41 protein-coding genes and 4 tRNA genes (1 of these 45 cut by a window edge) are annotated in these 47458 nt (G+C 61.0%); 17 read left to right on the top strand and 28 right to left on the bottom strand.

What is annotated here, in order from left to right; translation table 11 throughout:
- From JFN93_RS03430 to JFN93_RS03385, 10 genes are all read right to left on the bottom strand, one after another.
- Positions 1-440, bottom strand: a 440-nt coding sequence (locus JFN93_RS03430; protein ID WP_199382583.1) for an AAA family ATPase, incomplete at its 3' end; no start/stop codon positions are given.
- A 14-nt stretch (positions 441-454) separates the two neighbouring features.
- Complete coding sequence (locus tag JFN93_RS03425) at positions 455-631, bottom strand: YezD family protein (protein WP_199382582.1); 177 nt, start codon at positions 629-631, stop codon at positions 455-457.
- Positions 632-911: 280 nt separating this feature from the next.
- Positions 912-1742: a nucleotide-binding protein gene (locus tag JFN93_RS03420; protein WP_199382581.1), complete on the bottom strand. Its 831-nt coding sequence runs from the start codon at positions 1740-1742 to the stop codon at positions 912-914.
- A gap of 182 nt (positions 1743-1924) precedes the next feature.
- Positions 1925-2386: an RrF2 family transcriptional regulator gene (locus JFN93_RS03415; protein WP_199382580.1), complete on the bottom strand. Its 462-nt coding sequence runs from the start codon at positions 2384-2386 to the stop codon at positions 1925-1927.
- A gap of 189 nt (positions 2387-2575) precedes the next feature.
- Positions 2576-2660 (bottom strand) — tRNA-Leu (locus JFN93_RS03410).
- A gap of 49 nt (positions 2661-2709) precedes the next feature.
- Positions 2710-2785: transfer RNA gene (locus tag JFN93_RS03405), tRNA-His, on the bottom strand.
- A 13-nt stretch (positions 2786-2798) separates the two neighbouring features.
- A tRNA-Arg gene (locus JFN93_RS03400) sits at positions 2799-2875 on the bottom strand.
- Between the two features lie 17 nt (positions 2876-2892).
- Positions 2893-2970 (bottom strand) — tRNA-Pro (locus JFN93_RS03395).
- A gap of 447 nt (positions 2971-3417) precedes the next feature.
- Positions 3418-4446: a phosphate ABC transporter substrate-binding protein PstS gene (pstS, locus tag JFN93_RS03390; protein WP_199382579.1), complete on the bottom strand. Its 1029-nt coding sequence runs from the start codon at positions 4444-4446 to the stop codon at positions 3418-3420.
- Positions 4447-4495: 49 nt separating this feature from the next.
- On the bottom strand, positions 4496-5176 hold the full coding sequence (locus tag JFN93_RS03385) for a response regulator (RefSeq protein WP_199382578.1): 681 nt from the start codon (positions 5174-5176) through the stop codon (positions 4496-4498).
- Positions 5177-5339: 163 nt separating this feature from the next.
- Here JFN93_RS03385 and JFN93_RS03380 point away from each other — a divergent pair, with 163 nt between their 5' ends.
- Positions 5340-5600 (top strand): hypothetical protein, encoded by a 261-nt coding sequence (locus tag JFN93_RS03380; protein ID WP_199382577.1) that lies wholly within the window; start codon positions 5340-5342, stop codon positions 5598-5600.
- A gap of 271 nt (positions 5601-5871) precedes the next feature.
- Here JFN93_RS03380 and JFN93_RS03375 read toward each other — a convergent pair whose 3' ends face one another.
- Both JFN93_RS03375 and JFN93_RS03370 read right to left on the bottom strand, forming a co-directional pair.
- Positions 5872-6366, bottom strand: a complete 495-nt coding sequence (locus JFN93_RS03375) for a chemotaxis protein CheW (protein WP_199382576.1) — start codon at positions 6364-6366, stop codon at positions 5872-5874.
- Between the two features lie 289 nt (positions 6367-6655).
- Entirely contained in the window at positions 6656-9160 is a 2505-nt protein-coding gene (locus tag JFN93_RS03370) for a glycogen/starch/alpha-glucan phosphorylase (RefSeq protein WP_199382575.1), read from the bottom strand.
- A gap of 364 nt (positions 9161-9524) precedes the next feature.
- On the opposite strand from JFN93_RS03370, the gene JFN93_RS03365 reads away from it, so the two are divergent.
- The 3 genes from JFN93_RS03365 (at position 9525) to JFN93_RS03355 (ending at position 11396) form a co-directional block, all read left to right on the top strand.
- A complete protein-coding gene (locus tag JFN93_RS03365; RefSeq protein WP_199382574.1) occupies positions 9525-9932 on the top strand; it encodes a bacteriohemerythrin in 408 nt (135 codons plus the stop codon).
- A 322-nt stretch (positions 9933-10254) separates the two neighbouring features.
- Positions 10255-10713, top strand: a complete 459-nt coding sequence (locus JFN93_RS03360; RefSeq protein ID WP_199382573.1) for a MarR family winged helix-turn-helix transcriptional regulator — start codon at positions 10255-10257, stop codon at positions 10711-10713.
- Positions 10714-10805: 92 nt separating this feature from the next.
- Positions 10806-11396: a YceI family protein gene (locus JFN93_RS03355; RefSeq protein WP_199382572.1), complete on the top strand. Its 591-nt coding sequence runs from the start codon at positions 10806-10808 to the stop codon at positions 11394-11396.
- 157 nt (positions 11397-11553) lie between these two features.
- On the opposite strand, the gene JFN93_RS03350 is transcribed toward JFN93_RS03355, so the two are convergent.
- From JFN93_RS03350 to JFN93_RS03335, 4 genes are all read right to left on the bottom strand, one after another.
- Complete coding sequence (locus JFN93_RS03350) at positions 11554-11703, bottom strand: lmo0937 family membrane protein (protein WP_199382571.1); 150 nt, start codon at positions 11701-11703, stop codon at positions 11554-11556.
- 16 nt (positions 11704-11719) lie between these two features.
- Complete coding sequence (locus JFN93_RS03345) at positions 11720-11908, bottom strand: Thivi_2564 family membrane protein (protein WP_199382570.1); 189 nt, start codon at positions 11906-11908, stop codon at positions 11720-11722.
- A gap of 16 nt (positions 11909-11924) precedes the next feature.
- Positions 11925-12212: a sll1863 family stress response protein gene (locus tag JFN93_RS03340; RefSeq protein WP_199382569.1), complete on the bottom strand. Its 288-nt coding sequence runs from the start codon at positions 12210-12212 to the stop codon at positions 11925-11927.
- Between the two features lie 113 nt (positions 12213-12325).
- A complete protein-coding gene (locus JFN93_RS03335; protein WP_199382568.1) occupies positions 12326-12640 on the bottom strand; it encodes a BON domain-containing protein in 315 nt (104 codons plus the stop codon).
- 293 nt (positions 12641-12933) lie between these two features.
- On the opposite strand from JFN93_RS03335, the gene JFN93_RS03330 reads away from it, so the two are divergent.
- A complete protein-coding gene (locus JFN93_RS03330; RefSeq protein WP_199382567.1) occupies positions 12934-13260 on the top strand; it encodes a metal-sensitive transcriptional regulator in 327 nt (108 codons plus the stop codon).
- A gap of 66 nt (positions 13261-13326) precedes the next feature.
- Positions 13327-16269: a heavy metal translocating P-type ATPase gene (locus JFN93_RS03325; RefSeq protein ID WP_199382566.1), complete on the top strand. Its 2943-nt coding sequence runs from the start codon at positions 13327-13329 to the stop codon at positions 16267-16269.
- A gap of 533 nt (positions 16270-16802) precedes the next feature.
- On the opposite strand, the gene pal is transcribed toward JFN93_RS03325, so the two are convergent.
- The gene (pal, locus tag JFN93_RS03320) at positions 16803-17417 is read right to left on the bottom strand and encodes a peptidoglycan-associated lipoprotein Pal (protein ID WP_236021509.1); all 615 of its coding nucleotides are present in this window, start codon (positions 17415-17417) and stop codon (positions 16803-16805) included.
- A 728-nt stretch (positions 17418-18145) separates the two neighbouring features.
- Between pal and JFN93_RS03315 the strand changes: the two genes are divergently transcribed.
- From JFN93_RS03315 to JFN93_RS03285, 7 genes are all read left to right on the top strand, one after another.
- Entirely contained in the window at positions 18146-19483 is a 1338-nt protein-coding gene (locus tag JFN93_RS03315) for a TolC family protein (protein ID WP_199382565.1), read from the top strand.
- On the top strand, positions 19480-20802 hold the full coding sequence (locus tag JFN93_RS03310) for an efflux RND transporter periplasmic adaptor subunit (RefSeq protein WP_236021508.1): 1323 nt from the start codon (positions 19480-19482) through the stop codon (positions 20800-20802). The genes JFN93_RS03315 and JFN93_RS03310 overlap by 4 nt, the downstream gene beginning before the upstream one ends.
- Before the next feature lie 21 nt (positions 20803-20823).
- The gene (locus tag JFN93_RS03305) at positions 20824-24030 is read left to right on the top strand and encodes an efflux RND transporter permease subunit (RefSeq protein WP_199382564.1); all 3207 of its coding nucleotides are present in this window, start codon (positions 20824-20826) and stop codon (positions 24028-24030) included.
- A gap of 96 nt (positions 24031-24126) precedes the next feature.
- Positions 24127-24579 carry a C-GCAxxG-C-C family protein gene (locus JFN93_RS03300; RefSeq protein WP_199382563.1) on the top strand — a complete coding sequence of 151 codons (453 nt, stop codon included), beginning with the start codon at positions 24127-24129 and terminating at the stop codon, positions 24577-24579.
- 109 nt (positions 24580-24688) lie between these two features.
- Positions 24689-24901, top strand: a complete 213-nt coding sequence (locus JFN93_RS03295) for a YgaP family membrane protein (RefSeq protein WP_199382562.1) — start codon at positions 24689-24691, stop codon at positions 24899-24901.
- 24 nt (positions 24902-24925) lie between these two features.
- The gene (locus JFN93_RS03290; protein WP_199382561.1) at positions 24926-25306 is read left to right on the top strand and encodes a rhodanese-like domain-containing protein; all 381 of its coding nucleotides are present in this window, start codon (positions 24926-24928) and stop codon (positions 25304-25306) included.
- Between the two features lie 314 nt (positions 25307-25620).
- Positions 25621-25890 (top strand): ArsR/SmtB family transcription factor, encoded by a 270-nt coding sequence (locus tag JFN93_RS03285; protein ID WP_199382560.1) that lies wholly within the window; start codon positions 25621-25623, stop codon positions 25888-25890.
- 253 nt (positions 25891-26143) lie between these two features.
- Here JFN93_RS03285 and JFN93_RS03280 read toward each other — a convergent pair whose 3' ends face one another.
- From JFN93_RS03280 to JFN93_RS03245, 8 genes are all read right to left on the bottom strand, one after another.
- Positions 26144-26476, bottom strand: a complete 333-nt coding sequence (locus tag JFN93_RS03280) for an MGMT family protein (protein ID WP_199382559.1) — start codon at positions 26474-26476, stop codon at positions 26144-26146.
- A 109-nt stretch (positions 26477-26585) separates the two neighbouring features.
- The gene (locus JFN93_RS03275) at positions 26586-27242 is read right to left on the bottom strand and encodes a flavodoxin family protein (RefSeq protein WP_199382558.1); all 657 of its coding nucleotides are present in this window, start codon (positions 27240-27242) and stop codon (positions 26586-26588) included.
- Between the two features lie 20 nt (positions 27243-27262).
- Positions 27263-28348 (bottom strand): tryptophan--tRNA ligase, encoded by a 1086-nt coding sequence (gene trpS / locus JFN93_RS03270; RefSeq protein ID WP_199382557.1) that lies wholly within the window; start codon positions 28346-28348, stop codon positions 27263-27265.
- A gap of 189 nt (positions 28349-28537) precedes the next feature.
- A complete protein-coding gene (locus JFN93_RS03265) occupies positions 28538-29026 on the bottom strand; it encodes an arsinothricin resistance N-acetyltransferase ArsN1 family B (RefSeq protein WP_199382556.1) in 489 nt (162 codons plus the stop codon).
- 256 nt (positions 29027-29282) lie between these two features.
- Complete coding sequence (locus JFN93_RS03260; protein WP_199382555.1) at positions 29283-29879, bottom strand: hypothetical protein; 597 nt, start codon at positions 29877-29879, stop codon at positions 29283-29285.
- A gap of 16 nt (positions 29880-29895) precedes the next feature.
- Positions 29896-32979, bottom strand: coding sequence for an efflux RND transporter permease subunit (locus tag JFN93_RS03255; RefSeq protein WP_199382554.1), 3084 nt, complete (start codon positions 32977-32979; stop codon positions 29896-29898).
- A gap of 1 nt (position 32980) precedes the next feature.
- Positions 32981-34198, bottom strand: coding sequence for an efflux RND transporter periplasmic adaptor subunit (locus JFN93_RS03250; protein WP_199382553.1), 1218 nt, complete (start codon positions 34196-34198; stop codon positions 32981-32983).
- A complete protein-coding gene (locus tag JFN93_RS03245) occupies positions 34195-35502 on the bottom strand; it encodes a TolC family protein (RefSeq protein ID WP_199382552.1) in 1308 nt (435 codons plus the stop codon). Before JFN93_RS03245 ends, JFN93_RS03250 begins: the two co-directional genes overlap by 4 nt.
- A gap of 1247 nt (positions 35503-36749) precedes the next feature.
- Here JFN93_RS03245 and JFN93_RS03240 point away from each other — a divergent pair.
- Positions 36750-37931: a M20 metallopeptidase family protein gene (locus tag JFN93_RS03240; protein ID WP_199382551.1), complete on the top strand. Its 1182-nt coding sequence runs from the start codon at positions 36750-36752 to the stop codon at positions 37929-37931.
- Between the two features lie 287 nt (positions 37932-38218).
- Here JFN93_RS03240 and gap read toward each other — a convergent pair whose 3' ends face one another.
- Positions 38219-39217 carry a type I glyceraldehyde-3-phosphate dehydrogenase gene (gene gap, locus JFN93_RS03235; RefSeq protein ID WP_199382550.1) on the bottom strand — a complete coding sequence of 333 codons (999 nt, stop codon included), beginning with the start codon at positions 39215-39217 and terminating at the stop codon, positions 38219-38221.
- Positions 39218-39330: 113 nt separating this feature from the next.
- The gene (locus JFN93_RS03230; RefSeq protein WP_199382549.1) at positions 39331-39792 is read right to left on the bottom strand and encodes an RrF2 family transcriptional regulator; all 462 of its coding nucleotides are present in this window, start codon (positions 39790-39792) and stop codon (positions 39331-39333) included.
- Positions 39793-40477: 685 nt separating this feature from the next.
- Between JFN93_RS03230 and JFN93_RS03225 the strand changes: the two genes are divergently transcribed.
- Complete coding sequence (locus JFN93_RS03225; RefSeq protein WP_199382548.1) at positions 40478-43639, top strand: DUF4082 domain-containing protein; 3162 nt, start codon at positions 40478-40480, stop codon at positions 43637-43639.
- A 240-nt stretch (positions 43640-43879) separates the two neighbouring features.
- The gene (locus JFN93_RS03220; protein WP_199382547.1) at positions 43880-44215 is read left to right on the top strand and encodes a YtxH domain-containing protein; all 336 of its coding nucleotides are present in this window, start codon (positions 43880-43882) and stop codon (positions 44213-44215) included.
- 289 nt (positions 44216-44504) lie between these two features.
- Here the strand turns inward: JFN93_RS03220 and JFN93_RS03215 are convergent, their stop codons facing one another.
- A complete protein-coding gene (locus JFN93_RS03215; protein WP_199382546.1) occupies positions 44505-46817 on the bottom strand; it encodes a type IA DNA topoisomerase in 2313 nt (770 codons plus the stop codon).
- A 253-nt stretch (positions 46818-47070) separates the two neighbouring features.
- Here JFN93_RS03215 and JFN93_RS03210 point away from each other — a divergent pair, with 253 nt between their 5' ends.
- Positions 47071-47458 carry the 5' portion of a hypothetical protein gene (locus JFN93_RS03210; RefSeq protein ID WP_199382545.1) on the top strand. The gene runs 164 nt beyond the window's last position, so the window shows 388 of its 552 coding nt (coding positions 1-388); its start codon is at positions 47071-47073; its stop codon lies beyond the right edge, outside the window.

Raw genomic sequence — 47458 nt, 5'->3', positions numbered from 1 at the left:
TCGGCGATCCCCTCGCGCACCGGAACCGCGAAGCCGCCGCAGACGACGTCGCCCAGAACGTCATAGACGACCACGTCAAGGTCCAGTTCCTCGAAGACCCGAAGCTGCTTTAAAAGCTCGACCGAGGTGATGATGCCGCGCCCGGCGCAGCCGACCCCGGGAGCCGGACCGCCCGCCTCGACGCAATAGATGCCGTTGAACCCCTCGAAGATGATCTCGTTCGCCTTGACCGTCTTCTTCTCGCGCAGGGTGTCGAGGATAGTCGGGATGTACCCGCCGCCGCGCAGGGTCGTGGTCGAGTCGCTCTTGGGGTCGCAGCCGATCTGCATGACCTTGAGCCCGAGCACCGACAGTGCCGCGGTAATGTTGGAGGTGGTCGTCGACTTGCCGATTCCCCCCTTGCCGTAAATCGCGATGGTTTTGACTTTCTTACCAGACATCTGCATCTCCTTTTCTAGCGGCCGGGGCCGATTCTGAATTTTTCGGTCTTGTCGATCTGCAAAACCTTTCCTTCCTGCACGACGACCGTGATCGAGCCGAAACGAAGCTCCCCGAGCATCTCGATGATCCGCCGCACTGTCGCGGCTATTGAATCTTCCTTTTTTCGAATGATTACTGAACCGGTTGCCATCCTCATCTCCCCAGTCTTTCAACGTACCCGATCTGCAATTGCTTTCGCCTGAGCTCGGCGAACGTATCCGGCCGCACCTGGTTGAGAATAGGTTGGGCATCGAAAAAAAAGAGGCCAGGGATTTAAAAAATGTCCCTGGCCTCCAGTGTGTCTGGTCAACCTGTCGTTCTTATTTTGAGCCTCGAGGCGGGAGCCCCAAGGGTATATAAATATTTTTTCTACAAGCTAACTAGACTAATAACCGATCTGATTCTCCTCGTCAACCATTTTTTGCCGACGGTCAGATATTGGAACCGTCCCGAACTAAGCCCGTTTCCAGTTCGGTGATAATCTCTCCCCACTTAACCGCCCATTCTTTCAAGGCAACCGTATCGAGAAACGCAGGGCGACGCAGTTCTAAATCATCAAGGACGGTCCGGGCGACCTTTCGGTAGGCGTAGGTGACGTGACTGCTGGGCGCGGCCTCGATGAGCGTCTGGTTGTAGAAGTCACTCACCGATACCATGAGCGAATGGGTAACGCTGGCAGCGACCGTCGCGCCGGTCAGATTTGCAAAGTCCGACACAATGGATTCATAGAGTGGTCCGGACAGGTTGTTAACGACCACCCCGCCGAAACGGCAATCCGTGGCGGAAACCGTGTTCAGCCAGGCAAAAAGCTCATTCACCGCGTGTATGGCACCCATGTCGGCCGAGGTAACGGCCAGAACGCGGATGACCCCTTCGGCAGCAGCGGGCAGGACAAAGGAAGCCGCCGGTTCCCAAGAGACGTCATGGATCACGTAATCAGGGTCATATTCGCGGACCAAGGGATTCCGCAGCAGTTCTGTGGCCCCCACGGCCTCACCTTCAATTGTCAGATCACCGGCTTCAATGCAGAGACTCGAGCGGAACCCCCTGGCATAGAATGGAACCGCCCCCTCCCCATTCCAATGGGGGATCGGCGCCAACAAATTGTCCCCGCGCAGTGTCGCAGTAGTGTTCCACCGGGTATCGTAGCCGATCAGCACGACTCTTTTGCCAGCATCGGCTAGTGCGGCGGCCAAGTTGGCCGCCGTAGTCGATTTGCCGACTCCGCTTTTCCCTACTACAACCAAATGCTGTGCGGCCATAGCTCCCCTCCATTGTTATAACCAGGTGTCGCCACCTCAGGACTTTCATGCGGACAGGCGTTTAGGCAATCGACTGCCGGTTTTAGTATTTTTACCCTATGGTTTTACTATACTATCGTTACAAAAAAAGAGCTCTCGCCTTCACGCGGGAATAAGCGACCATCTCGATGCCCTTGGGCCTGTTAGATACAGAAATTCAGGATTCCCTTTTGCGATTCTTCAGCAGCGTCGATCTTAGCAAGCACATCATAGAGCGTCGTGCCGTCGAGGATGGCTGCCATGGCTTCCCGCACGTCTTTCATTACCAGCCTGATGCCGCAGGTTTCTTCATTGCCGCATTCGGGGCATTCGGCATATGCTGTTTCGCTGACACAAGGGACCGGTGCCAGAGGCCCTTCCATGACGCGAATTGCCTGCCCCATGGTGATGCGCTTGGGGTCTCTGCCGAGATAGTAGCCGCCCCCCTTCCCTTTCCGGCTCTGCAAGATACCGTCGTTCTTGAGCAGTAGGAGGATCGCCTCGAGAAACTTTTTGGGGATGTTCTCCTCACGCGCGAGATCCGCGATCAGAATCGGACCGCGATCGTATTGGCGTGCCAGGTAGATCAAAGCCTTCAGCCCGTATTTCGTCTTTTTCGAGATCATCTAGCTTCTCCATCGTTTTAGTAGCTTTCTATCCCGTTTCCACCATCGGTGTCAACCATTATTTCTCGGGCATGGCGCCAACCACCGACTCCAACCGATACCACCTGACAGAACCCGACGCCCCAAAAACAAAAAAGCCCCGAATATCGGGGCTTAGTGGATCAGTCTGGAGGTAGTCAAATTATTTTGTGGTGCGAGAGAGGGGACTTGAACCCCTATACCTTGCGGTGCCAGATCCTAAGTCTGGTGCGTCTGCCAATTTCGCCACTCTCGCTCGGAGGCCAGAAACAACAAACCCCGCTTACACGGGGTCTTGTTTTAATTGGGGTGGATAGTGGGATTTGAACCCACGTATGTACGAGTCACAGTCGTATGTGTTAACCGCTTCACCATATCCACCATATTAAATTGTTGGCACGCCTGAGAGGGTTCGAACCTCTGACCTACGGCTTAGAAGGCCGTTGCTCTATCCAACTGAGCTACAGGCGCAGGTTCTTTCTTAAACGTGGTCGGGGTGAGAGGATTCGAACCTCCGACCCCCTGCTCCCAAGGCAGGTGCGCTAGCCAGGCTGCGCTACACCCCGTGTCAAGAACCCTGCTTATAACATAGCCAATTTCACGGTGCAAGACTTTTTTTGCATGCAGGGCCATTTGGTGCGGTTTCAGGGTTCTGCCCTTCTGCCACTTCGAGGCAAGTATCCGCCTTCGTCACTCATGGACCGCCTTGGCTATGAGCCGCTTTATCCATCCTGGAGCGGCATTCCTGCCGCGATCAGGAACCCCAGATCGCAACACAAATATCGCTCCGTGTGTACCTGACGCAGATTTACCTTTTTCTGTGGGAGCGGCATTCCTGGCGCGAACCGCCAGAGGCGGCGACAACGGTTGTGGTATTCGCGCCGGGAAAGGCGCTCCCACAGCGAGATTGGCATCGGCACACCGAGATGGCATCAATCCCCAGATAAAGAAAGCCCGACCAGTTTTTTCGCCTGGCCGGGCTTTTTGTCATGCTGACGCTTATTGCCGTGGTTTTACTTGATGTTCTTCACGGTCTTCTCGACCATCTTCTTCACGTTCTCCGGAAGGGGAGCGTAGAGAAGCGGTGCGGCCATGTGCTGACCTTTGTGCAGGCTCCAGTTCAGAAACTCGACCAGTTTCTTGCCCTTGACCGGGTCCTTGGAGTGCTCGTAGACCAAAAGCCAGGTGAAGCCGACGACCGGGTAGGCGTCCTTGCCCGGCTGGTTCACCAGGGAGATGCGGTAGTCCGCCGGCATGTGCTTGGCGGCCCCGGCCGCGGCAGCGGAGGTGGACTTGATGGACGGCTCGACGAAGACGCCGGCCTTGTTTTTCAGCGAGGCGTAGGGGAGCTTGTTCTCAAAGGCGTAAGCGAGCTCGACGTAGCCGATGGAGTACGGGGTGGTCCTGATCTGGCCGGCCACACCCTCGTTGCCTTTGCCGCCAAGGCCGACCGGCCACTTGACCGAGGTCCCCTTCCCTACCCGCGCGGCCCATTCCTGGTTCACGCCGGTCAGGTAGTCGGTGAAGATGCTGGTGGTGCCGCTCCCGTCGGAACGGTGCACGACGACGATCGGTTTGGCCGGGAGGTGCACGCCGGGGTTGTCATCGGCAATCCGCCGGTCGTTCCACATGGTGATCTTGCCAAGGAAGATGTTGGCCACGTCCTCGGAGTTAAGCTTGAGCCCCTTGGCGACGCCCGGGACGTTGTAGGTCACGACGACCGCGCCCATGACGGTGGGGATGTGGATCAGCTTGCCCGGTGCCGCTTTGAGTTCCTCATCGGAGAGAAACTTGTCGCTGGCGCCGAAGTCGACGGTCTGCGCGGTGATCTGCTTGATGCCGCCGCCGCTGCCGATCGACTGGTAGTTGAACTTGACGCTGGAATCGACCTTGGCGTACTCGCTGAACCACTTGGAATACAGCGGATACGGGAAGGTGGCTCCCGCCCCGTTTACCAGGACCTCGGCCGAGGCCGGAACCGCGGTGGCCGCAACGGCGACCAGCGCCAGGGCGGAAAGTGTCTTTTTCAGCGACTTGAACATGTACTCCTCCTGTGTTGTTGTGTCCGTCATCTTTGACGAACCGGATTGACTACCGAGCTTCGAGTTTGTAACCGAAACCGCGTACCGTCTTGATCATGTCGCCGGCCTCGCCCATCTTCATGCGCAGCCTGGTGATATGAGTGTCCACGGTCCGGGTATCTTCCACGTAGTTGTAGCCCCAGACATCCTTGAGCAAAACGTCCCGGCTCTGCACTCTGCCCATTCGCTTCACCAGGGTCTGCAGCAATTTGAACTCGGTGCTGGTGAAGGTGACTTCCTCGCCGTTGATGACGACGAGGTGGCGGGCGGTGTCGATGGTGATCGGGCCGACCCGGACGGTGGTCCCCCCCTCGTTTTCGGTCGCGCTGCGGCGCAGCACCGCCTTGACCCGCAGCAGCAGTTCCCGCATGGAGAAGGGCTTCACCACGTAGTCGTCGGCCCCGACTTCAAAGCCGACCACCTTGTCGATCTCCTCACCCTTGGCCGTGGTCATGATCACCGGGATGTGCGCGGTCTTCTCGGTCTTCTTCAGAAACTTGCAGACCTCGGTACCGAGCATCCCGGGGAGCATCAGGTCCAGGAGCACCAGGTCCGGGAGGTGCTGGCGCGCCATCTCCAACCCTTCCAGGCCGTCGAAGGCGACCAGGGTCCGGTATCCTTCCTTTTCCAGGTTGAAGGTGACCAAGCCGGCCAGATCTTTCTCGTCTTCAATCAGCAGAATCGTTTGCATGTAATAACTCCGTGCGATTACTGCCCCAGTTAATTACCGGTGAAATGTGTAGAATCCGTTACGGAAGTGTAAAATGTTGCGCAACTGTGAAAGAATGGGCTTAATACACCGATATTTGCTCTTAGCGGCGAGCAGGCAGGATAGAAAAAGGGGAGAGCAAACTATGAAGGCAGAGGTTGTTTCCATACGGTACCGGATCCCGTTGACTGAGACCCAGGTGAACAAGTTGCGGCGGACCTGGCCCAACGGGGACCCCTTCTATCCGTACGAAAAGATGGAACGCTACCTGGCACCGCTGCAGGTAGAGGACCTGAACTGGCACCACTATTCCGGGAACTATCTCTACTTCACCGTGTACGGCGATGATCTGGAAGGAACGCTGAGAGATGCGTTGCAGGTGTTTGAGGAAAAGCTGGGGCAATGAGCAATGAACAAATACAGGGTAGGTCGTATTGAGGGACGAAACGCGACACCTGCCGCCATTATCAATGCTGGGGCTTTGAGGATATTGCGTTCCCCAGGTTGACCTTGGGAACGAGGGAGCACGGGCAGTGCGTTCCCAGGGCGGACCTTAAGAACGGGGCCTCTTGAGGGGAGGACGAACAAATAGGGCGGGGGTGCCGTTGGCTCCTCCGCCCTTTCGTTGGGACGTTCCTGCTTTTAATTGTCAGTGGTCCATTGTCGATGGTGCATTGCTACATGGACAGCTCGTCGAAGTTGAAGCTGTCGTCTCCGGCGAACATCTTGTCCAGTTGCAGCAATAACAGGAGATGGTCGCCGTGCTGGATGACGCCGCTGATGAAGTCCTGGTCGGCGCCTCCCACCATGTCGGGCGGCGGCTGGATCTCGGCACTGGAGATCCGGATCACCTCCGATACCCCGTCCACGACGAACCCCATCAGCTTGCCGTCGATGTCCATCACCATGATCCGGGTGTGGTGGTCGTAGTCGGCGGGCATCATCCCGAACCGGCTCCGCAGCGAGATGATCGGAATCACCTTCCCGCGCAGGTTGATGATCCCCTCGACCCCGTGCGAGGTGTTCGGGACATGGGTGATCGCCGTCATCCGGATGATCTCCCGGACTTTCAACACCTCGACGGCGTACTCTTCCGCCCCCAGGTTGAAACTGACCAGTTGGATCAACTCGTGCTGGCCGTCACCTTTATACGCAACAATCGCTTTGGACATATTTCCCTCCCGCCTTCACTGTTTCCTTGAGTGCGAACATCTCGCGACTCGGTTCGGCAGGAATCTGCCGCCGGCTCGCTAACTACGGTATGTATCGGCATACAATTTCGAGAACTTGAGAGATTAATGAGAACAGCCCCAACTTGCCGGAGGGGCATTCCACACCAAGCTGCGACGGATAATCGCGGCAGGAATGCCGCTCCGACCGGCACCGGCCGTCCAATCCTTTGGGCGAACTCGCCAGATCCTAAGTCTGGCGCGCCTGCTTTTGCATCCGAAGATCGAAGCCTTATGGGAACTTCACCGGCACCGGGGTCAGATGCCAGATGTCATCGTTGTATTCATTGATGGTCCGGTCGGTCGAAAACTTCCCGCTGCGTGCGGTGTTCACGATGCTCATCCGGGTCCAGGCCTCGCGGTCCAGGTAGACCTTGCCCGCCCGCTTCTGCGCCTCGACGAAGCTGCGGAAATCGGCGGCGACCATCCAGGGATCACTGGGCGAATAGATCGCATTGACGATCGGGTCGAAGATCCCGGTTTCGAACATGTTGAAGTGACCGCTTTCCATGAGGTTCATCACCCGCCGCAGATCCGGGTCGGCGGCAACGATCGAGGCCGGATCGTAGCTGCGGCGCCGGTCCTCCACCTCGCGTGCGGTCAGCCCGAACATGAAGAAGTTGTCGTCCCCCACCTCCTGCCGGATCTCGATGTTCGCGCCGTCGAGCGTCCCGATGGTGATGGCGCCGTTCATCATGAATTTCATGTTGCCGGTGCCGGACGCTTCTTTCCCGGCGGTTGAGATCTGTTCGGAAAGGTCGGTGCCGGCACAGATGACTTCCATCGCGGAAACGCGGTAGTTGGCGGCAAAGGCGACCTTGAGGAGGTCGCCGACGTCCGGGTCCTCGTTGACCACGTTGGCGACGTTGTTGATCAGCTTGATGATCAGCTTCGCCATGAAGTAGCCCGGAGCGGCCTTGCCGCCGATCAGGACGCAACGGTTGGTCCAGTCGGAGACGTCGCCCCGCTTGATCCGGTCGTAAAGATGGATGACATGCAGCACGTTGAGCAGCTGCCGCTTGTATTCATGGATCCGCTTCACCTGGACGTCGAAGAGGGCGTCCGGGTTGAAATTCACCCCGCACTTCTCCGCGACCACGGCAGCGAGACGCTCCTTGTTGGCGCGCTTTACGGCGTGCCAACGACTGCGGAACTCCGGGTCTTCGGCATGAGGCAAGAGCCCCTCGATCTGCTGCAGGTCGGCGACCCACCCGTCCCCGATCTTCTCGGTGATGAGCGAGCTGAGCCCGGGATTGCACCAGGCGAGCCAGCGCCGCGGGGTCACGCCGTTGGTCTTGTTGTTGAACTTATCCGGCCACATGTCGTAGAAATCGCGGAAAAGCCCCTGGGACAGCAGACGGGAGTGCAGGACGGCGACCCCGTTGACCGAGAAGCTCCCGACGATGGCGAGGTAGGCCATGCGGACCTGGGGCACCGGCCCCTCCTCGATGATGGAGAGCTGGCGCAGCTTGTTGTTGTCGCCGGGCCAGCGGACCGAGACCTCGGCCAGAAAGCGAGCGTTGATCTCCAGGATGATCTCCAGGATGCGGGGCAAAAGCTGCTGAAACAGCGGCAGCGACCATTTCTCCAGGGCCTCGGGGAGCAGGGTGTGATTGGTGTAGGCCATGCATCGGGTGGTAATGCTCCACGCCTCGTCCCAGCCCATCCCCTGCTCGTCCATCAGGATCCGCATCAGTTCCGGCACGGCGCAGCTGGGGTGGGTGTCGTTGAGCTGGAAGCAGTTCTTTTCGGCAAACCCGCTGAAATCCCCCTTCTTCATGACTTTCCAGCGCGCGACCACGTCCTGGAGGCTCGCCGAGGCCAGGAAGTACTGCTGGCGCAGCCGGAGCTCCTTCCCGTTTTCGCTCGCGTCGTTGGGATAGAGGACCATGGTGATGTTCTCGGCCGCGTTTTTCATGGCGACCGATTCGGTGTAACTGCCGGCGTTGAATTCGTGCAGGTCGAAGACGTCGGTCGCGGTCGCCTTCCAAAGCCGGAGCGTGTTCACCGTGTTGTTGCGGTAACCGGGTACCGGGATGTCGTAGGGGACCGCCAGGATATCGTGGGTGTCAACCAGGCGGTAGCGGAGATTCCCGTCGTCGGTGCGATAGACCTGGGTATGGCCGCCGAAGCGGACCTTCTGGGTGAATTCCGGGCGCTCCACCTCCCAGGGATACCCGTTGCGCAGCCAGTGGTCCGGTTCCTCGACCTGCCGGCCGTCCTCGATCCGCTGCCGGAACATCCCGTACTCGTAACGGATGCCGTACCCCATGACCGGCAGCTGCAGGGCGGCGCAACTGTCGAGAAAGCAGGCGGCAAGCCTGCCGAGGCCGCCGTTGCCGAGCCCGGCATCGATCTCGGCCTCGGCCAGGTCCTCGAGGTTGATCCCGAGGTTGTAGAGCGCCTGGGAGGCGGCGTCAGTGATGCCGAGGTTGAGCATCGCGTTGCCCAGGGCCCGCCCCATGAGGAATTCCAGGGAAAGGTAGTAGCCGGTCTTGGTATCGGCTTCGAGGTGGGCGTAGCGGGTGCTCTTCCAGCGCTCCATCAGGCGCTCCCGGATGGTAAGGGCCAGCGCCGTATAGTGATAATCGACGGAGCGGCAGTACCGGTCCCGCCCGAGATGATAGGTATAGTGATGGCGAAAATCATCCATCAGGGCGGGAACATCCATGGAGAGGGGTGGGAGGTCGGTGAGCCCGGGACTGTGAATGATCTTCTTCTTTCTCTTTTGAATCATCATGACTCCTTTCTGGCATTGCGAGTCGCAGGACTGGGTGCGTCCGGAGACACTACAGGATCTCATCGACTCCAAAAGCAATCAGTGAAGAATTATTTGATTAGCCAAGCCTAACTGGTACAGCGAACTTGGTCGCCAGGTATTGTTACACATCCTGGCGGCAATAAAAGGTATCCGCGTGATCGTGGCAGAGAACCGCTTGAAATTGCAATATATTTTTTTAGGACCCATTTGCAGCAGTTGCACAATGAATCCAGAAATGGTAATTTTCCCCCCTGACCCGCAACGCCGGACGACGGGAAAAACTTAATCGAGGGGAAATCCGGCTCCGCTCATCACATCAAGGGAAGGATGAGGATTGGCAATGAGAATCTCGTGGGACGAAAGTCTGGCAACCGGCGTTGAGGAGATCGACAATCAGCACAAGGAGCTGTTTGCGCGGTTCGACCGCCTGTTCACCGCTTGCAGCGATGGACGCGGCAAGGAAGAAGTGCTTCAGCTGCTGGGCTTTCTCCGCGAGTACGTCGTGGAGCATTTCACGGCGGAGGAAAAGCTGCAGTTTCGCAGCCATTACCCGCTTTATCCGGAACACAAACAGCTGCACGTAGCGTTCATCAAGGACGTCGAAAAGCTGGAACGCTCCTTCCGGGACGAGGGCGCGACCCTTTCCCTGGTGATCATGACCAACAAGACCCTTACCACGTGGCTGCTCCAGCACATCGGGAAGATGGACATGGAGTTCGCCGCCTACCTGAAGCAACAGCAAGGATAAGTTCGGCCCGGTCGCGCCGAAGACCGGCGCGACGCCCCCCTCCTTTAAGCCGCTTCGTTTCGCTGATCCGCATTCCCCAATGTCGCAGCCGGAACGCCCGAACCGGGCAAGGTACCTCCCTGTGGGAGCGCCTTTCCAGCCACGATCAGTCGCCATCACGGTCACCGCCTGCGGCGGTTCGCGCCAGGAATGGCGCCCCCACAGCCCTTTATCCGCCGCCCCCAACGCATCTTCGACGCCCCCCAAGTTCCCCTATTTTTTTTCGTTGACAGATCCATTCGCTCTTGATAGTTTAACTTTAAACTATTTGAGGGTGAACAACATGGGAAGCAGTTATCAGGGAGACGAAAAGACGCGCCGGGCGCTGGATACCTACATCAAGCTGATGCGGGCCTCCGACTCGGTCACCACCCGGGTCACCGCGCACCTTCCGAAGGCGGAGCTGACCATCAGCCAGTTCGACGTGCTCGAGTCGATCTACTACCTGGGCCCCTTGTGCCAAAGGGATATCGCCCAGAAGATCCGCAAAAGCACCGGCAACATCACGATGGTCATCGACAACCTCGAAAAGCGGGGGCTGGTGCGCCGGGAGCGCGATCCTCAGGATCGCCGCTACTTCACGATCCACCTGACCGAAGCGGGACAGGCACTCATCAGCGAGGTGTTTCCCAACCACGCCGCAGCGATCACGGAACAGATGTCGGTACTTACCGAAGCGGAGCAGGAAGAACTCGGGCGGCTTTGCCGCAAGCTCGGTTTGCAGCAGAAAAAGGGGGTGTAGCAGAAGCCAGTTTTTTTGACCTACTAGTTAAACATTCAACTATCGCACTTCAAATCAACGACAGACAAATCATTCCTACAAGGAGAGAGACCATGAAAACCTTAGTTAAATCCCTCGCCGCCATCATCACCCTCGCCCTGCCCACCTTCGCCTCTGCCGGCACCTGGGCCATCGACACCGACCACTCCAACGTCGGCTTCAAAGTACGCCACATGATGGTTTCCAACGTAAAGGGTGAATTCGCCAAGTACTCCGGCAACGTGGAAATCGACGACCAGGACCTGGCAAAGTCCAAGGTGAACGTCACCATCGACACCGCCTCCATCACCACCGGGGTCACCAAGCGTGACGAGCACCTCAAGAGCGCCGAATTCTTCGACGTCGCGAAGTACCCGACCATTACCTTCGTCTCCAAAAAAGTGAAAAAAGCCGGCGCCAACCACCTCAAGGTCTACGGCTTCCTGACCATCCATGGCGTAACCCGCGAAGCGGTCCTCGACGTGGAAGGCCCGACCAAGGCCTTCAAGGATCCGTGGGGTAACATCAAGCGGGGCGCTTCCGCCACTACCAAGATCAACCGCAAGGACTACGGCCTGACCTGGAATGCCGCCCTGGAAACCGGCGGGGTAGCTGTCGGCGAGGAAGTCACCATCGCCCTGGAAATCGAGCTCCTCAAGAAGTAACACCTCCAAGGGGAGGTTCCCAAGCCGCCGGCCCTTTCCCCAAACGCTGAATACACAAAAAACTAAGCCCCCTTCTTTCCGGAGGGGGCTTAGTTTCGATCAGTTATTCAGGGGCGAGGGATGGCCCCCTCCCCTGGTGGAAAACTCGGTCGGAGAGCTACAATGCCCTGCGTCCCGACAACAGGTTCACCACCGCAATGATGACGGCGAGAACCAGCAATATGTGAATGAATCCGCCCAGTGTGTAACTGGTAACCAGCCCAACCAGCCACAGGATGAAAAGTAAAACGACTATGGTCCAGATCATTTTCGTGTCTCCTTTGCTACCTGAGGTGGAATCTCCGAAGCTCGTCCAGAAGTCCGAATATCCTCAGCAGCCACACCACCACCGCGATCACCACCACGGCGTTTAGGATCGACTTGATCGATCCTTCCATCGGGATCAGGCGGTTAACCAGCCCCAGCAGGACTCCCACGACGATTAGTATCAGCACTACATGCAGCAACGGCATATATGAGGCCACCTCCTCATCCGATTTTGACGTCCAGGTTCTGCAACGAGCCCCGCAGGTCGGCCCAGATCCGCTCCAACGCACGGCGCTCGTCCTCGGCCGCCTCGCCACCGGCTGCATCGATCTCCCGGATTAGTTGCCCCGCCACTTTCCGGCGCAGCTCCAAAAGCTCGATGTCGCTGAAGAAATTAAGCCGTGCCTGAGCCGGAACCAGTTCGGCCCGTTCTCGAAGCCGCGCCAGCCGCTGGTCCCACTCGTAGAGCTGGGCCGAAAGATGCGCCACGTAATCGGCAACGTTTTCCATGTCGACCTCCCCCTCTGACAGTCCCAAATCCCTCTCCGACCATCATTGCCTAGAAAAACGGGTCCTAGAAGACCGGCTTCCAGGACCCATTTTCACCAATTCGCCCGAGGGCTTTACTTCACCACCAGGTCGTTGCGAACTTCCCGTACCCCTTGGACCGAGCGGGCGATGTCCCCGGCTTTGCGGGCCGAATCTGTCGAGTCAACGAAACCGCTCAACTGCACCACGCCTTGGTAGGTCTTCACGTTGATTTGGAGGGATTTAAGTCCAGGTTCCCGGAATATCTCCCCTTTTACCTTGCTGGTGATCACTGAATCATCGACGTACTGACCGGCGGTTTCGCTCTTCGTGGTGTGGGCGCAGCCGCTGATGGCGGCCACCAACCCGAGGTTGAGAATCACCGCTGCGATTCGAAGCAATCTTCCCATAACCTTCTCCTTTCCTTTCTACGCTGCAAGAATGAGCCCTAAGGCCAAACCACAGTTAGATCATACTAACGTTAAAAAATTAAGTAAATATAATCTTCCTTCCCTTCCGTCCACCCTGCCTTTTCTCCCCCCTATGACGGGTGGGGTCCCGGGAAGAGACTGGCGCCCCCCCATCCTACCGTGAGATACCGGATCTACCAAAACCACCTCGCCAACTCCATGAAGATCGAACTTGACAGAATTTAGGATAGGGGGGTAGGGTATAATCAGACTATAAAGCAAAGGAGCGTCCGATGAGCAAAGACGATTCGTGTCCCACCTGCGGCAGCAAATCCGAAGGGGTCCGCAAAAGCAACCATGACGAGAAGACGGTTCGTGACCTCGTGAACCGGATGAACCGGATCGAAGGTCAGGTGCGCGGCATCAAGGGGATGATCGAGCGCCAGGTTTACTGCGACGACATCCTTCACCAGGTCGCCTCGGTCGAGTCCGCCTTGCATGGGGTGGCGAAACTGCTCCTGGAAAAGCACATGAAATCCTGCGTCACCGAGCAGTTGAAATCGGGCGGGGACCAGGTCGTGGATGAGGTCATCACGACCATTTTCAAGCTGATCAAGTAAACCTCCCCTCCCCTTTGCCAAGGTAACTGCGGACCGTTATCCCCGGTCCGTTCAGGAGATCAATCCATGACTGATGTGGCCGGCAAGCAAGATCGGCAATCCTGCGAACTTCCCGTTTACGGCATGCACTGCCAGAAATGCGTGAAACGGGTGACCGAACTCCTCGAGTCCCTGCCGGGAATCGAACAGGTGCAGGTATCGCTTGAAAACAACAAGGCGTTCTTCAGCCGGAAGGCGGACGGCCTCCCGGTGGATGAGGTGAGGCGCAAGATCGTGGAGGCCGGATATTCCCTGACGCCGCCCAGCGCCGAACCCGAGCGCTGCGAGCTTCCCGTCTACGGGATGGACTGCCACCACTGCGTACAGAAGGTCACCGACCTTCTGTACGCCCTGCCGGGTATCGATGCGGTGCAGGTCTCCCTGGAGGAGAAGAAGGCAACGTTCACCCGCACCCCCGAGGCACCGACCTTGGACGAAATCGGCGCCGCCATCGTAGCGGCGGGTTTCGCACGCTCCCCCCGTAAGCTCCAGGCGGAACGTTGTGAGCTCCCGGTTTACGGCATGAGCTGCATGAAATGCGTGAAAAAGGTCACCGACCTCCTGGAAGGCCTGCCGGGGATCGACCACGTCCACGTTTCCCTGGAGGAAAAGAAGGCGAGCTTCCATCGGGCGCCGGACGCACCCGAGCTGGAGGACATCGGCGCCCGGATCGTGGCGGCGGGCTATGCGCTGACCGCGCCCGAGCCGAAAGCGGATGCGGCGGTTGCTCCTCCGCCCCAGCCGCCAACCACCCCCCCCGAGGCGGCGCCGGCCGGTGAGGCCGGGGCTCCGGTCACGGCCCAGTTCAAGGTGAGCGGGATGAGCTGCGCCAACTGCGCCCTCACCATCGAAAAGAAGCTCGGCAACGTCGCCGGCATCGACAGCGTTTCGGTGAATTTCGCCCAGGAGACGGTGACCGCGGTCTATCAACCCGGACGGGTCGACCGGGACCGGATCTTCGAGGAGGTAAGGAAAGCCGGCTACATTCCGCTGGAAGACCGCCACGGCGAGGAGCAGGACAGCGCGGCGGCGCGGCAACGGAACTGGCTTATTTTCAGCGCCGTCCTCTCGCTGCCGATCATGCCGATCATGTTCTGGCTACCGATGACCCCGTTTTGGATGTACGTGATGTTCGCCCTGGCGACCGCGGTCCAGTTCTCCGCCGGATTGACCTTCTACCGCGGCGCCTACCACGCGTTCCGAAACGGCTCCGCCAACATGGACGTCCTGGTCGCGCTCGGGATCAGCGCCGCCTATGGCTACAGCGTCTGCACCACCTTCCCGGACCTTTTCTTCGCCGGTCCGACCTTTTTCGACGCCTCGGCCATCCTGATCACCTTCGTCCGCTTCGGGAAGTACCTGGAAGCCAAAGCAAAAGGGCGCGCCGGGCAGGCGCTGAAGCGGCTCCTGGAGTTGCAGGCGGACAAGGCGCGGCTGCTGGTCGACGGCGTCGAGCGGGAGGTCCCCGCCTCCCAGGTGCAGGTCGGCGATCTGGTGCTGGTGAAGCCCGGGGAGCGGATTCCGTTGGACGGTGAGATCGTGGACGGCGAGGCCAGCATCGACGAATCCATGCTGACCGGCGAGCCGATCCCGGTGGAAAAGGGGCCGGGAGCCCAGGTGATCGGCGCGACCATCAACCGCTCCGGCAGCATCCGGGTCCGGGTACTGAAGACCGGCAAGGACACCGTCCTTTCCGGGATCGTGAAGCTGGTCGCCGAGGCGCAAGGGGTGAAGCCCCCGATCCAGCGGCTGGCCGACACCATATCCGCCTACTTCGTCCCGACCGTGGTCGTTTTGGCCGCGATTACCTTCGTGATCTGGTACTTCGCCCTTGACAGCAGCTTCGTCTTCGCCTTCACGGCCGCCATCGCCGTGCTGGTCATCGCCTGCCCCTGCGCCTTGGGACTGGCGACCCCGACCGCGGTCATGGTCGGATCCGGGGTAGGGCTGAACCGCGGCATGCTTTTCAAGTCCGCGGCGGTTCTCGAAGGCATCTCGAAGATCGAGGCGATCGGCTTCGACAAGACCGGGACCCTGACCAAGGGAACGCCGGAAGTTACCGATGTCGTTGCGGCACGCCCCTACACGGAAAAGGAAATCCTTGCCATTGCCGGCTCCGGAGAAGCGCCGTCCCTGCATCCGCTGGCCCAGGCGGTGGTGGCGCGGGCCAGGGCCGAAGGGGTGGAGATCTTCGAGGTCTCGGGCTACCACGAGGAGAGCGGGCACGGCATCTCCTGCGACTACCTCGGCGCACCGCTGCTGGTCGGCAACCGCCGGCTGATCGAAAAGCACGGGATCGCCATGGGGGAACTGGCGGGGCATCTGGCGCGATTGGCCGGCGCGGGGAAAACGACCATGGTGGTGGCGCTGGCCGGGCGGGTGATCGGCATCATCGCGCTGGCCGACGTGCTCAAGGAAACGACCAAGGAGGCGATCCGGCGCCTGCAGGGGCTGGGACTCAAGACCTTCATGGTCACCGGGGACAATCGGCTCGTGGCGCAGACGGTGGCGCGCGAGGTGGGGATTGACGAGACGGCCTGGGAGGTCCTGCCCCAGGACAAGATCGAGGTGGTGCGCAAATTCCAGGCGCGGGGCCTGAAGGTGGCGATGGTGGGCGACGGCATCAACGATGCCCCGGCGCTCGCCCAGGCCGACATCGGCATCGCCATCGGCTCGGGTACCGACGTCGCCAAGGAAACCGGAGACGTGATCCTGGTCCGCAACGATCTGCTCGACGTCGAACGGGCGATCCGGCTGGGGCGCGCAACCCTGGCGAAGATCAAGCAGAACCTCTTTTGGGCCTTGATCTACAACGTGGTCGGCATTCCGGTCGCCGCTGGGGTTCTCTTTCCCCTGACAGGAAAACTGCTCCCGCCGGAGTGGGCCGGACTGGCCATGGCCCTCTCCTCGGTTTCGGTGGTGACCAACTCTCTGATGTTGAAGGGGTACGGGAAGAAGCTGCTCGATTGATTGGACGAAATAGATATGTTGAGCGGGAGGTGAGGCAGGACGGGTGAGTAGCTTTCAGTGCCGTTTGATCAAGGCGATGATGGCGATGAGGCCCCAGAGACAGGCAAGAACGATAACGAAAATTACCATCTACCCCCTCCTATGCAGTGAAGTCAGTAAAAGAAGCGATCTCCATTCAAGTCAAGAAACTGAATCAGAGCAGACCGACTGTCTGTCACAGGCCAGCAAAGATCATCGTGCGGACAATGAGGTACCTGCGGTGAAAGAGACTTAAGGAATATACCGTTGCGAAATTGTGTTGCAAGCAGCAGCCCGAAAGAACCCGCAAATTTATGTCAAAGTCACCGTTTGCATCCATACCAACTATCGGTGTCAACGCTTGCCGGCAGTGAATAAAAAAGGTGAGGCCTGAATCGGGCCTCACCTTTTTTTGTCGTTTACTCAGAGGATTGCGTTGAACGGGTTCATCGAAACACAACGATTGGCACAGGGCGGAAGCGTCGCGTTTCGTCCCGCAACGCGACCTACGACGCTTACGGAACCAGCACGAACTCGTCGCGGCGGTTTTTGGACCACGCCGCTTCGTCGTGCCCCGGATCCGCCGGCTTTTCGTTGCCGTAGCTGATCGTGGTCAGCTGCTTGGACGACACCCCGAGGGCGGCCAGGTATTTGGCCGCAGCCTGAGCCCTACGTTCACCAAGGGCCAGATTGTACTCATCGGAGCCGCGCTCGTCGCAGTACCCCTCGATCCGGACCTTCTTCTGCGAGTTGTGCTTCAGGACCTCGAGGTCTTCGGTCAGCTTCTGGCGTGCCTGTTGATCGAGGCTCGCGGAGTCGAACCCGAAATAGATGCTGCTCAGGCCATGCTGCAGGTTGGCCGCGCCGACCGCGTCGCCGTTGGCCCCTTTCTGCCCTTCACCGGCAACCGGCACCACCGCCGGCTGGGAGACGACGATGTTCTCTGGGGTAATGGCGGCACGATTTTGGGCGTTGGCCGCGTCCGCCTTGGCGCTCTTGGCATCCGGGGTGACAACGGCGGCCGGCGCGATCGGCTGATCGTTTTTCACCAACCCCTGCTTCGCGCAACCGGTAAAAGCAAGCATTCCGAGCAGTACAGCGGGTACGATACGACGGTTATTGATCTTCATTCAAGCATCTCCTTGTGATGAGTTGAAAAGCCTAGTTGATGTTAGAAAGCCGGCAGCATCAACAACAAGGAGGTGCCCGCGAAGTCCGGGGAGGACGGACGAGGAACGTGGGGGAGGAGAACACCAGCACGACAACCACGAGGGAGATGAGTTGCCGGGGATCCAATCCGGGTGCCACGGGGAGAACGGCGACCGGCACCACCACCCCCCTCACGCCTGATTCCCGAACCGTCTCTTCTTTTTCGAGAACGGCCCGCTGCAGGGGCTTGGGACGGTAGGGACGACCCAAGTCCGGGACGCGCATGCCAGCCGAAAAAATAGAGAGGGCGAGCAACAGGGACACGAGCAGCGCCAGACCGTAGTATTGAGTCCGGATTTTTGCCATGCCCGGGATGTTATTCCATTTGCAAGAGTAAGGCAAGGGAGATCCTCTCATGAAAATCAACCTCCGGGTAAAATCGGAGGTCCCTTTTTCCGCCCAGCGGCGAGATTCGGGACAAACCGGCGAATGCCATGTAATTTCAGGTCCTTGGAAGAAAACCAAAAATAGCAGATTGACAATATTCTCTTTTCAATATATATACCTTCCCAGATTATAATTTCAAACTTCCACCCGAGCCGACCAGCCGAGGCAACCGCAAACCCCTCCCTCCCGCAGCGGAGGGAAAAACAGCAGGCCCACCGCCACAGGCGGTTTCCGGATAAGAAACCACACGAGGAGAACCGACGTGAAGAAGCTGGTCCTGATCCTTGCCGCAGCGCTATTTCCCTGCACCGTACTGGCCGCAGGCGAGACTGTGACGGTCCGCGAAGCGGTCAAACGCGCCTTGACCGACAACAACACCCTCAAAGCCGCGCGCTTCGACGAGCAGGCCGCCCAGCAGACCGTCGCCGCCGGACGCGGCCGGTACCTGCCGCACCTCAACCTGGAAACCGGCGCCGCCCTTACCAACTCCCCCAGCCGGGTCTTCATGATGAAACTGGACGAGGGGCGGATCGGCGCCGGAGACTTCAATCCCGCCACCCTGAACAATCCCTCGGCGCGCGGCGATTTCCACACCGCCGTCACCCTGGACCAGCCGCTGTGGGACCGCAGCATCGGCACCTCGGTGGCGCTTGCCGCCAAGGACGCCGAAGCGGCCACCGCCTCGGTGGAAATGGGCCGGGAGCAGATTGCCTTCCGCGTCTACCAGGCCTACCTCGAGGTGCGCCGGGCCCGCGCCATGCACCAGATCGCCGAGCAGGCCGTTGCCGACGCACGGGAACACCTCCGGCTCTCCGAGGTTCGGCAAAAGGACGGGGTCGGGCTGAAATCGGACCGGCTGCGGGCCGAGACCGAACTCGCCGAGGCGGAACAGCGCCAGATCGCGGCTAAAAACGATCTCCAGGTGGCGCGCCTGAGACTGAACCTCGTGGTGGGAGGGCCGACCGGCTCCGCCCTGGATATCGTCGAGCCCCCTACCCTCGCCCCTTCTCCGCTCACCGAGCCGGACCTGGTGAACCTGGCCCTGGCACGGCGGCAGGACCTCAAGGGTGGGGAAAAACAGGTGGAAAAAGGTGACCTCTCCCTGCGCCAGGCCCGGGATGCCTACTTTCCGACCGTCTACGCCGGCGCCTCCTACCAGATCAACGACCGCGACGTGCCTCTCGGCTGGGACCACGACTCCTGGAGCATCGGGGTGAACCTGCGCTGGGAGATCTTCGAGGGAAACCGCAGATCGCACGACAAACAGCGGGCCAGCAACGCCCGCAGCGCCGCGGCGGCCCGACTGGAAGACGCGCGCCGGGAGGTGTCGCTGCAGGTGAGCGAGAGCCTTTTACGCCGCCAGGAAAGCGCGCAGCGCTTGGAATCGGCACGCAAAGCGGTCGCGGCTGCGGAAGAGAGCATGCGGCTGATCGCCAAACGCTTTGAAAACGGGCTTTCCCAGATGGTTGAACTGATGGACTCCGAAGCGGCGCTGAACCGGTCCCGCGCCTCCCTGGTCGAGGCCGAAAACGGTTACGCAGCGGCGAACGCGGAAGTCTATTTTGCGGCGGGAGTATTTCTGCAGGAGGTTATGCGATGAAGACGACGTTCCAAGCTACGAACGGCAGCAATATGATCCAGGAGCCGGCCCACAATAGGAAACCCTGTGGGAGCGCCTTTCCAGGCGCGATTGATCCGAACCTAACGTACCGCCTTCGGCGGATCGCGCCTGGAAAGGCGCTCCCCCACAAGAAAAGCTCCTCAGCCAGTAATGCCAGTCATGCCGCTCCTTCCGGAATATCCCCCTTCGGCAGAGTCAACGGACGCATCAGCCTGCTGGCTGCTGCGGTCGCCGTGGTATTGGCCACCACCTTGGGCTGCGGCAAAAAAGAGGCCGAGGTCGCCAAACCGGTTGCTCCGGTGGTCCAGGGAGCGACGGTTGCCGCGGTAACCGAGGAATCCTTCCCCGACACCATCGAGGCGGTGGGAACGGTAAAGGCAAGGACCGCCGCGGTCGTTTCGGCGCGCATTCCGGGGAGTGTCACTGCGGTTCTGGTCAAGGAAGGCGACCGGGTCGGCCGCGGCAAGCTCCTGGTCCGGATCGAGGCGGCCGAAGCCGGTGCCGCCGCGGCGGGTGCGGCATCCGGCATCGAGGAAGCCGAGCGCGGTCTCGAAGAGGCCAAGGCGCGCAAGAAGCTCGCCGAGGCCACCTTCCAAAGGTTCAACAAGCTCTACAACGATCAAGCGGTAACCCGCCAGGAATTCGAGGAACGCCAGACCGAACGCGAAGTTACCGAACAGGGGGTCGCCCGCGCCAAAGCACGCCTGGACCAGGCCCGCCAGTCGGCCAAATCCGCCGGCGCCGTCGCCGGCTACGGCCAGGTCACCGCACCGGTTTCCGGACTGGTGGTCGCCAGGCAGGCCGAACCGGGACAGACGGTCTTCCCGGGAACCCCGCTTCTCACCATCGAGGGGGAGGACGGCTACCGGCTGGAGGTGGCCGCCCCGGAATCGCTCCTCGGCAAGGTGAAGCCGGGCGACAAGGTGGATCTCACCCTGGAGCAGGGACCGGCCGCGGCGCGCATCGCCGAGGTGGTACCGACCGTCGATCCGTCGACCCGGACCTTCCTGGTCAAGCTGGACCTCGCCGCCAAGGGGCTGCGCTCCGGCAGCTACGGCAAGGCCCTTTTCCGCACCGGGGCCCGTCCCGCTATCGCCGTTCCCGCCCGCGCCGTCGTCGAGCGCGGCGCCCTCACCTCGGTCTGGGCCGTGGGCAAGGACGGCATCGCCCGCATGCGGCTGATCAAGGTCGGCCGGCCCCTGGGCGACCGCGTCGAGGTCATCTCCGGACTTACCTCGGGAGACCGCGTGGTTACCGCCGGGGCGGAAAAAGTGACCGACGGGGCGAAAGTCGAGTAATCGGGGCAACGGAGAGATACCATGAACAACCTCGGATTTGCCGGGAGAATCGCCCGCGCCTTCATAGACTCCAAGCTCACCCCGCTCATCGTGGCGGCGTCGCTGCTCCTCGGGCTCTACGCCATCATCGCCACGCCGCGCGAGGAGGAGCCCCAGATCGTCGTCCCCATGGTCGACGTCTACCTCCCCCTCCCCGGCTCCTCACCCAAGGAAGTCGAAGAGCGGGTAGTGTCCCCGTTGGAGAAGAAGATCTGGGAGATCAAAGGGGTGGAGTACGTCTACTCCGCGAGCCGTCCCGGCATGGGGATCGTCACCGTTCGGTTCTTGGTCGGGCAGAACATGGAAGAGTCGCTGGTCAAGCTCTACAACAAGGTCATGAGCAACCGCGGCATCCTTCCCCACGGCGCCGGGGACCCGCTGGTGGTCCCCAAGTCGATCGACGACGTCCCGATCCTCACCCTTACCCTCTGGTCCGAGCGCTACGACCACTTTGCCTTGCGCCGGGTGGCCCGGGAGCTCTGCGACGAGCTGAAGAAATCGGACAACGTGGGCGACACCGAGATCAAGGGGGGACTCTCCCGGGAGCTCAAGGTGCGGCTCGACCCGACCAAGCTGGCGGCGCTCAGCATATCCCCCCTGGAGGTGACGGGGGCGCTGCAGAAAGGCAATTACGCCCGCCAGGCCGGGAACTACGCCTCCGGCAACAAGGAATACACCCTGAACGCCGGGACCCTTTTGGACAGCCCGCAGGGGATCAAGCGGCTGGTGGTCGGCGTCAAGGGGGGGAGCCCGGTCTACCTGGAAGACGTAGCCGATGTCTCCGACGGGGTGCAGGACCCCTCCGACTACGTCTTTTTCGGGCTGGGCCCGGCCGCGGCCGAAAAAGGGCTCAAGGGGGGCGCCGGGGATCATCCCGCCGTCACCATCGCGGTCGCCAAGCGCAAGGGGGCTAACGCGACCTGGGTTGCTGAAGACCTGATGCAGCGGGTGGAATTCGCCAAGGGAAAGATCATTCCTGCCGACATGCAGATCACGGTCACCCGCAACTACGGTGAGACCGCCAAGGAAAAGAACAACGAACTTTTGTTCCACATGTTCCTGGCCGCCATCTCGGTCACCATCCTGATCGCCATCTTCATGGGATGGCGCGCCGGCGCGGTCGCCGCCATCGCGATCCCGGTGACCCTGGCGCTGACCATGTTCATCTTCAACCGGATCGGCTACACGCTGAACCGGATCACCCTCTTCGCGCTGATCTTCTCCATCGGCATCTTGGTGGACGACGCCATCGTCGTGGTGGAAAACATCCACCGCTACTTCACCACTACGCGCCTAAAGCCTTTGGAGGCTGCAATTCGTGCCGTCGACGAGATCGGCAACCCGACCATGCTCGCCACCCTCGCCGTCATCGGCAGTATCCTGCCGATGGGCTTCGTGGGCGGGCTGATGGGCCCCTACATGCGGCCGATCCCGGTCGGCGCCTCGATGGCGATGATCTTCTCGCTCTTGATCGCCTTCATCGTGACCCCGTACTTTGCCTACCGCTTCATGAAGGGTGAGTCCCACTTCGGGAGCGCGGCCGAGCCGGAAGAATCCAGGATGACCGAGTTCTACCGGAAGATCATGGGCGCCCTGCTGCACAAGAAGCCGGTCCGTAACGGTTTCCTGGCCCTGGTGGTGCTGCTCCTGCTTCTCTCCTGTTCGCTCATCTACTTCAAGGCAGTCACCGTCAAGATGCTCCCCTTCGACAACAAGAGCGAGCTCCAACTCATCGTCGACGCGCCGGAGGGGGTCACCCTGGAGCAGAACGCCCGGATGGTGGCCGAGATGGGCGACGTGCTGCGCCGGGTTCCCGAGGTGACCGACTTCCAAAGCTACGTCGGGACCAGCTCGCCCTTCAACTTCAACGGGCTGGTGCGCCATTACTACCTGCGCAAGGGGGCGAACGTCGCCGAAATCCAGGTGAACCTGGTGCCCAAGGACAAGCGCCACGACCAGTCCCACGACATCGCCCGCCGGATCCGTCCCGCCCTCAAGGCGGTTGCCGACCGCTACGGCGCGCGCCTGAAGGTTGCCGAGATCCCGCCGGGGCCGCCGGTCCTCTCCACCCTGGTGACCGAGGTTTACGGGCCGGACCAGGCAAGCCGGGTCGAGATCGCCCGCAAGGTCAAGGAGATCTTCATGAAGACCCCCGGCGTCGTGGATGCCGACTGGTATCAGGAAGATGATCAGCCCAACGTCCGCTTCGAGGTGGACCGCGAGAAGGCAGCCCTTTCAGGGATCAGCACCGCCGACGTGGTGCAGACCCTGCAGCTCGCGGTAGGCGGGGTCCCCGCCGGGCTGATGCACGACCCGCGCGAGAAGGAGCCGGTCTACATCAACCTGCGCCTCCCCGAGCCGCGCCGCAGCGACATCGCATCGCTCTCGTCCATCTACGTCACCGGTCCCCACGGCAACGTACCGCTTTCCCAGCTGGTCCGGGTGGTGCCCGGGATCGAGGAAAAATCGCTTTACCGGAAGAACCTGAAAAGCGTAGTCTATGTCACCGGCGACGTTGCCGGAGTGATCGAGGCACCGGTTTACGCGATCCTCAAGATGCAGAAGGAGATCGACAAGATCCCGCTTGCCGGCGGGTACCACATCGAGCAGCGCGCCGCGAGCCAGCCCTGGGACGAGACCCGTCCGGGAATCAAGTGGGACGGCGAGTGGCACATCACCTACGAGGTCTTCCGCGACCTGGGCGCCGCTTTCGGCGCGGTCATGGTATTGATCTACGTCCTGGTAGTTGCCTGGTTCAAAGACTTCACCACCCCGCTGGTCATCATGGCGCCGATTCCGCTCACCCTGATCGGCATCCTCCCGGGTCACGCGCTGATGGGCGCCTTCTTCACCGCAACCAGCATGATCGGCTTCATCGCCCTGGCCGGCATCATCGTCCGGAACTCGATCATCCTGATCGACTTCGCCGAACTGCGCCGCCGCGAAGGAATGCCTCTGGACGAGGCGATCATCGACGCCGGCGCGGTCCGTTTCCGCCCGATGCTGCTCACCGCTGCCGCAGTCGTTGTCGGCAGTTTCGTGATCCTCTTCGATCCGATCTTCCAGGGGCTTGCCATCGCCATGATGTGCGGCGAGATCGCCTCGACCACCCTCTCCCGTATCACCATCCCCATCCTGTACTACCTGGTGGAATCGTGGAAGGAAAAGCACCGGAAACCGGTCGCCTAATCCCCCTTTCCCTCTGGTAGAGGGCCGGGGTGAGGAAATAAACAGCAGGCAGTACAAACCTTCATAGATAGAAACCCCAATAGAAGAGGAGTCAGCATGTTCTGGATGAAGAAAGAAGCAACTGTTGAAGTCGAGGGGGTCGCCGACAAGGTGGCGGCCGATGCCGAGGGTAAATACCGTTCCGGCAAGATGCATTGTGCGGAGGCGGTCCTGAGCGCGGTGAAGACAGCGTTCGCCCCCCAGGTCCCCGAGGAAGTGGTGCTTTTGGCCGGCGGGTTCGGCGGCGGCTCCGGCGCCGGATGCCTCTGCGGCGCGGTGGCCGGGGGATCCATGGCTTTCGGCGTGGTCATGAACGGCGACCGCAAGGGCGCCGCGGTCCTTACCAAGGATCTGCACCATTGGTTCAAGACGCAGTATCGGGCCACCTGCTGCAAGGTGATCACCGCCAACGGCAAAGGTGGCTGCGCCGACCTGACCGGCCGCGTAGCCGGCAAAGTAGCGGAGCTTCTGCTGGAAAAAGGCTGCCCTGCCACCGGCATAACTAAGTAGACAGACAAATCCCTCGCTCTTGGCGTCCCCACTCCTTCAAGGAGAGGAACCGGGTGAGGATGGGTTTCCGTGATGTAACCGAGCTGCCCAAATAGAGAGGAGTTCCACCATGTATATCGATCGACTTTTGCGTCTCATCGCCGGATTTTTCACCCTGCTGTCCCTGGCCCTGGCCCATTTTCACAGTCCGAACTGGCTCTGGTTCACCGCCTTTGTCGGCCTCAACCTGTTCCAGTCCGGATTCACCAACTGGTGCCCGATGATGACCTTTCTGGAGAAAGCCGGGGTTCCCAAACAGCCCAAAGCCACCTGCTGCAAATAAAAGAAGAGAAAACGAGGAGCATCGATGTTGAGAAGAAGCCTGGTTGTAGTGTCGTTACTGTTGTTGATTCCGATGAGCACCTTTGCCGCCGGGGTGAAAAACCTCACCTCGCCGCAGGTAAAGACCTTCCTTGCCCAGAAGAAGGACGCATTCCTTCTGGACGTCCGCACCCCGGACGAGTACCGCCAGGCCCATTTGCATGGTGCCGTGCTGATCCCGCTCAGCGAGTTGGGAGCGCGGCTTAACTCCGTACCGAAAAACCGGCCGGTTGTCGTCTACTGTGCGGTCGGCGCCCGTTCGGCATCCGCTGCCGCGATGCTCGTGGAAAAGGGCTTTCGCGACGTCTATCACATGACCGACGGCATCGTAGGCTGGTACCGCAACGGTTTCCCGATCGAGCGGTAAAGCAGAACCCCTGTCGGAGCGACATTCCTGTCGCGATGGAATGTCGCTTCTTCGCACGCACCAGGATGTAAACATGTTGCTCCCACAGTAAAAGGTAAAACCGTCGGCATCTCGAAAAGAGCGACATTCTTGTCGCGATCAGTGCTGGCAATCGCGGCAGGAATTCCGCTCCAACAGGGGGGCAGCAGCACCGGTTTATTCGCGCCAGGGAATGGCGCTCCTACAGCGTTATTCAGGATGTGATCCTCGATTAGAGGAATGGCTTTCAGCCGGAAAAGGGGGAAGTCGCTTTGAAAAGGAAACTGACACCCGACATGGAAAAGAAACTTCAGGAAGGCGCGCTGCTGCTCCGAGCCCTGGGGCACCCGATACGGCTGCGGATCGCCGCGGGGCTGGCCCGGGAATCGGCCTGCGTGATGCAGATCTGGGAGTGTCTCGACCTGCCCCAGGCAATCGTGTCCCAGCATCTCAAGGTGATGAAGCAAAGCGGGATCCTGGTTTCCCACCGGGAAGGAACCCGGGTCCGCTATTCGCTGCGCACGCCGGAGATCGCGGAACTGGTGGGATTACTCCACCTGAACTGATGTGCTCCACGTTCGCCCTCCGGGAGAGGGACTTGGTGAAGCCGCTCCCCCGGCGTCGCGACAGAGCTTCCGTTTAGCCCCGCCCCCCGGCAACCGCACCACCTGACGGTAGGGGTGCAGCATGCTGCGCCCATCAGCCCGACCAACCGTTTCGCCCCCCTCGATTTCCCCTGCCCCAGACGCAAAAAGGGCGCAGCATGACAGCATGCTGCGCCCCTACGGTTGATGGCCACCCCTCCCGGATTCCCTACGTTTAAAATTCCCCCGGCTCCGGCCGCCACCGGTAACGCTCCAGCGAAAGCCGCCCGTGCGCGTCGAACACCACCCCCTCATGTTCCAGCCGCAACCGCTGTTCGGTGTCCGAAGAGATGGCACCGGAGCGGATGCTGATTCCCCCGGAAGCGTTGACCACCCGGAACCAGGGTAACGAGCGGTCGGTGCTGGCACTCAAAACATGCCCGACCAGTCGCGCCCGCCCCGGAAGCCCGGCCAGGAGTGCCACCTGCCCGTAGGTGGCGACCCGCCCCGGCGGTATCAGGGATACCACATGATAAATCCGCGCGTACTTGGAGCTTTCCGGTTCCATATCCTTTACCTGCCAACCCGATGAAGAGCCGCTGCGAAGCGAAGAAGGGGACTGGCTCCGCAGGTGCCAGTCCCCCTTTACTTATCCATTCCCAAACCCATCCAGCCCCTCAAGGCGAGCACGGTTCCGCGATCAGCCGGCTCCCCAGGTCAAACGCGTTTTGCAGGTCGAGCGGGAAGATGTGCTCGCGCCGCTTGGCCTTCTTGCCCGGGTCGAACCGGTCGGCCACCACCCGGTTGTAATCGTCGAATTGGTAGGTGTCGAAACTGTAGAGGGACTCGGAAGCGCCAAACCATTCTTCCAGGGTCCGCTCATGCCCGCTCAGTTGCTGGAAATAGCCCAATTCCCGCGCCTGTTCCTTCCTCATGTTCATCGTGTAGATGATCGCGGTGTTTATCTTTCTCGGGAAGAGGCTCTGGGGCGGCTCGGTGTACGTCCCGTACGGGAAGAGGAGCCGCTCCAGGAAGGAATGCAGTTCGCCAGTCACGTTGCCGAAGTAGATCGGGGAACCGATGATCAGGGCGTCGGCGTCCTCGATCTTCTTGAGGATCGGTGTCAGATCATCGTCGTATCCGCACCTGCCGTAGCTCGGCCCGCCCCGGGTCTTGCAGGCGAAGCAGCTCATGCACCCCTTGAAGTTGAGATCGTAGAGATGAATGATCTCCGTCTCGGCTCCTCTCGCGGCGGCGCCCTCCAAAGCTTTTTCAAGGAGAAGTGCCGTATTCCACTGCTTCCTCGGGCTGCCGTTGACCGCGATCACTTTCATGACGGGGGAACCTCCTTGGCTCAGATTTCCATATTCATCACCCTTCGGACCTCGCTAAGTGTATCTTGCGCGACGGCGCGTGCGGCAGAAATTCCATCCCTCAACACGTTTTTCACAATCTCCGGATCCTTCGCGAGTTCCCGACGCCGCTCGCGCAGCGGGCGAAGGTATTCGTTAAGGGATTCGGTGAGATACCCCTTCAGCTTGCTGCTCCCGCCGTCGCCGATCTCATCCGCGATGGCCTCGGGAGCACGCCCGGTGCAGAGCGAGCAGAGGAGCAGGAGATTCGCGAGTTCGGGGCGGTTGGTCTGGTCGTAGGTGATGGTGCGGTCGGCGTCGGTTTTGGCCCGCTTGATGAGGGCGGCGGTCTCGTCCTCGGTTGCCGAAAGCATGATGGCGTTGTTGCGGCTCTTGCTCATCTTCTGCGAGCCGTCCAGACCGAGGATGACCGGGGCCTCGCTCAACAACGGGTGCGGTTCGGGGAAGACCGGAGTGTTTCCGGCGAAACGCTCGTTGAAGCGGCGGGCGATGACACGGGAGAGTTCGAGGTGCGGCAGCTGGTCCTTGCCGACCGGGACGATGTTCCCTTTGACCGAGAGGATGTCGGCCGCCTGGTGCACCGGGTAGATGTACATGCCGGCGTTGATCCGCTTCTGCCCCGCCGCCTGGATCTCCTCTTTAACCGTCGGGTTGCGGTCCAGTTCCGCCTGGGTGACCAGGGTCAGAAACGGAAGAAGCAGCTGGTTCAGTTCCGGGACATGGCTGTGCGGGAAGATGAAGGTATGGCCGGATTTGGGGTCCAGGCCGGCGGCAAGGTAATCGAGGGTCAGCTGATGGACGTTCTGGGAGATCTGGTCGAACATGTCGCGGTCGGTCAGCACCTGGTAGTCCGCGATGACGATGTAGATGGGAACCCCGAGGTTCTGCAGGCGGACCCGGTTGTGGAGCGAGCCGAAGAGGTGCCCGATGTGGAGGGCGCCGGTCGGGCGGTCCCCGGTCAGGACGCGGTATTTCTGGGGATTAATCTTCAGGTCCTGTTCCAGCGCGGCGCTGCGCGCCTTGGTAGCCTCGAAGGTGCCGTAATCAAGCTTGTTGCCATGTGTCATTTCAGTTCCCAGCCTCCTGCGGTCGTTAGTATGTAAAGCCTGCACTTCTGATGAATTATCTTCCTCTCCCTCCGGGAAAGGGTCGGGGTGAGGGGAAGCGCCACGAAGCATCTCCCCCCCTTTTTCGGGCACCCTCTTCCGATACCAGAGGCGATCATATGAAGATTGACCCTACAGCTTGCTCTCTGCTCATTGCCCCAGCAGTTTCTGCCAATACCCCACGTCGATCCACCGGTCGAACTTCCAGCCGACTTCGGTGAAGTGAGCCGCCTTGGCAAAGCCGAGCTTTTCGTGCAGGGCAATGCTCGCCGGGTTGGGGAGTGAGATGCAAGCCAGGACGGCGTGGATCTTCATCGCCGCCAGCCGGACGAACAGTTCCTGGTAGAGAAGCACCCCAAGACCGCGCCCCTGCGCCGACTGGTCAATATATACGCTGCTCTCCACCGCAAAGCGGTAGGCGCGGCGCTCCCGCCACTTGGCAGCGTAGGCATAGCCGACCACCGCACCATTTTCCTCGGCGACCAGCCAGGGATAATGCGCGCGGTAGCTCTCGATCCGGGCCGCCATCTTCTCCACGCTGAGCGGCTCCGTCTCAAACGTGATGACCGTCTGCTCGATGTAAGGGTTATAAATGCGGCAGATGGCCGCGGCATCTTCGGGCACGGCGTCGCGAATCATGAGCACTCCTTTCCCGGTCGGATCTGCGCGACCTCCGGTTTCGACCGTGAGGTCAGCCCAGAGGCAGCTGCCGGCAAAACACCCTGTGGGAGCGCCATTCCTGGCGCGAATGTCCCATTTCGCGCCAGGAATGGCGCTCCCACAGAAGTTGGAATCCTATCCGCAGCTGAAGCGCGGCACCGCTTCGACGCGGCCTTATCCTACGGTCTGGCGCCCACGGGGTCTCCCCCCCCAGGGGCAAACCGGGACCCTGAGTTTATAACGCCTCACCATTTAAAACAAGTTTAAAGCCCTTGATACCTTCATTAAAGCTACTCTCGCCGTAGAACCCGATCCGCTGCGCCCGCGCGGTGAGCCGGTAAACCGGTTCGAGCACCAGGGTGTTCCGGCTCTTCTCGGCCAGGGAAATCTCCTTTTCTATGTTTATGTCGTCCCCGGGAAGCCCGACCACCAGTTTGTGGGTTCCCGCCTTGACCCGCAGCCGCTTTCCAAAGCGGTAGCGCATCCCCTCGCCCGACTCGGCATTGCGGAAAAAGCCGTAGCTCCCTTTTTCCTGCAGCAGTTCCCCCTGCAACAAGGTCGTCTGCTCCCCGATGCTCACCGCGAGTTGATAGTGCGGCAACCCGTGGCCGTTGTCGTCCAGGCCGAATTCCCCGGGGAGGTGGGTTTTCAGCGAGGAAACCACCCGCAGCTCCGCGTACCCTTGCGGGATCGCGACGTTTTGCTCGGTCTCGTCCTGGTAGCAGGCCGGTACCGTGGAGAGCTTGGCGGAGTGGGTGAGGGAAGCCGGGCCGGTGCACCCGCCCATACCAAGAACCGCCGCCATAACCATCAGTGCCATCGACTTTTTCATAACATTCTCCTTTCACCTATTGCAAGGTATCTCCCGTACGGGCAATTTCCGATCTGGTTTCCCACCAGCGGTAAAAAATAGGCAGCACCACCAACGTGAGCAGGGTCGAGGTAACCAGGCCGCCGATGACGACGGTGGCCAACGGCCGCTGCACCTCGGCGCCGGTGCCGTGCGAGAGCGCCATGGGAATGAACCCCAGCGACGCGACCAAAGCGGTCATCAGGACCGGGCGCAGCCGGATGCCGGCGCCGGCGAGAATCGCCTCGTCCAGCGAGCGCCCCTCCTGCCGGAGCTTGTTGAAACAGGCGACCATGACGATGCCGTTCAACACGGCCACCCCGAAGAGCGCGATGAAGCCGATCGCTCCCGACACCGAGAGCGGCAGCCCCCGAAGAAATAGCGCCATGATCCCGCCGATGAGGGCAAAGGGGACGTTCAGGATGATCAGCACCGCCTGCCGCACCGACCCGAAGGTCGAGAAGAGCAGGATAAAGATGAGCGACAGGCAGATCGGGAGGATCACCGCCAGCCGCGCCATGGCGCGCTGCTGGTTCTCGAACTGCCCCCCCCAGACCAGGTAGTAGCCGGGAGGAAGCTTCACCTTCGCCTCGATCGCCCGCTGCGCATCGGCGACGAACCCGCCCAAGTCGCGTCCGGTCACGTTGCACTCCACGACGATCCGCCGCGAACCGTTTTCGCGGGAGATCTGGGCTGGCCCCTCCTCGGTATAGATCCGGGCCAGCTGCTTGAGGGGCACCCGAGCCCCCCCCGGTGCCGCGATCAGGATCTCCCCGATCTTGTCCGGGCTGTTCACCATCTGCTCCGGAAAACGCAAAGCAATCGCGAAGCGCTTCTGCCCCTCGAACATCTCCGAGGCCTGCTTGCCGCCGACCGCGATCTCCAGAACCTCGCGCACGTCGGCGACGTTGATCCCGTAGCGGGAGATCGCCTCCCGGTCCACCTCGACCTGCAGGTAGGCCAGACCGGACACCTTCTCGGTCATGACGTCCGCCGCCCCGGCCTGCTTTTCCAGCACCTTGGAGATCTCCTCCCCTTTTGTTTTGAGGAGCTCCATGTCCTCGCCGAAGAGCTTCACCGCCACCTGGGATTTCACCCCGGATACCAGCTCGTCCACCCGCATCGCGATCGGCTGGCTGAAGGAGTAGGACATCCCCGGGACGTTCTCCAGCCGTTTCCGCATCTTTTCCACGAGTTCTTCCTTGTCGCCAGCGCTCTTCCAGTCACCGCGCGGCTTGAGGCTCACGAAGATGTCGGAAACCTCCACCCCCATCGGGTCGTTGGCGATCTCCGCCCGCCCGGCCCGGCTCACCACCTTCTCGACCTCGGGGAAGGAAAGGAGCGCCTTTTCCACCAGGGCGCCGCTGCGGACCGAGTCGGTTAGGGAAACCGACGGGAGCCGGAAGGACTGGATGGCGACCGCCCCTTCGTCGAGGACCGGGAGGAACTCTTTTCCCAGGAGCGGAACCAGCAGCAGCGAAAAGCCGAGCAGCACCGCCGTGACGCCCAGGGTGCGCTTGGGGTGCGGCAGGGTCCGCGCCAAAAAAGGGAGATAGGCTTCGCGCGCCAGGCGCAGCAGCTTCGGGTCCTTTTCCTCGACCTTGCCGCGCAGGAAAAAGGAGCAGAGGGTCGGCACCAGGGTCATGGTAAGGAGCAGCGATCCGAGGAGCGCAAACCCGACCGTGAACGCCATCGGGGAAAACATCTTCCCTTCCATGTCGGTCAAGGTGACGATGGGGAGGTAGACCACGATGATGATCAGAACCCCGAACAGGATGGGTCGCGCCACCTCGCGGGCCGAGTTGTATATGGTATGGCGGGTCCCCTCCCCCTCCTTGCGCTCGGAGAGGTGCCGGACCGTGTTCTCGACCATCACCACGCTGCCGTCGACGATCATGCCGAAGTCGATCGCCCCGAGCGTCATCAGGTTTGCCGACAGCCCGAGCCATTGCATCCCCAGGAAGGAGAAGAGCATGGACAGCGGGATGGTGACGGCGACGATGACGGCGCCGCGCAGGTTTCCCAGGAAATAGAAGAGGACGGCGACCACCAGGAGTCCCCCCTCGATCAGGTTGGTGCGGACCGTGGCGATGGTCTTTTCAACCAGTTCGGTCCGGTCGTAGTACGGCACCAGCTTCACCCCGGGAGGAAGCGCCTTTTGGATGACCTGCACCTTCTCCTTCACCCCGGCGACGACTTCCTTGCTCGACGCCCCTTTCAGCATCAAAACGATGCCGGCGACCGCCTCGCCGTTGCCGTCGGTCGTGGTCGCCCCCTGGCGCGGCTCGCTGCCGATCCTGAGCTCGGCCACCTCGTCCAGGCGGACCGGGGTTCCCCCCCGTGCGGTCACCACGATCCGCTTCAGGTCCTCGACCCCCTTGGCAAGCCCCACCCCACGCACCATGTACTGCTCCTGGCGGTGCTCGATATAGCCGGCGCCGGTGGCGGTGTTGTTCTGCTCGACCGCCTCGTAGACGTTGCGCAGGGTAAGCCCCAGGCTCTTCAGCTTGCCCGGATCGACCTGCACCTGGTACTGCTTGACCTCCCCGCCGAAGGAGTTGACGTCGGTGACGCCGGGGACGGTGCGCAGCATGGGACGGATCACCCAGTCCTGGATCGCCCGAAGCTCCCGCACGTCGAGCTTTCCCTGGACGATGTACTGGTAGATCTCGCCGAGTCCGGTGGTCACCGGGCCAAGCTGTGGTTCCAGCCCCTTGGGGAGACGGTCCCGCGCCTGCTGGAGGCGTTCGAAGACTTGCTGCCGGGCAAAGTAGATGTCGGCGCCGTCCTCGAAGACGACGGTGATAACGGATAAGCCGATCTTGGAAACGGAGCGGACCTCATGCAGCCGGGGAAGTCCCCCCAAAGTGGTCTCCAGCGGGAAGGTCACCAACTGCTCCACCTCGGTCGGCGCCATCCCCCCGGCCTGGGTGAGGATCTGCACCTGCACGTTGGTGACGTCGGGAAAGGCGTCCACCGGGAGCTTTTTCATCGCCCAGATGCCGGTGCCGATGAGCAGCGCGGTCGCCATCAGGACCAGGAGGCGCTGTTCCAATGCAAAGCGGAGGATGCGGTCGATCATGCTATTCCTCCCCCAGCTCGCCCTTTTTGAGCTCGGACTTCAGGACGAAGCCACCTTTTTGGGCATACAGTTCCCCTTCCGCCAGACCGGCGGTGATCTCGACGTACCCGCCGGAAACGGCACCGGTCATGACCGGCCGCGGCAGGAAATCGGTGCCGTCCCTGCTGACGAAGAGGACCTTCTTCCCTTCCAACTCGACCAGCGCCTCCTCCGGAACCGCCAGGACCGGCGGTCCGGCCGCAGGGAGAGCGAGCTCCACCGTCGCAAACATCTCCGGCTTGAGCTTGCGCCCCGGATTGGGCACCTCCACCCGCGCCTTCACGGTCCGGGTCGCCTCGTCGACCAGGTCGGCGAGTTGGGTGATCCGCCCGCGGAACTTCCGGTCCGGATAAGCCCCCACCCGCACCACGGCGCTTTGTCCTTGCTTCACGCGTGCCAGGTCCTTCTCGTTGATATCCACGAGCACCCAGACGGTGCCGAGATCGGCCACGGTGAAAAGGCTTTTGGACGGGTCGGCAAGCTCCCCCACGGTGGCATGCTTTTCGGTCACTACGCCGCCCAAAAGAGTCCGGACCGGAAGCAGGATCTTTTTCTCCGGTGGGGCAGCGAGATCGTGTCTGCCTACCCCATACAGCAGGAGCCGCTGCTCGTCGCCGGCAACCTCGGCGCTGGCGCTGCGGCATTCGTTTTCCACCTGGAAGATCTCCTTGCGCGCGGCGATCTTTTTCTCCACCAGGGCCTTGACCCGCTCCAGGTTCTTCTCCGCCAGGGCAAGCTTTGCCCTGGACTGGCGGTAGCGGTTCATCGACTCCGCCACCTCCACACTCTCCAGCCGGGCAAGCACCGTCCCCTTCCCAACCGTTTGTCCCTGCCCCACCCCGGCCCAGACGATCCTGCCGGAAAGGGGCGGCGCCACGTGGGTCAACCGTTCGCCATCAGGGGCGATCTTGCCGGTTGCGGTTAAGGTGCCGGCCATTTCGTTCCGAACCGCGCGGGCCACCACCACGCCCGCCTTTTTCTGGACCTCGGCCTCCATCCGGACCGTTTTGACCACCTCACGGGCGCCGGCACCATCGGCCTTGGGCTCCTTCTTCCCGGGCTCCTCGGTCCGCTCGGCACGGGCTTCCCCCTTGCCGGGCAGGTGGGTGAACCGGTAACCAAAGGCCCCGACCAGGGCCAAAACGGCGACTCCGCCGCAAACCACACTTTTCCTTATCACTTGATTCCTCCTTGAGACTCCGAAGAGACCGTCCCACCGACCGCACTTTCCAGACGGACCACCGCGGTCTGCAGTTCGTGCTGCGCCGCGAGATATCCCTGGGTTACCTCGTAAAACTTCCGCTGTTCCTCCAACACCGAAAGGATTCCCACCTCGCCCAGGCGGTAGGCCTCCTCGGTGAGCTTGAGATTCTCTTCCAGTTGCGGCAGGACTACCTCGCGGTTCAAACTGACCGAACGCTCCGCCGACCGGAGCGCGGAAAACGCCACCTCGACGTCGCGTTCCACGGTTTGCCGTCCGGAGCGATACCGGCTCTCCGCAGCCGACCGGCGGGCCCGCGCTTCCATGATGCCGGCCCGGTTATTGTCGAAAATGGGGAGGGGAACGGAAAGCTTCAGCGAAATGAGGTTGTCCCGGTTCATCCCCTGGGCTCCGCCGATCTCGAATCCGGTGTTCTCCCGCTGGTAGCTGATTCCCAGCGTCAAGTCGGGATAACGTTCCGCCTCGGCCAGGGTTACCTCGGCATCCCCCTTGGCCGTTTCCAGCGACAGGGCTTTGAGATCGGTCCGTCTGGCGAGCGCCTGACGCTTCAGGGCAGCCAGGTCCTGCCACGCCCCGGCATAGGTAAGCGAACCGGAAAAACCGACCGGCTCGGCCGCAGGAAGTCCCAAAAGAGCGAGGAGGCGCTGGCGTGCCGGATCGACTTCCCGCTCGGCACGACTTTTCCGTTCCTCGCTGCGGGCGACCTCGACCCGGGCAAGGTTCACCTCCAGTTCCGGGATGTCCCCCTCGGCGAAACGCTGCCGGGCGACTTCGAGCAGGCGATTGCTCAGGGCGAGGTTTTGTTCCGCAACGGCGACCGTGGTCTGGGCCAGGAGCAGACCGTAAAATGCCTCACGGACCTGTGCGACCAGGACCCGCTCTGCATTGCGGAGCTGCTGGTCAAAGCCCTGCCGTTCCTTTTCCGCGACCGCGACCCTTTTTTCCCGCTTCCCGAAAAGCGGGATCTGTTGGGAAATGCCGATGGAAAAGCCGTTTTCGGTGCTGCTCCCGGTGAGTTTCCCGGTGGTCCCCTCAAGTTCGAGGACCGGGTTTGCATAGAGGCCGGCACGGATTTCCGCGGCCTGGCGCACCCCCTGCTCGGCGCGCAGGGCCAGCAACTCGGGATTGTTGCGCAGGGAAAAGTCTTCCGCCTGGGAAAGGGTGAACACTTTTGGTTCCGCGAAAGCGGTACCCGCCCCGGCAAAAGAACAGATCAACAGGAAGCAGAGAAGCTTCCTGACCAGGTGGTTTTTTTCAAACAAGACAAACCTCCAATGTGATGAAACCAGCGGATCATTGAGTCCGCTCAATCAATAACGCAGTTGCCACAGCGGGTTGGTGCGACATTTCAATGACGCAGTTGCCACAGCGGGTAGGTGCGACATTCTTGTCGCGATCGGCTCTCTTTGAATAAGAAATGCAGCTCCTTACCCTGCGGAATGCAGCTCCTTACCCTGTAGCAGGGCAGATCCTTACCCTGTAGCAAGCTGCCCCTTACCCTGTGGGAGCGCCTTTCCAGGCGCGATCCGCCGAAGGCGGTAATCACCGTTGCGGTTGATCGCGCGAGGAATCCCCCTTCCACCGTAAAAATGGTCGTCCAGCAGCTATGTCGCACCTTCAGCGAAGAGCGAAGCAGCAGCCGCAGGAGTGCGCATGGCTTCCTCAGGACGCACTACTCCCGGCAAGGCAATGTGTATTTGATCGAATTTTGAGAGAGGAACTGTTTAGGCGAGAATGTGAGGTGGTACTGCAGTGGGGAGATAGACTTCAGGGATGGCTTGGAATGGTTCGAAAACAGAGAGTTCGCTTACCGGCTGCTGACACGAGATGACAACGGCTACGGTAATGAGGGGAGCATTGCAGGGGCAGTCACAGTGACAACTACAGTCGTCACCTTCCGATGGGTCGCCATGATGGGTGGGGCAGGAAGGACAGTGTTTCTGGTCGATGTGACGGGAGGATTCCACCGAGAAAGAAGGCTTTGCCGTGCTGTCGCCGCACAGGTCAAAGGCGCACGCACTCCGGAACAGCCCGCTCACCGATAGCATGACCAGTACGACCAATAGCATTGACAGGTAAGAATTGAGCAAGCGGCGCATGACGTTCTCGACAGAAAAGGGGAAATTTCAGCCGCAAAATGACAGAAAAAAGAAATATGTCAAGAGTTCTAATTTTGGATCAGCCGCTAAATGGCGTAACAACATGAAGCAGACACAGAGAAGGAGCCGGGAAAACGGCGTCCCCACACGAAGTGCGCCATCCGGAATGCCCTCGCCATCAAGCGATACCGCGAATGCACTTCCCCGACCAATCCACCATTTCTTTATCCTCGCTTTCAAGGTCCACCGTTGGGAACGGGATTCCTTTCCAAGCTCCAGCTCAGCAAAGATCCTTAACCAGGAGCGGATTCTCTCATTGACGGTTTACTCCGAATCCTCTTTATAGTATTGGTAACTGACTCTGGCTGAAGGGAAAAAACCGCCTGGGCAGGCGAATAAGGAATAATCCGATGAAATTGAGCGTTCAGGCGATCAAGAAAGAAATCCAGAGGATCTTGCCGGCGGTGGCGTCGATGCGCCAGCATCTGCACACCCATCCCGAGCTGGCGCTCCAGGAGTACGCCACGTCGCGGTTCATCCGGGAACAACTGACGGCACCCGGTATCGACCTCCTGCCGCCGTTTCTGGAGACGGACGTCGTCGCCATGATCCGGGGCAACGGAACGGACCGCAACGTCACCCTGCGCGCCGACATCGACGCGCTTCCGATCAAGGAGATGACCGACCTCCCCTACCAGTCGGTTGCGGACGGCATCATGCATGCCTGCGGCCACGATGGTCACACGGCAATGCTGATCGGCGCTACGCTGGTCCTGGCGGCACTGAATGAGCAGCTGCCGGGGTCGGTGCGCTGCGTCTTTCAGCCCGGCGAGGAGAACGTCGCGGCGGGAAAAGATCTCGTTGCCGCCGGCGCGCTCGACACTCCCAAGCCGGACGCGGTCCTGGCACTGCATGCCTGGCCGGGATACCCCCTCGGTACCATCAGTTCCCGCACCGGTACCATGATGGCCGCGGCGGATATCTTCACCATTTCCATCCGCGGCAAAGGCGGACACGGGTCCCGACCCGAATGCGCCGTCGACCCGATCCTGACTGCAACGAAGGTGATCTCAAGTCTGTACGAGCTGCCTTCCCGGCGGATCGGGGCGCTGGAGCCGGTCGTCATCACGGTCTGCGCCATCGAGGGGGGCTCGAACGCCAACGTCATCCCGGAGGAAGTTCTGCTCCAGGGATCGGTGCGCTATCTGACCAGGGAAACCGGAGCTAAACTGCCGGAGCTTTTCGAAGAGACGGTGAAGTTTCAATGCGAGGCGGCGGGGGCGTCATACCAGTTGGATTATGACCGACCCTACTTGCCGACGATCAACAATGTCGCGGTGGTAGCTGCCTGCCGTGAGGTGGTGGAGACGCACCTTGGGAAGGAGCGTTGGCTGGATCTGCCCCAGCCGTCGATGGGAGCCGAGGATTTCTCTTACTACACGGACCGCTGTCCGGGAGCGATGTTCTTCCTCGGCATGGGAGAGGGATGCAGCCAGTTGCACAGCAACCGGTTCAACTTCAATGACTCGGCCCTGGAAGACGGGATCCTCTTCCTGGTGATGTCGGCGCTGAAAATACTGAATCAGGGATGAACGAAACGGAAGGATGTAAAAATAGGTTAGCTTTAGGAACGACGTCCCGTCGTGATTTCAGCTTGTTGACTGCGGCAGGAATGCCACTTGTAAAACTTTTGGAGGACGACTTTTAACTGTGGGGGCGCCTTTCCAGGCGCGATCCGCCCAAGGCGGTAACCACGGTTAATCGCGCCTGGAAAGGCGTTCCCACAGGGTAGGCAACTACCGTGCTTATTGGAACAGACTTGATCGCGGCAGGAATGCCGCTCCTACCGTAAAAGAACCTGCCGCCTTTTAAATGCCGCTTATCCTTCCCTCCCGATCATCTTCACCAGATCGACCAACCGATTCGAATATCCCGCCTCGTTGTCATACCAAGCCAGAATCCGCGCGAGCTTCCCGTCGACAACCTGGGTCGCCGGAAGGTCCACGATCGCGGAAAGCGGGTTCCCCCGGTAGTCCATAGAGACCAGTTCATCCGCGCAAACCGCGAGAATCCCCTGCAGCTCTCCTTCCGCCGACTCCCGGAATGCCGCGTTGAGTGCCTCGACATCGACCTCCCGGGCCAACTCGGCCACAAGGTCGATATTGGCGACGTTGGCGGTCGGAACCCGGATCGCCATCCCATCGATGCGTCCGGTCAACTGCGGCATCACCCACAAAACGGCCTGGATGGCGGTGGTCGTAGTAGGGACGATCGAAAGCGCCGCCGCCCGCCCCCGGCGCAGGTCCGCGTGCGGCCCGTCGTGCAGTTGCTGGTTGTTGGTATAGGGATGCACCGTGGTCATCAGGGTCTTCCGTATCCCGAATTTCTCGTCGAGCACCTTGAGCATCGGCGCCAGGCAATTCGTGGTGCAGGAAGCGTTGGAGATGATGTGATGGAGGTCGGCGCGGTAATCCCGGTCGTTTACCCCCATCACGATGGTGATGTCCGGATCGGGGGACGGAGCGGAAATCACCACCCGCTTGGCTCCGGCGGCAAGGTGCGCCGCGGCCTTCCCGCGGGAGGTGAAACGCCCGGCAGCCTCGACAACTACGTCGATTCTCTCGCGCGCCCAAGGCAGCGCCGCCGGCTCGGTTTCCCCGAGGACGTGAATCCGCTTGCCGTCAACCACCAAAAAGTCGCCGTCGGTCCGGATTTCGCCCGGATAAGTCCCGTGGCTCGAATCGTATTTCACCAGGTGGGCCGCCGTTTCAATACCCGCCGGTTCGTTTATCGCGACAATTTCCAGCTCCCCTCCCCGCAGCGCGGCCCGCAGAAAGGTCCTCCCGATCCTGCCCAAACCATTGATTGCAACACGCACGTCAAAAGCTCCTGCAACAATGAAGGGTGGAACAGCCGCGGCTGCTCCACCCTTCGGAATCAAACCTCTTTATTCCGCAACAACTGCCTCCTCCCGACGAAGGAGGCGACAGTTCAGATACAGAAATTCAAAATCCCCTTCTGCGCTTCCTCGGCGTTCTCGATCTTCTCGAGGACATCGGCCAGGGTGGTGTTGTCGAGGATGTTGGCCATCGCGTCGCGGACTTCCTTCATAACGGCGCGGATGCCGCAGGTCTCCTCGCTGCCGCATTCGGTGCACTTGGCATAGGAGGTCTCGCTGACGCAGGGAACCGGCGCCAGTGGTCCTTCCATCACCCGGATCGCCTGGCCGAAGGTGATCGCCTTGGGGGGGCGTCCCAGATAATAACCGCCCCCTTTCCCCTTCTTGCTATGGAGGATGCCGTTGTTCTTGAGAGCAAGCAGGATCGCTTCCAGGAACTTCTTGGGAATCGCCTCTTCTCGGGCGAGGTCCGCAATCAGGATCGGCCCCTCCTCGTAGTGCTTGGCGAGGTAAATCAGCGCTTTCAACCCGTATTTTGTCTTTTTGGAGATCATATTTTATTAATCCATCAATTTAATAGCCTTATATTGCATTGAGGGAGGGGTGTTGTCAACTCCTTTTGGGTCCAAGCGTGGACAAGTTGCCGCGAATCCATTTGAGGCAGGTCGTTGGGGAGGTCGTGTAGGAGCGACATTCCTGTCGCGATCGAGTCTCTTCTAAATATTCCGGATGGCTGCCTACCCAGGTGGGAGCGAAGCCACCTGGGTCCTCACCAGCTACCTCGTCTCCAATGCGATCGTCCTGCCGGCCAGCCGCTGGCTGGGGTAAGGCGGGTGTACCCGAAAAAAATGGGGCCGGTTGCGGCGGAATAGTTGGGGGCTCTCGGGAGGATCACACTGGTCCTGTGAAGATAAGAACTGCAGCTGCGTAAATTAATTTCGTCCGCGCCGGACCTCCCGCCAGTGCCGGTGTACCATGTTGAAAAGTGTCGGCCCCTTGAGAATCAGGGGCTCGTCCCTCCCCTCCCCCTGATCTCCTGGTGCCCATCCCACCGAACCAGTTTCCTCGTGAAAATCTGAAGTCTCGCAAGCAGCCGCCTTCCGGCCCCGGACGTCACGCCAGGGGAAAGGTGTCCGCGAAGGTGGCGATCCCAACGGAGGTGAATTTCAGGAAGTTCCACGTTTCACGGCGTGGCGCACCCATCAGCGCCGAACCACCATTGCTTTCAGGAGAGTAGCCATGAGAAGAGCGAGTTTAACGACGGCAGTAGCTGTTATCATCTGGGCGGCACTCATCGTGGTAACCAAAGCCTCCGAGGCCGCAACGTACAGCCTCTGGTCGGCCAGCACGGTACCAACGATGACCGACTCAGGTCCGGACAGCGCAGTCGAACTGGGCATAAAATTCAAGTCCGACACGGCCGGAACCATTACCGCCATCCGCTTTTACAAGGCAAAAAACAACACCGGAACCCATGTCGGGAACGTCTGGAACGCTTCCGGCACCCGACTGGCCACCGCAACGTTCTCCGGCGAGACCGCATCCGGTTGGCAGCAGGTCAATCTTTCCACTGCGGTAAGCATCGCCGCCAATACCTATTACGTCGTCTCCTACCACACCAACAGCGGCCACTACAGCGATGACATCGGCTACTTCTCGGGAAAAGGGGTCGACGCAGCTCCCCTCCACGCCCCGGCGGACGGTGTTTCCGGCTACAACGGGGTCTACGCCTACGGCTCCTCCAGCAAGTTCCCCAATCAGGGGTGGCAAAGCTCGAACTACTGGGTCGATCTGGTGTTCACCCCGGCTACTGCGGACACGACGGCCCCCACCGTAACCGCCTTCAGCGTCCCGACGACCTCCTCGTCGCTTACCGTCCCCATCTCCACCTTTACCGCAACCGACAACCTAGCGGTTACCGGCTACCTGGTCACCGAGAGCGCCACGGCTCCATCGGCAACCGCCACCGGATGGAGCGCCGCGGCACCGGCCTCCTATACCTTCTCGACCGCGGGAACAAAAACCCTTTACGCCTGGGCCAAGGACGCCGCCGGCAACGTCTCCACCAGCCGCAGCGCCTCGGTAACCGTGACGATTGCCGATACCACGGCACCAACCATTACCGCATTTTCCGTGCCCTCAACGGCTACGACCCTGACCGTTGCCGTCACCACCTTTACCGCCACCGACAACGTCGCGGTCACCGGCTATCTGGTAACGGAAAGTGCCACCAAGCCATCGGCTACCGCCACCGGGTGGTCCTCCGCCGCCCCGGGCTCCTATACCTTCACGACGACCGGCAGCAAGACTCTCTATGCCTGGGCGAAGGATGCCGCCGGCAACGTCTCCGCCAGCCGCAGCGCGACGGTCACCGTGACCGCCGACACCACCGCACCGAACGTCACGGCATTTACCATCCCATCAACCTCGACCAGCCTGACCGTTGCCATCACCGCCTTTACCGCCACCGACAATGTCGCGGTCACCGGCTATCTGGTCACCGAAAGTTCCACCAAGCCCTCAGCGACCGCCAGCGGGTGGTCTTCCAGCGCCCCGGGATCCTATGCCTTCACCTCGGCCGGCAGCAAGACGCTTTACGCCTGGGCCAAGGATGCCGCCGGCAACGTCTCCACCAGCCGCAGCGACACCGTCACCATCACGATCGCCTCGACCGTTCCGGAGCCGTCCGGATGGCTGGCCGGTGACCCCCACGTACACCGCAGTTGCGGCGGCAGCCCGGAATCAGTATCCAGTCTGTATCTGGGCATGGGCGCGCAAAACCTGGCCTTCATCTCCCTGCTCGCCGACATGGGAAACGGAGAGGTCCAGAACCCGGTAACCGACCTCCCGTTGGTGAACGGGCAGGATGATCCGGTCTCCACCCCGGGGCGGACCGTCCACTGGGATGCGGAATGGCACTGGGACGCCACCTACACGCAGTACCCGCACCAGGCACTGGGAGGCCACATCCTGGCGCTCGGCCTCTCGGACGCGTACCAGATCTGGCAGGAATACACTTACCCGATCATCGCCTGGGCACACCAGCAGGGCGGCATCGCCGGGTATGCGCACCTGCAGAATCTGGATGGCTCCATCCCGCAAACCCTTAACTGCTGCGGTCCCATCGAGTATCCCGTAGAAGTCGCCCTGGGGACCGCCGACTTCATCGAAGAAGATGTGGTCAATATCAACTATCCCTTGCCGGACCGGTATCCCGAAGCGGCGATCCAGGCCTATTACCGTTTGCTCAACTGCGGCTTCCGCCCCGGTTTCGCAGCGGGGACCGACCATCCTTGCGACCAGCCGGGCGCTGATCTCGGGTCACTGCTCACGTACGTGCAGACCGGCCAGAACACCGATTACCGCAGTTGGATCAACGGGATCGCCCAAGGGAGAACCGTGATCTCCCGCAACGGCCATAATGAGTTTCTGGACCTCAAGGTGAACAGCACCGCCACCCCGGGCGATGAAATCGCCCTCCCCTCGGCCGGTACCGTCCCGGTAACGGTCACCTGGAGCGCAATCACCGGCCTATCCGGCACCATCGAGCTGGTGCAAAATGGGGTCGTTGTGGCATCCAAGGACGCCTCGGTTGCAAAAGGCACTGCGGCCACCCTCACTGCCAGCGTTGATTTCACCCAAAGCGGCTGGCTCGCCGCCCGGCGGATGAGCTCGGCTGGCCACGTACTCCATACCGGTGCGGTATTCGTCATCGTCGGCGGAGCTCCGATCCGGGTCAGTGCCGACGACGCCAACTACTACGTCCAGTGGATGGACAACCTGCTGCAAAAGACCTCTCCGGGCGGAGCTTGGGCCGGATATTTCGTCAATGACCTCGCCGCGGCGCAGGCTCGCTACCAGGCGGCCAAGGCGGTCTTCCAGCAAATCGCGGCCGAGGCCGGCAGCGGAGGCGGAGGCAGCCAGCAGAACCAGACGATCTTCACCAGCCAAGTCCCAACCCTCTACGAAAACGACGACACCTATGAACTGGGGACCCGTTTCTTTACTGACACGCCGGGACAGATCACCCAGGTGCGTATCTACACTAACGGGATCGAGGGGGGCACCCACACGGTCCGGATCTGGCGCAGAAGCGACGCTACCGTGGTAGCGGGGCCTTTTACCTGGGACGTCACCGCAGGAACGGCAGGATGGACCAGCTTCACCCTCCCCACTCGGGTATCTATTGCGGCGAATACCGACTACATCGTGGCGGTCTCGAACAGCTCGGACCACTACTATGCCGAGCAGACCAACGGCTTTGCCGCGGCAATCGTGAATGGAAACCTCCACACCTACGTAGGAAGCGGCCTTTACGCGACGACCTCCGGCGCGATGCCGTCGGCGTCCTGGCAGAACACCAACTACTTCCGGGACATCATCTTCGTTCCCAACAACTGATCGCGGCCTAGCGGCCGGCGCTCCGGCGGGCGTGGCGACGACGCCCTTACCTGCCACAACGGTCACGAGGAGAATGCTCCGGTCATGCACTCCCCCCAGCAACAGAGGGGGGTAGTGCATGACCGGCAAAAAGGTAAGGTGTTATAATTAATTCAGAGAATCGACCGGTTCCAGGTGCCACGGCAGGCGGGGCTTACGCCAGCAGATCTCCAGGCGGTCGATCGCAAAGGGAGGTAAGTCATGGGATACCTTAAAAAGAAAAACAAAGGGCTCCTCTATTCGTTTCTGGCCGGAACGGCGGTAGGAACGGGGATTACGCTGCTGACGGCACCGAAATCGGGACGGGAGCTGCGCGGGCAGATTTCCGACATGGCCGATGATTCCTTCACCAAGGTGAAAGATTATGCCAGCGATGCCCAGAACAAACTCAGCGAAACCTATGAAAGCGGCAAAAGAGCCCTCAGCGAGAAACGGATGGCGATGACATCGGCCATGCGTCGGGGCAAAGAAGCAATTAGCGAAGAAAGGGAAAGACAGCGGTCCGAATTCGGACATGAAGAAGGGACCCCGATGTAACGGCAACGGGCACTCCTCGGGGAGTGCGGAGTAAAGATTCTGCCGTGCCTGCTGAGACGGGCAACCAACAGGTTGAACAGCAACAAGAAAGGCGCCTCCGGTTCACGGATGGCGCCTTTTTCATTGCTGCACATCGAGGGCATGGGAACCGATCCACCCGACTTCACCTCCTCGGTGGCAGGCAAGGACCGGGTAACGACTTGGTGGCAAAAGCCCAGCACCGACCGCAGCCCGCTTGCACTCGGCGATGATCAGGGCGAAAACTACCAGCAGTCTACACCGAGGCCGCTCAAGACGCGCTGTTTCCGGAGTGGGGGTCATCCTTGAAGATGAGCCGGATGGTCCAGCCGTACTTCGGGTCCTGCTCCAGGATGCCACGGGCATGGAACTTCTTGCCGTCGTGCTTTGCGGAGACGAGATCCTTCAGGCTAACCGGTCCGCCCCGCAAAAGATCAGCCGCCAAGGGTGCGGTGATCTCCTTTTTCCAGCGCGAAAGCCGGTCCTTCCAGAGCATGAAGCCGCAGCGCGCAGCGCAGCCGAATCCCTTATCCGATTCGACCACCGTGCTGCCGCAGGCCGGACAGGAGCCGATCCCGGTGCCGCCTTCCGTCGCGGTGGAGGCGGCCGGCGTAGTGCGAGCAGGACCGCCGCCCGGTCTAGCCGCACCCGCGGCTCCTGCTTTACGCACGGCTTTTCGCCGGGCTCCCCCGGCCGCCCCTTCGGTACCTTTTCTCCCAGCCGCCCCTTCGCCACCTTTTCCCTCGGCGGCCCCTGTTCCGGCTGCCTTCCTGCGAGAGGGTGGCTTTTCGCCCACCGCCTGCTTGATCCACGCCGAAAGCTCTTTGCCGCTCTTCAAGACCGTCTCCGGAATGGCTTCCCCGCGCTGTTGCGCCAGCTTTGCGGCGAAAGCCAACTGGCGCTGCGTCGGAGCACCGGCCGCCCCGCGCGGTACCGGAGCGGCATATTCCATCTTGCCGTGCACCCCCTTGCAGAAGCGCTGCCAGGTCTCCTTCTTCTCCACCACCAGGTCGAGAAACCCTTCCATCCGGCGGGTCAATTCGTAGTCGATCACCCAAGGGTGCTTTTCCCTCAAGTAATCAACCAGGCTTTCCCCCGGGGGAAGCGGCACCACCTTCCCCTTTTCCTCCCGGACGTAGCCGCGCTCCGAAATGTTGCGGGTTATGGCGGCGTAGGTGGAGGGGCGGCCGATCTCCAACCGCTCCAGCTCTTTTACCAGCGTTCCGAAGGTGAAGCGGCCGGGAGGCTTGGTCTTCTTCTCGTCCAGGAGCTCCCTTTCCTTGCGGACCCGTTCCCCCACGGCCACCGGCGGGAGGAGCTGGACCGGTTCCTCTTCACCCTTGCGCTCCTTTTCCTCCTCCGCCTCCTGGTAGACCTTCAGGAACCCGTCGAAGGTGAGTACCCGCCCGTTGGCCCGGAATTTTTCGCCGACCACGTCAAACAGAAGCGCCGTCGCGTCGTAGCGAGCGGCAGCCATCTGGCTGGCTACCGCCCGGCGGAAAATGAGCTCGTAGAGGCGGGCGTGTTCCGGACCGAGCCCTTCCCCACCGATCAGGGACCCGATCTCGTTGCCGTGGTGCAGGTGGGTGGGACGGATGCCTTCGTGAGCGTCCGCCTGCGTGTTCTTCGAGCTGTACCGGTGCGGCTTTTCCGGAAGGTAGGCCGCGCCCAGCGCGGCGGTTAAGAACCTGCGGAGTTCCTCGATGAATTCGTCGGACATACGGACCGAGTCGGTGCGGTGATAGGTGATGAGACCGTGGTCGAACAGTCCCTGCGCCAGCCGCATGGTTTGCTCGGGAGTCATCTTGAGCCGCGCTGCGGCGGCCGCCTGAAGGTCCACGGTGGTAAAGGGGGGCTTGGGAAACTGCCGCACCTCCTTCAGTTCGACCTTTTCGGCCAGGGCATGGCTCTCCTTGGCAACCAGGGCGGCAAGGGCCGCGGCTTCACTCTGGTCTTCGAACTTCCCCCGCAGATGCCGTGCGGTAAAGCGGGTCCCGTCCTTCTCCAGTTCGATGGCGAGCACCCAATAGGGGGTCGCAACGAAGCGGCGAATTTCCCGCTCCCGATCGACCACCAGGCGCACCGCCGGCGACTGCACCCGTCCGACGCTGTAGGAACCTCCCAGCGCGCGGCTCGCCAGGGGGGAAAGCAGGTAACCGACCAGCCGGTCCCCGATTCGGCGCCCGAGGTAGGCATCATAGAGCCCGTGGTTGGTAGTTTCGAAGGGAACCGCCTTCGCCAGGGAATCCCGCAACCCCCGCTCGGTCACCTCGAAGATCTCCAGCCGCAGGCAGGATGCCGCAACCTCCCGAACCTCCTCGAAGATGTGGGTGCTGATCGCGTAACCCTCCCGGTCCGGGTCACCGGCAAGAAATACCTGCTCCCCGCGAGCCGCCTGGCGCAGTTCGCCGGGGAGCTTTTCTTTTTTCGGGAGGTACACGAAAGTCGGTTCGTAACTGGCGAGATCGACTCCGAGGACCGTCTCGGGGAGGTCTTTGAAGTGCCCGACGGTGGAGATGGTGCGTGTCTTGAGTAAGGCGGCGATCTTCTTGGCCTTGGTTGGGGATTCCACGATGATGAGCATGGGTCATTCTCCGTGATTTGACGTAGCCCGCACTGTAAAAGTTTCCATAACGGCTGTCGATACTCCTTACACATTTCCCACCTGCTCAACGATAAAAGCGATGGCAACTATTGCAATCTCGGCATTCCCCTTCATGGCACCATCCTTGCTCAAACGATGTCACTAACCTACGCCCAAAGACGCTCCGCTTACGCATCTTCGGCGAACCAGCCGAAACAACTGGTACGATAGCCGCACCCTGGAGGTACTCAACATGTCCCGATTCATCCGTCAGGCACGCATACTGGTTCGTGCATTGGCAGTCGTGATGGCTCTCGTGGCGGTCAATTCAGCCGGCAATGCCGATGCCGCGCCCCTGGACCTGAGCCTGCAGACGACACCGAACCTGGTCGCCGATTTCATTGACGTGAACTACGTTGCCGCCAGCAAGTCGTTTACCGCCCAGGGGTACGCCGAACAGATCACCAACGGTTCCACGGCTCCCGCCACCATCGTCAACGGCACCTTCACCATCACCGCGACCATCGACAACGACGGCAACGTGACCTCGGGAACCCTGACCATCAACGGCGAGGTCCCTTCACTGAGCGTGGCACCGGGGCTCCTGCTCAACGGCACCCTCCAAGCCCACGGTTTGGGCG

It is taken from the genome of Geomesophilobacter sediminis (assembly GCF_016458275.1).
GTDB lineage: Bacteria > Desulfobacterota > Desulfuromonadia > Geobacterales > Geobacteraceae > Geomesophilobacter > Geomesophilobacter sediminis.
The sequence above is the reverse complement of the archived record's forward strand: the minus strand, read 5'-3'. Positions and strand labels throughout refer to the sequence as shown.

Coding starts and splice junctions, on each gene's coding strand:
- JFN93_RS03425 (WP_199382582.1), bottom strand. CDS start 631: ATGGCAACCGGTTCAGTAATCATTCGAAAAAAGGAAGATTCAATAGCC.
- JFN93_RS03420 (WP_199382581.1), bottom strand. CDS start 1,742: ATGGCCGCACAGCATTTGGTTGTAGTAGGGAAAAGCGGAGTCGGCAAA.
- JFN93_RS03415 (WP_199382580.1), bottom strand. CDS start 2,386: ATGATCTCGAAAAAGACGAAATACGGGCTGAAGGCTTTGATCTACCTG.
- pstS (WP_199382579.1), bottom strand. CDS start 4,446: ATGTTCAAGTCGCTGAAAAAGACACTTTCCGCCCTGGCGCTGGTCGCC.
- JFN93_RS03385 (WP_199382578.1), bottom strand. CDS start 5,176: ATGCAAACGATTCTGCTGATTGAAGACGAGAAAGATCTGGCCGGCTTG.
- JFN93_RS03380 (WP_199382577.1), top strand. CDS start 5,340: ATGAAGGCAGAGGTTGTTTCCATACGGTACCGGATCCCGTTGACTGAG.
- JFN93_RS03375 (WP_199382576.1), bottom strand. CDS start 6,366: ATGTCCAAAGCGATTGTTGCGTATAAAGGTGACGGCCAGCACGAGTTG.
- JFN93_RS03370 (WP_199382575.1), bottom strand. CDS start 9,160: ATGATTCAAAAGAGAAAGAAGAAGATCATTCACAGTCCCGGGCTCACC.
- JFN93_RS03365 (WP_199382574.1), top strand. CDS start 9,525: ATGAGAATCTCGTGGGACGAAAGTCTGGCAACCGGCGTTGAGGAGATC.
- JFN93_RS03360 (WP_199382573.1), top strand. CDS start 10,255: ATGGGAAGCAGTTATCAGGGAGACGAAAAGACGCGCCGGGCGCTGGAT.
- JFN93_RS03355 (WP_199382572.1), top strand. CDS start 10,806: ATGAAAACCTTAGTTAAATCCCTCGCCGCCATCATCACCCTCGCCCTG.
- JFN93_RS03350 (WP_199382571.1), bottom strand. CDS start 11,703: ATGATCTGGACCATAGTCGTTTTACTTTTCATCCTGTGGCTGGTTGGG.
- JFN93_RS03345 (WP_199382570.1), bottom strand. CDS start 11,908: ATGCCGTTGCTGCATGTAGTGCTGATACTAATCGTCGTGGGAGTCCTG.
- JFN93_RS03340 (WP_199382569.1), bottom strand. CDS start 12,212: ATGGAAAACGTTGCCGATTACGTGGCGCATCTTTCGGCCCAGCTCTAC.
- JFN93_RS03335 (WP_199382568.1), bottom strand. CDS start 12,640: ATGGGAAGATTGCTTCGAATCGCAGCGGTGATTCTCAACCTCGGGTTG.
- JFN93_RS03330 (WP_199382567.1), top strand. CDS start 12,934: ATGAGCAAAGACGATTCGTGTCCCACCTGCGGCAGCAAATCCGAAGGG.
- JFN93_RS03325 (WP_199382566.1), top strand. CDS start 13,327: ATGACTGATGTGGCCGGCAAGCAAGATCGGCAATCCTGCGAACTTCCC.
- pal (WP_236021509.1), bottom strand. CDS start 17,417: ATGAAGATCAATAACCGTCGTATCGTACCCGCTGTACTGCTCGGAATG.
- JFN93_RS03310 (WP_236021508.1), top strand. CDS start 19,480: ATGAAGACGACGTTCCAAGCTACGAACGGCAGCAATATGATCCAGGAG.
- JFN93_RS03305 (WP_199382564.1), top strand. CDS start 20,824: ATGAACAACCTCGGATTTGCCGGGAGAATCGCCCGCGCCTTCATAGAC.
- JFN93_RS03300 (WP_199382563.1), top strand. CDS start 24,127: ATGTTCTGGATGAAGAAAGAAGCAACTGTTGAAGTCGAGGGGGTCGCC.
- JFN93_RS03295 (WP_199382562.1), top strand. CDS start 24,689: ATGTATATCGATCGACTTTTGCGTCTCATCGCCGGATTTTTCACCCTG.
- JFN93_RS03290 (WP_199382561.1), top strand. CDS start 24,926: ATGTTGAGAAGAAGCCTGGTTGTAGTGTCGTTACTGTTGTTGATTCCG.
- JFN93_RS03285 (WP_199382560.1), top strand. CDS start 25,621: ATGGAAAAGAAACTTCAGGAAGGCGCGCTGCTGCTCCGAGCCCTGGGG.
- JFN93_RS03280 (WP_199382559.1), bottom strand. CDS start 26,476: ATGGAACCGGAAAGCTCCAAGTACGCGCGGATTTATCATGTGGTATCC.
- JFN93_RS03275 (WP_199382558.1), bottom strand. CDS start 27,242: ATGAAAGTGATCGCGGTCAACGGCAGCCCGAGGAAGCAGTGGAATACG.
- trpS (WP_199382557.1), bottom strand. CDS start 28,348: ATGACACATGGCAACAAGCTTGATTACGGCACCTTCGAGGCTACCAAG.
- JFN93_RS03265 (WP_199382556.1), bottom strand. CDS start 29,026: ATGATTCGCGACGCCGTGCCCGAAGATGCCGCGGCCATCTGCCGCATT.
- JFN93_RS03260 (WP_199382555.1), bottom strand. CDS start 29,879: ATGAAAAAGTCGATGGCACTGATGGTTATGGCGGCGGTTCTTGGTATG.
- JFN93_RS03255 (WP_199382554.1), bottom strand. CDS start 32,979: ATGATCGACCGCATCCTCCGCTTTGCATTGGAACAGCGCCTCCTGGTC.
- JFN93_RS03240 (WP_199382551.1), top strand. CDS start 36,750: ATGAAATTGAGCGTTCAGGCGATCAAGAAAGAAATCCAGAGGATCTTG.
- JFN93_RS03230 (WP_199382549.1), bottom strand. CDS start 39,792: ATGATCTCCAAAAAGACAAAATACGGGTTGAAAGCGCTGATTTACCTC.
- JFN93_RS03225 (WP_199382548.1), top strand. CDS start 40,478: ATGAGAAGAGCGAGTTTAACGACGGCAGTAGCTGTTATCATCTGGGCG.
- JFN93_RS03220 (WP_199382547.1), top strand. CDS start 43,880: ATGGGATACCTTAAAAAGAAAAACAAAGGGCTCCTCTATTCGTTTCTG.
- JFN93_RS03215 (WP_199382546.1), bottom strand. CDS start 46,817: ATGCTCATCATCGTGGAATCCCCAACCAAGGCCAAGAAGATCGCCGCC.